44 protein-coding genes (1 of these 44 running past the window's edge) are annotated in these 49,301 nt (G+C 62.0%); 27 read left to right on the plus strand and 17 right to left on the minus strand.

Annotated elements, in window-relative coordinates; all coding sequences use genetic code 11:
* The 3 genes from nudC to ACN0WV_RS14005 form a co-directional block, all read left to right on the plus strand.
* Positions 1–933, plus strand: partial view of an NAD(+) diphosphatase gene (gene nudC, locus ACN0WV_RS13995; protein WP_417606592.1) — the 3' portion only. The gene continues 39 nt to the left of window position 1, outside the view; 933 of the gene's 972 nt are visible here — the last part of the coding sequence; its start codon lies beyond the left edge, outside the window; its stop codon occupies positions 931–933.
* A gap of 61 nt (positions 934–994) precedes the next feature.
* The gene (locus ACN0WV_RS14000; RefSeq protein WP_417606594.1) at positions 995–1,462 is read left to right on the plus strand and encodes an SRPBCC family protein; all 468 of its coding nucleotides are present in this window, start codon (positions 995–997) and stop codon (positions 1,460–1,462) included.
* Positions 1,463–1,640: 178 nt separating this feature from the next.
* Positions 1,641–2,438 carry a DUF4198 domain-containing protein gene (locus ACN0WV_RS14005; protein WP_417606595.1) on the plus strand — a complete coding sequence of 266 codons (798 nt, stop codon included), beginning with the start codon at positions 1,641–1,643 and terminating at the stop codon, positions 2,436–2,438.
* A 55-nt stretch (positions 2,439–2,493) separates the two neighbouring features.
* Here the strand turns inward: ACN0WV_RS14005 and hemC are convergent, their stop codons facing one another.
* On the minus strand, positions 2,494–3,453 hold the full coding sequence (hemC, locus tag ACN0WV_RS14010) for a hydroxymethylbilane synthase (protein ID WP_417606597.1): 960 nt from the start codon (positions 3,451–3,453) through the stop codon (positions 2,494–2,496).
* A 100-nt stretch (positions 3,454–3,553) separates the two neighbouring features.
* Between hemC and hemE the strand changes: the two genes are divergently transcribed.
* The 4 genes from hemE (at position 3,554) to ACN0WV_RS14030 (ending at position 7,413) form a co-directional block, all read left to right on the plus strand.
* Positions 3,554–4,588: a uroporphyrinogen decarboxylase gene (hemE, locus tag ACN0WV_RS14015; RefSeq protein WP_417606599.1), complete on the plus strand. Its 1,035-nt coding sequence runs from the start codon at positions 3,554–3,556 to the stop codon at positions 4,586–4,588.
* Between the two features lie 188 nt (positions 4,589–4,776).
* Positions 4,777–5,706, plus strand: a complete 930-nt coding sequence (locus ACN0WV_RS14020; RefSeq protein ID WP_417606600.1) for an ABC transporter ATP-binding protein — start codon at positions 4,777–4,779, stop codon at positions 5,704–5,706.
* Positions 5,703–6,464: an ABC transporter permease gene (locus ACN0WV_RS14025; RefSeq protein ID WP_417606601.1), complete on the plus strand. Its 762-nt coding sequence runs from the start codon at positions 5,703–5,705 to the stop codon at positions 6,462–6,464. Before ACN0WV_RS14020 ends, ACN0WV_RS14025 begins: the two co-directional genes overlap by 4 nt.
* Before the next feature lie 70 nt (positions 6,465–6,534).
* The gene (locus ACN0WV_RS14030; protein WP_417606603.1) at positions 6,535–7,413 is read left to right on the plus strand and encodes a 50S ribosomal protein L11 methyltransferase; all 879 of its coding nucleotides are present in this window, start codon (positions 6,535–6,537) and stop codon (positions 7,411–7,413) included.
* A gap of 126 nt (positions 7,414–7,539) precedes the next feature.
* On the opposite strand, the gene ACN0WV_RS14035 is transcribed toward ACN0WV_RS14030, so the two are convergent.
* Positions 7,540–7,749 carry a DUF1127 domain-containing protein gene (locus tag ACN0WV_RS14035; protein WP_084352989.1) on the minus strand — a complete coding sequence of 70 codons (210 nt, stop codon included), beginning with the start codon at positions 7,747–7,749 and terminating at the stop codon, positions 7,540–7,542.
* Positions 7,750–8,094: 345 nt separating this feature from the next.
* Here ACN0WV_RS14035 and ruvC point away from each other — a divergent pair, with 345 nt between their 5' ends.
* The 14 genes from ruvC (at position 8,095) to ACN0WV_RS14105 (ending at position 20,937) form a co-directional block, all read left to right on the plus strand.
* Positions 8,095–8,583 carry a crossover junction endodeoxyribonuclease RuvC gene (gene ruvC / locus ACN0WV_RS14040; RefSeq protein ID WP_179141467.1) on the plus strand — a complete coding sequence of 163 codons (489 nt, stop codon included), beginning with the start codon at positions 8,095–8,097 and terminating at the stop codon, positions 8,581–8,583.
* A complete protein-coding gene (ruvA, locus tag ACN0WV_RS14045) occupies positions 8,580–9,254 on the plus strand; it encodes a Holliday junction branch migration protein RuvA (protein ID WP_084352991.1) in 675 nt (224 codons plus the stop codon). Before ruvC ends, ruvA begins: the two co-directional genes overlap by 4 nt.
* Positions 9,255–9,263: 9 nt before the next feature.
* The gene (gene ruvB, locus ACN0WV_RS14050) at positions 9,264–10,289 is read left to right on the plus strand and encodes a Holliday junction branch migration DNA helicase RuvB (protein ID WP_417606606.1); all 1,026 of its coding nucleotides are present in this window, start codon (positions 9,264–9,266) and stop codon (positions 10,287–10,289) included.
* Positions 10,290–10,455: 166 nt separating this feature from the next.
* Positions 10,456–11,082: a hypothetical protein gene (locus tag ACN0WV_RS14055; protein WP_417606655.1), complete on the plus strand. Its 627-nt coding sequence runs from the start codon at positions 10,456–10,458 to the stop codon at positions 11,080–11,082.
* Positions 11,083–11,171: 89 nt separating this feature from the next.
* Positions 11,172–11,561, plus strand: a complete 390-nt coding sequence (gene ybgC / locus ACN0WV_RS14060; RefSeq protein WP_417606608.1) for a tol-pal system-associated acyl-CoA thioesterase — start codon at positions 11,172–11,174, stop codon at positions 11,559–11,561.
* A 126-nt stretch (positions 11,562–11,687) separates the two neighbouring features.
* Positions 11,688–12,383, plus strand: a complete 696-nt coding sequence (gene tolQ, locus ACN0WV_RS14065; RefSeq protein ID WP_084352995.1) for a protein TolQ — start codon at positions 11,688–11,690, stop codon at positions 12,381–12,383.
* Between the two features lie 3 nt (positions 12,384–12,386).
* Positions 12,387–12,866: a protein TolR gene (gene tolR, locus ACN0WV_RS14070; RefSeq protein WP_084352996.1), complete on the plus strand. Its 480-nt coding sequence runs from the start codon at positions 12,387–12,389 to the stop codon at positions 12,864–12,866.
* A gap of 8 nt (positions 12,867–12,874) precedes the next feature.
* Positions 12,875–14,020, plus strand: a complete 1,146-nt coding sequence (locus tag ACN0WV_RS14075; RefSeq protein WP_417606611.1) for a cell envelope biogenesis protein TolA — start codon at positions 12,875–12,877, stop codon at positions 14,018–14,020.
* Positions 14,020–15,339: a Tol-Pal system beta propeller repeat protein TolB gene (gene tolB / locus ACN0WV_RS14080; RefSeq protein ID WP_417606657.1), complete on the plus strand. Its 1,320-nt coding sequence runs from the start codon at positions 14,020–14,022 to the stop codon at positions 15,337–15,339. The genes ACN0WV_RS14075 and tolB overlap by 1 nt, the downstream gene beginning before the upstream one ends.
* 70 nt (positions 15,340–15,409) lie before the next feature.
* Positions 15,410–15,937: a peptidoglycan-associated lipoprotein Pal gene (pal, locus tag ACN0WV_RS14085; RefSeq protein ID WP_084352998.1), complete on the plus strand. Its 528-nt coding sequence runs from the start codon at positions 15,410–15,412 to the stop codon at positions 15,935–15,937.
* 24 nt (positions 15,938–15,961) lie between these two features.
* A complete protein-coding gene (gene ybgF / locus ACN0WV_RS14090; protein WP_417606613.1) occupies positions 15,962–16,798 on the plus strand; it encodes a tol-pal system protein YbgF in 837 nt (278 codons plus the stop codon).
* A complete protein-coding gene (gene tilS, locus ACN0WV_RS14095; protein WP_417606615.1) occupies positions 16,795–18,156 on the plus strand; it encodes a tRNA lysidine(34) synthetase TilS in 1,362 nt (453 codons plus the stop codon). Before ybgF ends, tilS begins: the two co-directional genes overlap by 4 nt.
* A 79-nt stretch (positions 18,157–18,235) precedes the next feature.
* Positions 18,236–20,152, plus strand: coding sequence for an ATP-dependent zinc metalloprotease FtsH (ftsH, locus tag ACN0WV_RS14100; RefSeq protein ID WP_084353000.1), 1,917 nt, complete (start codon positions 18,236–18,238; stop codon positions 20,150–20,152).
* Positions 20,149–20,937, plus strand: a complete 789-nt coding sequence (locus ACN0WV_RS14105; protein WP_417606617.1) for a methyltransferase domain-containing protein — start codon at positions 20,149–20,151, stop codon at positions 20,935–20,937. Before ftsH ends, ACN0WV_RS14105 begins: the two co-directional genes overlap by 4 nt.
* A gap of 300 nt (positions 20,938–21,237) precedes the next feature.
* Here ACN0WV_RS14105 and ACN0WV_RS14110 read toward each other — a convergent pair whose 3' ends face one another.
* The 12 genes from ACN0WV_RS14110 to xdhA form a co-directional block, all read right to left on the minus strand.
* Complete coding sequence (locus tag ACN0WV_RS14110) at positions 21,238–21,654, minus strand: PaaI family thioesterase (RefSeq protein WP_417606619.1); 417 nt, start codon at positions 21,652–21,654, stop codon at positions 21,238–21,240.
* Between the two features lie 83 nt (positions 21,655–21,737).
* Positions 21,738–22,397 (minus strand): ligase-associated DNA damage response endonuclease PdeM, encoded by a 660-nt coding sequence (gene pdeM / locus ACN0WV_RS14115; protein WP_417606621.1) that lies wholly within the window; start codon positions 22,395–22,397, stop codon positions 21,738–21,740.
* Between the two features lie 127 nt (positions 22,398–22,524).
* The gene (locus ACN0WV_RS14120) at positions 22,525–24,948 is read right to left on the minus strand and encodes a ligase-associated DNA damage response DEXH box helicase (protein ID WP_417606623.1); all 2,424 of its coding nucleotides are present in this window, start codon (positions 24,946–24,948) and stop codon (positions 22,525–22,527) included.
* 212 nt (positions 24,949–25,160) lie between these two features.
* Positions 25,161–26,237: an NAD(P)/FAD-dependent oxidoreductase gene (locus tag ACN0WV_RS14125; protein WP_417606625.1), complete on the minus strand. Its 1,077-nt coding sequence runs from the start codon at positions 26,235–26,237 to the stop codon at positions 25,161–25,163.
* A complete protein-coding gene (locus tag ACN0WV_RS14130) occupies positions 26,234–27,169 on the minus strand; it encodes an aldo/keto reductase (RefSeq protein WP_417606627.1) in 936 nt (311 codons plus the stop codon). Before ACN0WV_RS14130 ends, ACN0WV_RS14125 begins: the two co-directional genes overlap by 4 nt.
* Before the next feature lie 159 nt (positions 27,170–27,328).
* Positions 27,329–28,405, minus strand: coding sequence for a BMP family ABC transporter substrate-binding protein (locus ACN0WV_RS14135; protein ID WP_417606629.1), 1,077 nt, complete (start codon positions 28,403–28,405; stop codon positions 27,329–27,331).
* A 33-nt stretch (positions 28,406–28,438) separates the two neighbouring features.
* Positions 28,439–29,362, minus strand: coding sequence for an ABC transporter permease (locus ACN0WV_RS14140; protein ID WP_179141468.1), 924 nt, complete (start codon positions 29,360–29,362; stop codon positions 28,439–28,441).
* Entirely contained in the window at positions 29,362–30,447 is a 1,086-nt protein-coding gene (locus ACN0WV_RS14145; RefSeq protein ID WP_417606631.1) for an ABC transporter permease, read from the minus strand. The genes ACN0WV_RS14140 and ACN0WV_RS14145 overlap by 1 nt, the downstream gene beginning before the upstream one ends.
* 51 nt (positions 30,448–30,498) lie before the next feature.
* Positions 30,499–32,022, minus strand: coding sequence for an ABC transporter ATP-binding protein (locus ACN0WV_RS14150; RefSeq protein WP_417606632.1), 1,524 nt, complete (start codon positions 32,020–32,022; stop codon positions 30,499–30,501).
* Complete coding sequence (xdhC, locus tag ACN0WV_RS14155; protein ID WP_417606634.1) at positions 32,019–32,963, minus strand: xanthine dehydrogenase accessory protein XdhC; 945 nt, start codon at positions 32,961–32,963, stop codon at positions 32,019–32,021. The genes ACN0WV_RS14150 and xdhC overlap by 4 nt, the downstream gene beginning before the upstream one ends.
* The gene (xdhB, locus tag ACN0WV_RS14160) at positions 32,953–35,379 is read right to left on the minus strand and encodes a xanthine dehydrogenase molybdopterin binding subunit (protein WP_417606636.1); all 2,427 of its coding nucleotides are present in this window, start codon (positions 35,377–35,379) and stop codon (positions 32,953–32,955) included. Before xdhB ends, xdhC begins: the two co-directional genes overlap by 11 nt.
* The gene (gene xdhA, locus ACN0WV_RS14165; RefSeq protein WP_417606637.1) at positions 35,376–36,797 is read right to left on the minus strand and encodes a xanthine dehydrogenase small subunit; all 1,422 of its coding nucleotides are present in this window, start codon (positions 36,795–36,797) and stop codon (positions 35,376–35,378) included. Before xdhA ends, xdhB begins: the two co-directional genes overlap by 4 nt.
* A 373-nt stretch (positions 36,798–37,170) precedes the next feature.
* On the opposite strand from xdhA, the gene dnaE reads away from it, so the two are divergent.
* Both dnaE and ACN0WV_RS14175 read left to right on the plus strand, forming a co-directional pair.
* Positions 37,171–40,761, plus strand: coding sequence for a DNA polymerase III subunit alpha (dnaE, locus tag ACN0WV_RS14170; RefSeq protein ID WP_417606639.1), 3,591 nt, complete (start codon positions 37,171–37,173; stop codon positions 40,759–40,761).
* A gap of 139 nt (positions 40,762–40,900) precedes the next feature.
* Complete coding sequence (locus ACN0WV_RS14175) at positions 40,901–41,629, plus strand: hypothetical protein (RefSeq protein ID WP_417606641.1); 729 nt, start codon at positions 40,901–40,903, stop codon at positions 41,627–41,629.
* A 27-nt stretch (positions 41,630–41,656) separates the two neighbouring features.
* Here the strand turns inward: ACN0WV_RS14175 and ACN0WV_RS14180 are convergent, their stop codons facing one another.
* Positions 41,657–41,863, minus strand: a complete 207-nt coding sequence (locus tag ACN0WV_RS14180; RefSeq protein ID WP_417606643.1) for a SlyX family protein — start codon at positions 41,861–41,863, stop codon at positions 41,657–41,659.
* Positions 41,864–42,109: 246 nt separating this feature from the next.
* Between ACN0WV_RS14180 and hisS the strand changes: the two genes are divergently transcribed.
* From hisS to hisG, 3 genes are read left to right on the plus strand one after another with little or no spacing between them, the layout of a single operon-like run.
* A complete protein-coding gene (gene hisS, locus ACN0WV_RS14185; RefSeq protein WP_417606659.1) occupies positions 42,110–43,579 on the plus strand; it encodes a histidine--tRNA ligase in 1,470 nt (489 codons plus the stop codon).
* Positions 43,576–44,664 (plus strand): ATP phosphoribosyltransferase regulatory subunit, encoded by a 1,089-nt coding sequence (locus ACN0WV_RS14190; RefSeq protein ID WP_417606645.1) that lies wholly within the window; start codon positions 43,576–43,578, stop codon positions 44,662–44,664. Before hisS ends, ACN0WV_RS14190 begins: the two co-directional genes overlap by 4 nt.
* A complete protein-coding gene (gene hisG, locus ACN0WV_RS14195) occupies positions 44,661–45,353 on the plus strand; it encodes an ATP phosphoribosyltransferase (RefSeq protein ID WP_417606647.1) in 693 nt (230 codons plus the stop codon). The genes ACN0WV_RS14190 and hisG overlap by 4 nt, the downstream gene beginning before the upstream one ends.
* A 69-nt stretch (positions 45,354–45,422) precedes the next feature.
* On the opposite strand, the gene ACN0WV_RS14200 is transcribed toward hisG, so the two are convergent.
* Positions 45,423–45,857: a DUF1489 family protein gene (locus ACN0WV_RS14200; protein WP_084353048.1), complete on the minus strand. Its 435-nt coding sequence runs from the start codon at positions 45,855–45,857 to the stop codon at positions 45,423–45,425.
* Between the two features lie 432 nt (positions 45,858–46,289).
* Between ACN0WV_RS14200 and ACN0WV_RS14205 the strand changes: the two genes are divergently transcribed.
* Positions 46,290–48,785: an adenosylcobalamin-dependent ribonucleoside-diphosphate reductase gene (locus ACN0WV_RS14205; RefSeq protein ID WP_417606649.1), complete on the plus strand. Its 2,496-nt coding sequence runs from the start codon at positions 46,290–46,292 to the stop codon at positions 48,783–48,785.
* Positions 48,786–49,146: 361 nt separating this feature from the next.
* Here ACN0WV_RS14205 and ACN0WV_RS14210 read toward each other — a convergent pair.
* Positions 49,147–49,301 (minus strand): ATP-binding protein (locus ACN0WV_RS14210; RefSeq protein ID WP_417606661.1); only part of this gene is annotated, 155 nt, incomplete at its 5' end.

The following is a 49,301-nucleotide window of genomic DNA, read 5'->3' on the forward strand; positions in this document are numbered from 1 at the left end:
CTCGACCGGGCAGCAGAAATGCGCGGAGATGCGCCGAAACTGAAGGCGCTGACCGATTCTGACGCGTCACGCGCGGTGCTGTTCTGGCGCGGCAAGCCGCTGGTGGCCGCGTCTGACGATGGTCTTACTTTGGCAAAGCTGTCGATGAGGCACCCGATCCTGACGGGTTTGGCCGACCCTGTCTTTCTGGGGCGCGAAAGTGAAGGCACCGGATATTTTGCCTATGAGCTGCGGGGCTGGGTGCCGGAGGGGCTAGACGAGGCGGCGCTTCAGGAATTTCTCGATCAATCCGAACAGACCCATCCGGCATTGACCGAGGGGCAGCATTTTGCAGAGCTGCGCGCCGTTATGACCCGGGTGGATGCACGCGATGCTGAACTGGCCGCGACCGGCAAGGCAATCCTCGGCTGGCATGCCACGCACGGGTTCTGTGCCGCCTGCGGTGTCAAATCGGATATTTTCATGGCGGGTTGGCAGCGTATTTGCCCGGTCTGCAAAACGCATCATTTTCCGCGCACGGATCCGGTTGTGATCATGCTTGTCACCCGAGGAAATTCTGTTCTGCTGGGGCGCTCGCCACATTGGCCGGACGGTATGTATTCTCTGCTTGCAGGCTTTATCGAGCCGGGAGAAACCATGGAGGCCGCCGTGCGCCGTGAGGTCTATGAAGAGGCGGGCATTCGCATCGGGCATGTCAGATACCTCGCCAGCCAGCCCTGGGCGTTTCCATCTTCTTTGATGCTGGGTTGTACAGGAGAGGCGCTGACGCATGAGATCACCCTGGACCCGGTGGAATTGGAGGACGCTTTGTGGATCACCCGCGAGGAATTGATGGAGGTCTTCGCCGGTAGAAGAACCGACATACTGCCCACCCGAAAGGGCGCGATCGCGCAGTTCCTGCTGAGCAACTGGCTTGCGGACAGGGGCGAATGACGCAAAACTGGCGGTCTGTCAGATCCCGGACAGAACCACGGCAGAGCAGGGCGATCAAACGATGGAATTGACGACGACCGAAGACATCGAGGCGCCTTTGGACGCGGTTTTCGCGACGGTAACGGATTTTGATGTTCTCGAACGCTCTGCACTGCGTCGGGGGATAGATGTGCGGCGGACGGACCAAATGTTCGAACCCGGTCCGGGCATGACCTGGGCCACGACTTTCGCGTTTCGTGGCAAGACGCGCACGGCAACCATCGAAGTGACGCAATACGAACAACCGGAGTCCTTGACCTTCGCAGGGTCGTCAGGCGGACTGGATGTCGGCGTGTCGATAGAATTGGTCGCACTATCCCGGTCGCGCACCCGACTGACGATGAAGGTGGTGCCGCGCCCCCGGACGCTGTCTGCGCGGTTGCTGATGCAGTCGATGAAGTTGGCAAAGGGCAATATTGGCAAGCGGTTCCGGGTGCGGATTGCCGATTACGCCAAGGATATTGAAGATCGCGCCAAACGTAGCGCGTGAAGCGATGACGCAGGTCCTTTGATGCGAGCGCTTGCAGGTCACGTCGCTGAATCATTTCTGCCTTTTGTCTCGTGAGACAAGGGCCGCGCCTGCCACCCTCACGCATCTGTGGATTGAAACCCTGTGCAGCGCCGCTACAGTTCGGCGCTACTGCCGACCAACCGTAAGGAGTTTGCCGATGCGTGCGCTTGCCTTGATTGCTGCACTCTTTCCCGTCGCGGCCTCTGCACATGAATTCTGGATATCGCCGTTGGAGTATCAGATCGCGGTGGATGCCCCGTTGGTTGCAGATATCCGTGTCGGCGAAAATTTCGAAGGCTCGGCATTCTCCTATCTGTCGATGCGGTTTCGTCGTTTTGACCTGGCGATGGGCGATGACCTGGCAGAGGTCCCCGGTCGTGCCGGGGACAGGCCCGCGATGACCATGCCCGCACCGCAGGAGGGGCTGGCCGTGGTGATCCATGAAACAACCGATTACCTGCTGACCTATAAGGAGTGGGCGAAATTCGAATCCTTCACGACGCACAAGGATTTTGCCTGGGCGATGGATCGGCACCGCGAACGCGGTCTGCCGGAAGCCGGATTTCGCGAGCGCTACAGCCGGTATGGAAAAAGCCTGATCGCGGTGGGCCGGGGTGTCGGCCAAGACCGCGAAGTCGGATTGTTGACAGAGATTGTTGCACAGGCGAATCCCTATACCGATGATCTGTCCAGAGGGTTTCCGGTGAAGGTGCTATATGAGGGGGCGCTGCGCACGGACACGCAGGTTGAACTGTTCGACAAGGCACCCGATGGCACCGTTACATCTTCGCTTTACCGCACCGACGAGGAGGGGTTGGCGATCTTCCCGGTCAGCCCCGGCCATACCTATCTTGTCGATTCCGTGGTCATGCGCCCGTTGGACCCAGAGGCGGAGGATGACCCGGTTTGGGAATCGCTTTGGGCATCGCTGACGTTCCGTATGCCGGACGACTGAACCGCGCCACGTGCCGCCGGACCGAGATCATTTGGTCCAGAGGGCGTGAACGCCTTCAGTCGCGCCAGTCAAAGAAGCCCGGTCCGCCCTGCGCCAGAAGCTTGCGCGCCATTTCATGACCCAACGCGGCCCCGTCCTCGACCGGTGCGCTGGCATCGTCGGACACGGCATCCGAGCCGTCTGGGCGCAGGATTTCCCCGCGCAGCCGCAAGGTGCCGCCGTCCAGTTCCGCCAACCCGCCGATGGGGGTTTCGCAAGACCCGTCAAGCGTGGCCAGAAAGGCGCGCTCTGCCGCCAGTCGCTTGCCGGTCAGCGCATCGTGGATCGCCTCCAGCATATGGGCTGTGCGGGCATCATCGGCGCGGCGTTCGATCCCGATGGCACCCTGGGCAATGGCGGGCAGCATGTCCTCGGGGGAAATCGCGGTGCGGGGCACGTCCGCCATCGCCAGCCGGTTCAGCCCGGCCATGGCAAGGAACGTGGCGTCCGCGACGCCGTCGGACAGTTTGCGCAGCCGGGTCTGCACGTTGCCGCGAAACTCGACGACAGTCAGATCCGGGCGTCGGTGCAGCAGTTGCGCGCGGCGACGCAGCGACGACGTGCCCACGGTTGATGCATGTGGCAGTTCGAATATGCCGGTGAAGGCATTCGAGACAAAGGCGTCGCGCACATCTTCGCGCGGCAGGTAGCAGTCCAGCACCAGCCCGGCGGGTTGCAGCACCGGCATGTCCTTCATCGAATGCACGGCAATGTCGATGCCGCCGGACAGAAGCTGCTCTTCGATTTCCTTGGTGAACAGGCCCTTGCCGCCGATTTCCTTCAGCGGACGGTCAGCGGCGATCAGCGCACGGTCATCGCCGGTGGTCTTGATCGGAACAATCTCAAAGGCCGCAGGGTCGAGCGCAAAGGCGGCGGCCAGTCTGTCTCGGGTCTCGTGCGCCTGGGCGAGCGCCAGGGGCGAAGCACGGGTGCCGATCTTCAGCGGGGTATCGGGGGAGGGTAATATATACGTCATGCGCCCAGCTTTAGTCGCGTCATCCTGCCCCGGCAAGCCGCGATGGCTTGACATATCGCCGCCCGCAAGGGACCACGGGTCGATTGACGAGAAGGACGACATGGCGATGAGCAAGACCATTCTGCGCGCACTGGCCGGAGAGGCACAGCCTGTCCCGCCGATCTGGATGATGCGGCAGGCGGGGCGCTACCTGCCCGAATACCGCGCAACACGGGCAAAGGCCGGGGACTTCCTGTCGCTGTGCTACAATCCGGAACTGGCCGCAGAGGTGACGATGCAGCCGATCCGGCGCTATGGCTTTGACGGGGCGATCCTGTTTGCCGATATTTTGCTGGTCCCACAGGCGCTGGGCGCGGATCTGTGGTTTGTCACCGGCGAAGGGCCGCGTTTGTCTACCGTGACCGCGCAGGCGGATTTCGACCGGCTGGGGCAGGGCGAGATGATCCACGAAACCCTGTCGCCGATCTATGAGACGATCCGCATCCTGAAGGGGGAATTGCCGCCCGAGACCACGCTGATCGGCTTTGCCGGGGCACCCTGGACCGTGGCGACCTATATGATCGCCGGTAAGGGCACGCCGGATCAGGGGCCTGCCCATGCGCTCAAGGCCGAGAACCGCGCGCTGTTCGATGCGCTGATGGACAGGCTGACAGAAGCGACCATCGACTACCTGTCCTGCCAGATCGAGGCCGGTGCAGAAGTCGTCAAACTTTTCGACAGTTGGGCGGGGTCGCTGAAAGGCGCGGATTTCGACGATTTTTGCCTGAAACCGGCACAGCGCATCATCTCGGCGCTGAAGGCCAAACACCCCGATACGCCGATCATCGCCTTTCCGCGAGAGGCCGGGGACCGCTATGTCGGGTTTGCCAAAGCAACGGGTGCTGATTGTGTGGCCATCGACAACTCTGTCAGCCCGGACTGGGCCGCCAGCCATGTGCAGGTGGATGGATGTGTGCAGGGCAACCTGGCGTCGAAACACATGGTCACCGGCGGACAGGATCTGGTGGACGAGACGCGGCGCGTGGTGGATGCGCTTCGCGGTGGTCCACATATTTTCAACCTCGGTCACGGGATTACGCCGGACGCAGATCCCGACAACGTGCAGTTGATGATTGATACCGTGCGCAACGGCTAGGCCGGACGAACGGCAAGGCTGGCATGTGCTTCTGGATTCGTGGCGATGTTGCTGCGCCCTGCCGAGGGGGGGGCCGGAGGCAGCCCGGATTCGCGTCGAGGGCGATTTCGCACAGACTGACCTGCGCTGACGCAGGTTGCATTCTGAACAGACAGGTTTAGTTTTCGCGTCGCATACAGGAGACGCATATGACGGCTATGGTAAAGATTTCGGACCTTCGTAAAATCTACGATGGCGGGTTCGAGGCGTTGAAAGGTGTTTCGCTGGAGATCCGCGAAGGCGAGATTCTGGCGCTGCTTGGACCCAACGGGGCAGGCAAGACCACGTTGATTTCCGCCGTTTGCGGCATCGCGGTCCCGACCTCGGGCACGATAAGCGTTGGCGGGCATGACACGATCACCGATTATCGCGCGGCGCGGCAACTGATCGGGCTTGTGCCGCAGGAAATCAATCTGGAGCCGTTTCAGAAGGTCATGGATGCGGTGCGGTTTTCGCGCGGGTTGTTCGGATGCAAGCGCGACGACGCGCTGCTGGAACGGATCCTGCGCCAACTGTCGCTGTGGGACAAGCGAAACGCCAAGGTGAATGAGCTTTCGGGCGGGATGAAGCGGCGCGTTTTGATCGCCAAGGCCTTGTCCCACGAACCGCGCGTGTTGTTTCTGGACGAGCCCACCGCCGGCGTCGATGTCGAGCTTCGGCGCGATATGTGGGACACCGTCGCGCAGCTGAAAGCCGACGGCGTGACGATCATCCTGACCACGCATTATATCGAAGAGGCAGAGGCCATTGCCGATCGGGTGGGCGTGATTGCCAAGGGCGAATTGTTGCTGGTCGAGGAAAAGGCCGCTCTTATGGCGCGGATGGGCCGCAAGGAGTTGATCGTCGACCTGCAAGAACCCGTGGCGGAGATACCGGAGGCGCTTGCGGCCTACGATCTGTGTTTGATCGAGGACGGGCGGGCGCTGGTCTATACCTATGACACTACCGCCGACCGCACGGGCATCACGAACCTGCTGGCAGAGATCGCCGCGGCGGGCCTGACGTTGCGCGACATCCGCACCCATCAGTCCAGTCTGGAGGATATTTTTGTTGGCTTGGTGAAGGAGGATGCAGCATGAACCTGCAAGCGGTCCGTTCGATCTATTACTTTGAAATGGCGCGCTTCTTTCGCACTTTTCTGCAAAGCTTCATCTCTCCGGTCATCTCCACCTCGCTGTATTTCGTGGTCTTTGGCACCGCTATCGGCAGCCGCATCGATCAGGTCGAGGGCGTCAGCTATGGCGCGTTCATCGTGCCGGGGCTGATCATGCTGACGGTGATGACGCAGGGCATCTCGAACGCCAGTTTCGGGATCTATTTTCCGAAATTCATCGGCACGATCTATGAACAGCTTTCCGCGCCGGTGAACTTTCTGGAAATCGTGCTGGGCTATGCCGGCGCTGCGGCCACCAAGGCGCTGTTTATTGGTCTGGTGATCCTTGGCACATCGGCCTTCTTTGTGGATCTGAGCATTCAGCATCCGCTGGCCATGGCGGGCTTTCTTATCCTGACCTGCATCAGTTTCGCGCTTTTCGGGTTCATCATCGGGATCTGGGCGAAGAATTTCGAACAGTTGCAACTGATTCCGCTGCTGGTCGTCACGCCTTTGGTGTTTTTGGGCGGGTCTTTCTACTCGATCTCCATGCTGCCGCCGATCTGGCAGACGATCACGCTGTTCAATCCGGTCGTCTACCTGATTTCCGGATTCCGTTGGGCTTTCTTCGGGACGGCGGATGTGCCGGTTGGATTGAGTTTGCTGGCCATTGCGGGGTTCTGTGCCCTGTGCATGGCGGTGGTGTGGATCATTTTCCGCACCGGGTGGCGCTTGCGAAGCTGACGGGCGCGGCTTGACGGCGGCCCCCTTCGCGCCTACCCGGATCGCACCACCATGCCCCGGAGACTCTGCAATGCCGACATTCACCGCTTTCACCACCCTGACCGGCAAAGCCCCGGCCGAGGCGCTTGGCGCCGCGATGGAGAACATGATCCCCGAGCCCACCGGCATCGGCGTGTTCGAGATGGAGGATGGATCCGGGCTGTGGGAAGTGGGTGGCTATTTCACCGAAGCGCCTGACGATGTTGCGCTGAGCCTGTTGACCGCAGCACATGGCGCGCGCGAATTCGTGGTCAGCGAATTGCCGGATGTCGATTGGGTCGCCAAGGTGCGCCGCGATCTTGCCCCGGTCGAGGCGGGACGTTTTTTCGTCTATGGCAGCCACGATGCCGACAAGGTTCCCGAAGGGTCCGAACCGCTGTTGATCGAGGCCGCAATGGCCTTTGGCACCGGCCATCACGGCACGACACTGGGCTGCCTGCGCGCACTGGACCGAATTGCCAACAATGGATTTGTCGGGCGCAATGTCGCCGATATCGGCTGCGGCACGGCGGTTCTGGCAATGGCGGCCGCGCGGATCTGGACCGATCCCGCGGTGGCGTCCGATATTGACGAGGTCGCAGTGGACGTGGCGAAGGCGAATGTCGCGGCAAACGGACTGGAAGGGCGCGTGGCTTGCCTGGAGGCAATGGGGTTCGACCATCCAGACCTTGCAGCCAAAGCGCCCTTCGATCTTGTCTTTGCCAACATCCTCAAGGCCCCGTTGATTGACCTTGCGCCGGATATGGCTGCACATCTGTGCCCCGGAGGCTGGGCTATCCTGTCAGGGTTGTTGAACGAACAGGCGCAAGAGGTGATCGAGGTCTATGCTGGCCACGGCATGACCTTGTCGCATCACGAACAGATCGGTGATTGGTCGACACTTAGCCTGACGAAGAACACCGCTGAATGACGAAGATCCTGCTTGCGCGGCGCTGAACTGCGCGGGACTGCGGCGTCTCAATCCCAAGTATTACAAAGTAAAACGGCCGCACCTAATGGTGCGGCCGTTGGCCTGCCGTGCAAAGCCGAAATTGGCTTAGCGTCCTCGCGCGACAGAGTTGATCTCGCCGCGTGTCAGGCCGATATCGGCCAGCTCGGTGTCGCTAAGGCTGGACAGAACCTTGCGGGTCTGACGCTCTTCGTTCCAGCCTTTGATGCCTGCATAGGCATTGGCAAGAACCTGACCAACGCGGTCGGCCAGAAGCACGGTGTGAAAGTGGGTGCGGGTGGTGTCGATTACGGGCATGTCACATACTCAAGCGGTTGGCGGGCGTCCTGCCCGAAGGTTTCATTCTGATGCCGAGTTAGGCGGGGGGGCGAATTTCGGCAAGGACCGAAAGCGCATAGGTCATATGCAGTTTTCGCAATGCTTTGAGATTAGGCGCATACCGAAAAAAATAAGTAAATTACGCCATTTATCCGCGTCGCGCTTGGCTGAAAAGAGGCGTTTTTGGGCCTCGACCAGCACCACCCTGTCGCTTTGGTCGCGTCGAAGTCGCTTTTGGACATAAAGCGAGTCGTTTTCATTCTGCTTGGCGTTTGTTCGCGTTTCGTGCTAGTGGGTCAAAAAAACAACAACGGGTGAGCAGTGATGCGTGTTCTGGGGATCGATCCGGGGTTGCGGACCCTCGGATGGGGCGTGATCGACGTCGATGGCAGTCGAATCAGCCATGTCGCGAACGGGCATTGCGTTTCCGAAGGCAAAGTCCTGTCACTGCGACTGCTGGCGCTGCATAGCCAGTTGACCGATGTGCTGATGCGGTATCAACCCGACCAGGCGGCGGTGGAGCAGACATTCGTCAACAAGGACGGGGCGGGCACGCTGAAGCTGGGGCAGGCGCGCGGTATTGCGATGCTGGTGCCCGCGCAATACGGTATCGACGTGGGCGAGTATTTTCCGAACACCATCAAGAAGACGGTTGTGGGGGTCGGACATGCCGACAAGTCTCAGGTACAGCATATGGTCAAGATGCAGCTTCCCGGTGTGACCTTTGCCGGTGCGGACGCGGCCGATGCGCTTGCGATCGCGATCTGTCACGCGCATCACGCTCGCGCCCCCGGCCTGAGGGTGCGCGCATGATCGGCAAGATTTCCGGACGTATCGACTATCTCGGGGATGACCATGTTCTGATCGACGTGCGCGGTGTGGGCTATGTCGTCTATTGCTCGGACCGGGTGCTGATGTCGCTGCCCGGCGTGGGCGAGGCCGTGGCGCTGTATACCGATCTGTTGGTGCGTCAGGATATTCTGCAACTCTTCGGCTTTCCGACCCTGATCGAGAAAGAGTGGCATCGCCTGTTGATGAGTGTTCAGGGGGTCGGCGCAAAGGCGTCGCTGGCGATCCTCGGGGCGTTGGGGCCGGATGGCGTCAGCCGGGCGATCTCGATGGGCGATTGGAATTCTGTGAAGGCGGCCAAGGGCATCGGCCCAAAGACTGCGCAGCGCGTGGTGAACGAGCTTAAGGACAAGGCACCGGCGGTCATGGCGATGGGGGGACGCGGCGGGGCCGCCAGCCCTGCCACGCTGGACGAGGTGATCGAAACGCCCGTTGCGGCACCGGCTGCGCGCGCCGCACCTGCGCCTGCACCGTCTGCCGCCGCACAGGCAGAGGCGCTCTCTGCCCTCTCGAACCTTGGCTACGCGCCGGGCGAGGCGGCGTCTGCCGTGGCCACCGCCGCTGCCGAGACGCCGGAGGCAGACACATCCGGCCTGATCCGCGCGGCGCTGAAGCTGCTCGCGCCAAAGGGGTAAGGGGCCGACATGACCGAACCAGACCCGACATTGCGACCCGAAGCGCTGCCCGAGGATCACGACCGCGCCTTGCGCCCGCAGATGCTGGGCGATTTTGTCGGCCAGGCAGAGGCGCGCGCCAACCTGCGGATCTTTATCCAATCCGCGCGGCAACGCGGCGAGGCCATGGATCACACGCTGTTTCACGGCCCCCCCGGTCTTGGCAAGACCACCTTGGCGCAGATCATGGCGCGCGAATTGGGCGTGGGGTTCCGCATGACCTCTGGCCCTGTGCTTGCCAAGGCGGGCGATCTGGCCGCGATCCTGACCAATCTTGAGGCGCGCGATGTCCTGTTCATCGACGAGATTCACCGCCTCAGCCCCGTGGTCGAAGAGGTGCTTTACCCGGCGCTTGAGGATTTCGAGCTTGATCTGGTGATCGGCGAAGGCCCCGCCGCGCGCACGGTCCGAATAGAGCTTCAACCCTTCACGCTGGTCGGGGCCACCACCCGGCTGGGCCTGCTGACCACGCCTTTGCGGGACCGGTTTGGCATCCCGACCCGGCTGGAATTCTACACGGTCGAGGAATTGCACATGATCGTCACCCGCAACGCCGAAAAGCTTGGGGTGCAGGCGGAATCCGATGGGGCGTTGGAAATCGCCCGCCGTGCGCGCGGCACGCCGCGTATCGCCGGTCGGTTGCTGCGCCGCGTGGTGGATTTCGCCGTGGTCGAAGGGGGCGGACACCTGACGCGCAAGCTTGCCGACAATGCGCTGACCCGTCTTGGCGTCGACGAGTTGGGCCTTGATGGCGCGGACCGTCGCTATCTGAGGCTCATTGCGGAAAACTACGGCGGCGGCCCGGTCGGGATCGAGACGATCAGTGCGGCCCTGTCCGAAAGCCGCGATGCGCTGGAAGAGGTGATCGAGCCGTTCCTGCTGCAACAAGGTCTGATCCAGCGAACGCCCCGTGGCCGGATGCTGGCGCAAAAGGGCTGGACGCATCTTGATCTGGCAGTTCCGCGCGCACCGGGGCAGGTCGATTTGTTCGACTGATCCCTACGGTTTGTCGGGTCCAGGCGCGACCACAAGCCCTGTCCCGCCCCGGCCCCCGAGCCGGGGCCTTGCGGTTTTTCGCGTCCGGGGCTGGAAATCCGCAGCGCGCGCATTTAGTCCAACACCGCACCGAACAGCGCGACCAGAGGATCCCATGACTGACCTGATGACCCCTGAAGAGATCGCCGCCCATTTCACCCGCGCCGATGGCCAGTACCATTTCGCGCGCTGGGGACGGCCTCTTGCGCCGGTCGCCTTCGGCATCGAGGAAGAGACCCTGCCCGTCCTCAAAGGCGCGATCGAGGCAGTGGCAAAGCTGGCGGGCCATGAAGTTGTCGAGACCGACCCGGAACTTGGCGCCAACCTGATGATCTTTTTCTTTCGCGATTGGCAGGAACTGTCCGGCGTGCCCAACCTTGACAGGCTGGTGCCGGATCTGGAGCCGCTTGTCGCACGGTTGACCAAGGCGGATGCCAGCCAGTACCGGGTGTTTCGTTTCGACGAGGCGGGCGCGATCCGGGCCTGTTTCATCTTCATCCGTATGTCGGGGGAGATGACAGAGCAACCCGCCGAGACTCTCGCCCTGGGACAGGCGGTGCAGGCGATCCTGCTTTGGTCGGAAGAGGCGTTTGCCAGTCGTTCGCCCCTGGGGCGTCTGGAGGATGGACAAGTGATCCTGCGGCCAGAGATCGCCGCGCTGATCCGCGCGGCATACGCCCCCGTTCTGCCCGCCGCATCGCAGGATGCCAGCCATGCGCTGCGTCTCTATGCCCGCCAGACGCCGCCAGAGTAACGCAGAGGCCCCCGGTCTTGTGCGCCTAACTGCCTGCCCCTAGGGTCGCAGAAGATGCTGAAAACGACGCTTGAAACAAGGGCCAGTGCATGAACCACCGTTTTCCCGTGCATGTCTATTACGAGGATACCGACCTCGCGGGCATCGTCTATTACGCCAATTACTTGAAGTTCATCGAGCGCGCCCGGACCGAATGGGTGCGCGGGCTGGGTATCGACCAATCCAGACTAAAAGAGGCCGAGGGGATCGTCTTTGCCGTGCGCCGGGTCGAGGCCGACTATCTGATGCCTGCCCGGTTCGACGATGCGTTGGAGGTGGAAACCACGGTCGAGCAGGTCACAGGCGCACGGATCGTGCTGAAGCAGGACGTGCTGCGCGATGGCGAACGACTATTTTCAGCCATCGTGACGCTGGTTGCCTTGCAGGAAAGCGGCCAGCCAGCCCGGCTTCCGGCAAATATCCGCCTGATTTTGCACTGAAGATCGGTGCTGTCGCGCTCGTGATGCGGCAGTTGTTGGTTTCCCCTGTGTTTTCCGCTAGAATCACTGACAATGAGAACGGTCCGGGCGATAACGCACCGGCGGCGGAACCGAGTGAGCAGGTAAATGGAAGCTGAAACCCTTGCCCTGGCGCAGGAGATTGATTTCTCCATGTGGGGGCTTTTTGCGCGGGCCACGATAACCGTGAAACTGGTGATGATCCTGCTGATCGTCGCCTCTTTCTGGTCATGGTCGATCATCATTCAGAAACTGATTTCTTACAGGCAGGCCCGGCGCGAGGCGGCGATCTTTGATCGCGCTTTCTGGTCGGGCGAGCCGCTGGACGAGTTGTTCGGGCAGATCGGTGTCGACCCTTCCGGACGGGCAGAGCGGGTGTTTGCGGCCGGTATGGTCGAATGGCAACGCAGCCACCGCGAGGATGGCGCGCTGATTGCAGGCGCTCAGGCGCGGATTGACCGCAGCATGGATGTGTCGATCCAGAAAGAGGCCGAAGAGTTGCAAGGCGGTCTGCCGGTGCTGGCCACGGTTGGCTCTACCGCGCCTTTCGTGGGACTGTTCGGCACGGTTTTCGGCATCATGAACGCCTTTATCGAGATTGCAGCGCAGCAGAACACCTCGCTCGTCGTCGTGGCCCCCGGTATTGCCGAGGCGCTGCTGGCCACCGCACTGGGTCTTCTGGCCGCCATTCCGGCGGTGATCTTCTACAACAAGCTGAGCGCCGACAGCGACCGTATTATTGCAGGCTACGAGGCATTCGCGGACGAATTCTCGACCATCCTTAGCCGTCAGTTGGATAGCTGAGCGATGGCGGCGGGGCTTCTCAATTCCTCGGGCGGCGGTGGCCGCAGGCGCAGGCGTGGCGGCGGACGCCGCGCGCGGCCGATGTCCGAGATCAACGTCACGCCGTTTGTGGACGTCATGCTGGTGCTGCTCATCATCTTCATGGTTGCCGCGCCGCTGCTGACGGTTGGCGTGCCGGTGGAGTTGCCAAAGACGGCTGCGGGTGCCTTGCCCAACGAGACCGAAGAGCCGCTGACCATCACCATCACAGCCGAGGGCGGCATCCTGATCCAGAACACCGAAACCCCGCGCGATCAACTGGTCGCCAAACTGCGCGCGATTGCCGCTGAACGCTCGGATGACCGGGTGTTCCTGCGCGCGGATGGCATCGTGTCGTATGAGACCGTGGCGCAGGTCATGGGCGCGCTCAATGCGGGCGGCTTTTCGTCGATCGGGTTAGTGACGGATATCGGTGGACCCGCTCTCGACCAGAGCGATGGCTGAGGCCAGACGTGCATACGGGGCAATATATTTCAGGAGCAGGTCATCTGGGCCTGATCGTCTGGCTTCTTCTGGGGCCGGTGTTTTCTGCCGATCCGCCAGAGATGCAGGTGACTGACGTCTCGGTGATCTCGTCAGAGGAATTCGCCGCGTTGACCGAGGCATCGAATGCGCCGCAAAGCGTGCCCGAACCGACGGTTCCGCAGCAGCCGGATATTCCCGAAGACACGGCCCCCGACGTTCCGGCAGATGCCCCGGCCCCCGAACAGGTCGCCGAGCCACAAGCGCCAGCGCCAGAGGAGCCCGCCGATGCTGTTCCGGATGTGCCCGAAACCGCGCCTCTGCCGTCGCCGGACGTTTCAGAACCCAGCCCGCAGCCAGAGCCGCCCGCACCAGATCCGGAGCCGGATTTTGACGTGCCGACGGCCGCGCTGCGTCCGCAACCTCGTCCGGCACCGCGCGTCGCCCCCGAACCCGTGGCCCCGCCGGAACCGGATGTGACCATCGCAGATCAGACCCAGACGGCACCGGACCCGGAGGCCACGACCGACACGCCCCCAGATGCCGAAGAAACCACCGCCGAAGCAGAGGCCGCGACAGAGATCGTGACCGAGGCCGAGGAACCGGCAGCGTTGGCACCGACACGGTCTGTGCGGCCAAGAACCCGGCCTGAACGCGTGGCTGCGACCGAGCCGGAGACACAAGCCGAGACGCAACCGCCCGCAACCACGCCCGACGCGCCTGCGCCACAGCCAAGCGTGTCCGAGGACGCAGTGCAGGCGGCATTGGCCGAAGCGCTTGGCGGCGCGGCAGATCCGGAACCGTCGGCACCATCCGGGCCGCCTCTGAACCGGAGCGAGCGCGAGGCATTTCGCGTGGCGGTTCAGGAGTGTTGGAACGTCAACGTCGGCAGCGAAGCAGCAAATGTCACTGTGACGCTTGCCATGTCGCTGGATCGCAGTGGGGCGGTCGTTGGCGCTATCCGCCTCGTCGGTTCGGAAGGCGGAAATGCATCAGCCACGCAGACCGCGTTTGAAACTGCACGCCGAGCCGTTCAGCGCTGTGAAAAAGGTGGCTACGACCTGCCGGCCGAGAAATATGAGCAATGGCGCGATATAGAGATGACGTTCAACCCCGAGAAAATGAGGCTGAGATGATGATGACACGCCTGCTGGCCCTGATTTCCGCCCTGTTCATGCTGTCGCTTCCGGCGCTGGCGCAGGATGGTCCGCTACGGATCGAGATCACCGAAGGCGTGGTTGAACCTTTGCCCTATGCCGTGCCCGATTTCGTCTCTGAAAGCGCGGGTGGGTCCGAAATGGCGGCACAGCTTGCACGGGTGGTGGCGGACGACCTGACCGGCACCGGTCTGTTCCGCGAGATCCCGCGCGACGCTTTCATCAGCCAGATCACCAGCTTTGCCAGCCCGGTGCAATTTGCCGATTGGAAAGCAATCAACGCACAGGCGCTGATCACTGGGGCCGTCACCGTCAATGGCGATCAGCTTGTGGTCAAGTTCCGGGTCTATGATGTCTTTGCCGGAACCGAGCTTGGATCAGGGCTGCAATTTGCCGGCACAACCGATGGCTGGCGTCGCATGGCGCATAAAGTGTCCGACGCGGTTTACAGCCGGATCACCGGCGAGGGCGGCTATTTCGACAGCCGTGTGGTTTTCGTATCCGAAACCGGCCCGAAGGACGACCGCCGCAAGCGTTTGGGGATCATGGATTACGACGGCGCGAATGTGCAGTACCTGACCGACAGTTCATCCATCGTTCTGGCTCCGCGCTTTTCGCCCACCGGCGACCGCGTGCTTTATACCAGCTATGAGACCGGCTTTCCCCGTATCCACATCATCAATGTGGGCAACGTGCAAAGCACCATCCTTGAAAACCGCGAGGGCGATATGAGTTTTGCGCCGCGCTTTGCGCCCAACGGTCAAACGGTGATCTATTCGCTGACCCAAGGGGCAAATACCGATATTTTCTCGATGGACGTGAATTCCCGGCAGACATCGCAGTTGACCTCCGCGCCGTCGATCGAAACCGCGCCCAGCTATTCGCCGGATGGCAACCGGATTGTTTTCGAAAGCGACCGGTCCGGAACGCAGCAGCTCTATATCATGCCCACCGGCGGCGGAGAGGCGCAACGGATCAGCTTTGGCCCCGGTCGTTACGGCACGCCCGTGTGGTCGCCGCGTGGTGATCTGATCGCCTTTACCAAACAGAATGCGGGACGTTTTCATATCGGCGTCATGCGCACCGATGGCAGCGAAGAGCGTTTGCTGACCGCGTCCTTCCTTGACGAGGGGCCGACATGGGCACCCAATGGAAGGGTCATCATGTTCACCCGCGAAACCCAGGGCGAAGCCGGCGAGGCGTCGCTGTATTCGGTCGATATTTCGGGCCGGAACCTCAAGAAAGTGCGCACACCCGGCGGCGCATCTGATCCAAGCTGGGGGCCACTTCAGCCATAAAGCGTGTGGGCGTTTCCAGACGCCCGAAAATATGTTAGAAACCCAGGAAAATATGAGCAGGACAGTAGCCATGAGTAGAATTTCCACCGCCTTGATGCTGAGCGCGGCGCTTGCCGTATCGGCCTGTGCCAATGCCGACCGGTTCAACGGCATGGGCGATGGCAGCAATGCAGGCCTGAATAACGGGTCTTTGTCGAATGCCCCGGTGCCGGGCAGTGCGCAGGACCCACGCTCTCCGGCGTATTTCCAGCAGACCGTCGGTGACCGTGTGCTGTTCTTGATTGACCAGTCCACGCTGACACCTGAAGGGCGCGCCACGCTGGATGGGCAGGCACAATGGCTGCAAACCAATTCAGACTATCTCGCGGTGATCGAAGGCCATGCCGACGAACAGGGCACACGCGAATACAACTTGGCTCTTGGCGCGCGCCGCGCGAGTGCCGTGCAGCAATACCTGATCTCCAAGGGGATCTCGCCATCGCGGCTGAAATTCGTAAGCTACGGCAAGGAACGCCCGATCGCGATCTGTTCGGAAGAGGCATGTTATGCCAAGAACCGCCGCGCGGTCACGATCATCTCTGCCGGGCTGACCAGCTAAGACCGACCTGAAGGAATCCAGCCCATGTTCAGAGCCACGCTTCTGATCCTTTCCCTTGCGCTGCCCGGCACATTGCTGGCGCAGGACCGCGCGCAATCCCTGGCCGATATTCGGCAGGACCTGACCCTGCTGAGCATCGAGGTCAAACGGCTCCGGACGGAGCTGTCGACGACCGGGGCCGCGCAGGTCAACGTGGCAGGTGATACGCTGGAACGGGTCAACTCCATCGAGGCTGAATTGCAGCGTCTGACGTCCAAGACCGAAGAGTTGGAGTTCCGCATCGACAAGGTGATCGAAGACGGCACCAACCGGATCGGCGATCTGGAGTTTCGGTTGGTCGAACTGGAAGGTGGCGATGTCTCGAAGCTGGGCGAAACGTCGACGCTTGGTGGGGGCGCGGCGCCTGCGGTGTCTTCGGGTGCTGTGCAGCCGGCGAAACCGGAGGCTTCATCCGCGTCCGGTGGCGAGTCACAACTGGCCGTGGGCGAAGAGACAGACTTTCGGCGGGCGTCGGAGGCGCTCGCCAATGGTGACTTTCAAAGCGCCGCGGACCAGTTTGAGACCTTTCGCCAGACCTATCCCGGCGGACCGCTAGAACCCGACGCATTGCTGGGGCGGGGCCGGGCGCTGGAAGGGGCGGGCGACATGCGCGAGGCAGCGCGGGCCTATCTTGACAGCTATTCCGGGTATCCACAAAGCAAGGTTGCGGATGTGGCCCTGTTCAAGCTGGGCGAGGCGCTTGGAAAGCTGGGCAAGACCAGTGAGGCCTGCCTGACGCTGGCAGAGGTGGAACAGCGCTTTCCCTCTTCGGCTCAGGTCATCGAAGCGCAACAGGCGATGGCGGGCCTGTCCTGCCAGTGAGTGGGCAGCCGTCGCTGGACCAGCGATTTGCCGACAATATGGGGCAGCTGCTAGGCCCCGATTTTCCCAACGATATTGCGCTGGCTGTTTCTGGCGGGGGCGACAGCATGGCGATGCTGACGCTTGCGCATAACTGGGCGCGTGTGTGGGGCGTGCGCCTTTGGGTGGTGACGGTGGATCACGGCTTACGCGCCGAAAGCGCCGCCGAGGCCGCGATGGTCGCTGAGGAATGCACGGTGCTGGGCCACCCTCATACCACGCTGCGCTGGCATTGGGACGGGCAGGGCAACCTGATGGATGCGGCCCGCCGCGCGCGCCTGTCGCTGATTGACCGCTGGCGCGCGGGGCTTGAACATGTGCTGATGGCGCATACGCAGGACGACGTGGCCGAAACTTTTCTGATGCGGCTGAAGCGCGGCTCTGGCGTCGAAGGGCTGGCCGCGATGCAGGCCTCTGCCAATGCGTGCCCGCATCCGGGGGGCAAGCCCGCTTTGCCGGCCCGCGATGTCTGTTGGACGACACCGCCGCCGGCATCTGTTGACGGCCACAGACAATCGCGGGGCTTCCGTGTTCTGCGACCCTGCCTCGACATGAGCCGCGCCGAGTTGCGCCACTACCTGCGCACATTACAGGGCCGATGGTTCGATGATCCCACAAATGATGACACCACCTATGACCGGGTGCGCATGCGCAAGCTACTGGACGTGTTAGAGGCTGAAGGATTGGACCGCGAGACGCTGAGCGCCACGGCGCATCGCTTGACGCGCGCGCGGAATGCGCTGAACGCCCGTGCCCGTGACGTGGCGGGGCGGATCGCCAAGGAAGAAACCCTGAACGGGCTGCGCACCGGTGCCGTGCTGATTGACCGCGACGGCTTTGCCGAGGCCGAGGACGACACCCGGCTGCGCATCCTTGCGCAAGCGCTTCGCTGGGTTGCATCGGCCGAATATCGCCCAAGATTGCAGTCCCTCGAACAGTTGGCAGAGCGGTTGATGGCGGGCGGAATGGGGACGTTGCACGGTTGCGACGTGCGCTGTGTCGACGCGCAAATTCGGGTGGGCCGCGAATTCTCTGCCGTCAGCGCGCCCGCGCAACCCGGCAAGATCTGGGACGGCTGCTGGCAGACCTGCGGTGATGTGCCGAATGGCAGCTATCTGCGCGCTTTGGGACCGGACGGGCTGAAACAGGCGGGCGGGCGGCCGCGGGGCGCACCTGTTGCGAAGATGCTATACGCATTCCCGGCCGCGTTTCGCGCCGAAGTTCTGGTCGCTTGCCCGCATTTGGGCTATGGTGAAAAGATCAATATTCAAAGGATGGATACGGGGTCTTCCTTTGCTGCGTCGTTCGTTCTGCATTGAATACGCGCCCGCGATCTCTATTTTAGTTCCAAGCGCCCTGTGCTACGGACGGGCCAACCGAATTTTGGGAGAAGTTTCCTTGGGCAATCTGCGCAACATCGCCTTCTGGGTGGTTCTGTTCCTGCTTATCCTTGCACTGTTCAATCTGTTCTCGGGTGGCGGCAACACGCTCCAGAGCCGCGAGATCAGCTATTCCGACTTTGTGGAGTCGGTCGAATCCAAAACGGTCTCTTCGGCCACGCTGGACGGCGAGCAGATCCGCTTTCGCGGAAATGACGGCAACGATTATGTGACCATCAAACCCGAAGATGCCGCAGCGACAGAATTGCTGATGAACAATGGTGTGACGATCCGGGCCGAAAGCCAGGAACAGTCCGGTTTCCAGACCTTCATCCTGTCACTGCTGCCCTTCCTTCTGCTGATCGGCGTGTGGATCTACTTCATGAACCGCATGCAGGGCGGCGGCAAAGGCGGGGCAATGGGCTTTGGCAAGTCGCGCGCCAAGCTGCTGACCGAAAAGCATGGCCGGGTGACATTTGACGATGTCGCGGGCATTGACGAGGCCAAGGAAGAGCTGGAAGAGATTGTCGAATTCCTGCGCAATCCGCAGAAATTCAGCCGTCTTGGCGGCAAGATCCCCAAAGGCGCGCTGCTTGTTGGCCCACCGGGGACGGGTAAAACCCTGCTGGCCCGCGCGATCGCGGGCGAGGCGGGTGTGCCGTTCTTCACCATTTCAGGCTCTGATTTTGTCGAGATGTTCGTCGGTGTCGGTGCGTCGCGTGTCCGGGATATGTTCGAGCAGGCAAAGAAGAACGCGCCCTGTATCGTTTTCATCGACGAGATCGACGCCGTGGGCCGAAACCGTGGCGCAGGCCATGGCGGTGGCAACGACGAGCGCGAACAGACGTTGAACCAGCTTCTGGTCGAAATGGACGGCTTTGAGACCAATGAGGGCGTGATCATCCTTGCCGCGACCAACCGTCGCGATGTTCTGGATCCCGCACTTCTGCGTCCGGGACGTTTTGACCGGCAGGTGACGGTCCCCAACCCAGACATCAAGGGCCGCGAAAAGATCCTTGCGGTGCATGCGCGCAAGACGCCTTTGGGGCCGGATGTGGATCTGCGCATCATCGCGCGTGGTTCGCCGGGCTTCTCCGGCGCGGATCTGGCCAATCTGGTGAACGAAGCGGCCCTGATGGCGGCCCGCGTCGGCAGACGTTTCGTGACGATGGAAGATTTCGAGAATGCCAAGGACAAGGTGATGATGGGCGCTGAACGGCGTTCCATGGTCCTGACGCCCGAGCAGAAGGAAAAGACCGCTTATCACGAGGCCGGTCATGCCATCGTCGGTATCAGCCTTCCGCAATGTGATCCGGTCTACAAGGCAACGATCATCCCGCGCGGCGGGGCGCTGGGGATGGTGGTCAGCCTGCCAGAGATTGACCGGCTGAACTGGCACAAATCCGAATGCGAGGAAAAGCTCGCGATGACGATGGCCGGCAAGGCCGCGGAAATCATCAAATACGGTGAAGGCAACGTGTCGAACGGCCCGGCCGGCGACATTCAGCAAGCCTCGGCCTTGGCGCGCGCGATGGTGTTGCGTTGGGGGATGTCCGACAAGATCGGCAATATCGACTATTCCGAAGCGCATGAAGGGTATAGCGGCAATACCGCTGGCCTGTCGGTGTCGGCCAACACCAAGGAGTTGATCGAGGAAGAGGTCAAGCGCTTCATCGGAGAGGCCTACGATTGTGCCTACAAAATCCTGACCGACAAAAAAGAAGAATGGGACCGTCTGGCGCAAGGGCTCTTGGAATACGAAACGCTGACCGGTGACGAAATCAAACGCGTCATTCGGGGCGAGCCTCCGCAATCGAACGATGATGACAGCGGAACGCCCGAGGCAGAAGACAAGCCAAGCGTCACAGCGATTCCAAAGACTAAGGCCAAGGCCAAACCTGACGATTCGGGGCTGGAACCCGAGCCCACCGCATGAGCGCATCCGCGCATACCGATTGGAACCCCGGGGCCTATGCAAGGTTCCGGGGTTTGCGTTTGCGCCCGGCGCTGGATCTTTTGAAGGCCGTGCCGTCTTTGCCATCTGGCGGGGTGGTTGATCTTGGATGTGGCAACGGCGCAGTGGGACAGGCACTTGCAACACTTGGTCGGCCTGTCATCGGCGTCGACAGTTCCGACAAGATGCTGGAAGAGGCCCGCAAGACCGAGACCTATGCAGAATTGCTCAAGACGGATATTGCCGGTTGGGTGCCCGCAGGCGCGCCGGCGCTGATCTTTTCCAATGCCGCCCTGCAATGGCTGCCAGACCATTCGCACCTTTTGCCCCGACTTGCGGGGCTGCTCGCGCCGGGCGGAACGCTTGCAATCCAGGTGCCGCATCAGAACAATGCGCCGTCGCACCGGGTCTGGCGGTCGTTGATGGATGAACATTTTCCCGGCCGGGTAGACTGGCAGGCTGGTCCATCTGTAATGTTGCCGGCCGAGTATTTCCACTTGCTGTCGCCGCTGGGGGCGTTTGATATGTGGGAGACCGATTACTATCAGGTGCTTGCCGCCGAAAAAGATGCCCATCCGGTGCGCAAGTTTACCGAGAGCACATATGCCCGCCCGTTGCTGGACCGGCTCGCGCCGTCCGAAGCCGACCGGCTGATCGCCTTCTACGAAACGGTCATGGAAAAGGCTTATCCGCGCGGTGGCGACGGGCAAGTGCTGTTCCCGATGCGACGGCTGTTTCTGCTGTTGACACGGCCTGCCTCTGCCTGACGGCTGATCGTATCAGTCGTCTTCTGGCCGCAATGCGTTTCAATGCGAAGGCAAAATCGTCATCGGGGACAGGTTGGTGCTGTATATCTTGCACCTGTCGTCTTGGATGCATCTCGATGAGGTTCAAGAGAGCTTTAGGGATTGAACCCGCCAGAGCCGCTGGCCGCGTAACGTTTGCTGGTCACTTGTGACTTGCGCCCTGACGGTCGGCTGTGCCGGGCGATGATGATCGCGCGCATTCTGCGCAATCCGGTGTCGTGCGACTGGCGACCTGAAGCAGACGTATAACGGGTCACATGCTCAGGTGGGGGCGGGCACCATGGTGCCTTGGGCGATCGCGATCAGCGTCTCGATCTCGCCGGTTCGGGCGCTGACCTCTGCTGTCACCACGACCAGACGCCTACCGTTGCGAATGACCTTTCCGCGGGCGATCAGTTCGTCCCCTTTGGCGGGGCCAAGGAAGTTGATCTTCATCTCGGCGGTCACGACTTCCTGATCCGGCGGCAGCATCGACAGGGCAGAATAGCCCGCAGCGCTGTCGCCCAGCGAAAACACCAGCCCTCCGTGACCGAACCCCGCTTGCTGAAGCGCCAGCGGGAGGATTGGCGCGCGGATGGTGACGGCACCTTGCGTGACGGATGCCAGCGAGGCACCGAACGTGGCCATCAGGCTTTGCCGGGCAAAGCTGTCGTGAATGCGCTGTGTGATCTGATCCATGTCGCGGATGAAGCCATGTCGCGCGGCCTTTGGCAATGGGCGTTATGGTTGCGGCGTTGACGGGGCCCATAGAGAGGATCTGCCTAGCGCGGCATCGGGATGCGCCGCGGGGTCAGGCCCGTCAAAATCGCCTGTGCCTCTGGTCCCATCATTGTGGTCAGAGGCGCGCGGTCGCACCGCAGCCCGCCGGTATAGGTGCCATAGGCGGGCAGGATCAAACGTCGGGTATCAAACAGAAAACACGGGCGCGACAGGCTGCGCGAACGTGTGCGGATCAGCGCCTTGGGGTGATAATGGCCTGAGACTTCGGCGGAGGTTTCACTGCATATGTGACGAAAGGTCAGCGGACCGATCCTTACCTCGCTTTGATGACTGCCGCCAAGCCCGACAGGGCCGGGATCGTGATTGCCTTCGATCCAGAGCCATTCACGCCCGGCCTGAAGACGGGCGATATGCAGGCAGGCATCCTCTGACAACCGTTGCGCGGCGTCTGCATCGTCGAAGCTGTCACCGAGGCAGATCACCATCCGCGCGCGCGTGAATTGCAGGTCACGGTCCAATCGTTCCAGTGTGTCTGCAACCTCGTAGGGTGGCAGTTCCATCCCGCCGCTACGGGCGGCGCGTGCGGATTTCCCCAAATGAAGGTCCGAGACACAGAGCACCCCCCGCGTCTGCCACCAAAGCGCGCCGGACCCGAGCGCCAGCAGGTCGGCACCCGCAAAGTGAAACGGTAGCGTGTTCATGGCTTGTTCTTGCATTTGGACCGCTTGGGGGCAAGAGTCGGATGTATGGGGACCGGCCTCCTTGTGCAAACGGGTCGCTGTCTTAAATCCAGCTCAGTCCAAAGATCTGTCCTTGCCGATAAAATGTTCAGTCGGCACCAATGTCTATTTGCGCCAGACCGCTTTCATCCATCAGCCGCTGCGCCTCTTCCGCCAGCAGGCGTTCGTCGGCATCGCCCGCGACGGGGACCTTTCCGACCTCAAGGAACAGTGGCGCGGCCAATGGTGTGACGCGGGGCAGGCGCAGCGTGTCGATCCGTCCGCCGACCCGGTCCAGCATCTCGCGGATGCGGCTGAAATCGACCAGGCCGCGCAAAGCCTCTTCGCGGGTGATGCGCATCAGCAGGTGATCAGGGTCGTATTTCAGCAATGTGTCATACAGGATATCCGAAGACATCGTCGCCTGTCGTCCGGTCTTGCGCTGCCCGGCGAAGTTGCGCTCTATCAGCCCGGCAATGGTGGCAGAGGCGCGAAAGGTGCGTTTCATCACCGCATTGCCCGCCAGCCAGCCTTCCAGCCCGTCCTCCAGCGCGGCCGGGTCGAACAGCGGCACCGGGTCCAGAACGGCGTCCAGCCCCCAGATCAGCGTCGCGTAATCGGTCGCGACAAAGCCAAGCGGTGCCAGACCCATCTCCTCCATCCGTTTCGTCAGCAACAGGCCCAGGGTCTGCTGCGCGTTGCGCCCGGCAAAGCCGTAGACGCACAGATGTTCGCGCCCATCATGGGGGAAGCTTTCGATCAGCAACCGGCCGGGTTGCGGCAGGCGGCTGACCTCGCGTTGCAGGCTTAACCACGCGGCGGTGTGATCGGGCAGGTCCGGCCAGCTGTCCTGTTGAAACATTCGCAGAATGCGCTGGCTCAACTGCGTGGAGGTGGCGAATTTCGTACCCATGAAAGTGGCGATCTTGGGCTTGCGGCCGGGATCGCGCGTGACCTCTACGGTCATGTCCCGCAGGCCTTCATAGCGCACGATCTTGCCGCCGATCAGGAACGTGTCGCCCTGGCTGAGCGAGGCGGCGAAGCCTTCCTCGATTTCGCCCAGCGGTTTGCCGCCACGACCGCGAAACCGCACCTTGAGCGTGTCTGTATCCTGTATCGTGCCGATATTCATGCGGATCCGCTGCGCGCTGCGCGGGTCGCGCAATTGCCACAGACCATCGGCGCGCTGCATCAAGCGTTGCCACTTGTCATAGGCGCGCAAGGCATAGCCACCGGTGGCGCAGAAATCGAGGCAGTCGTCAAACGCGGCTCGGGTCAGCGTCGCATAGGCCCCGGCGCTGGTCATTTCAGCATAGAGCGCATCCGCATTGATCGGCCCAGAACAGGCCGCGATCAGGATATGCTGGCACAGGACGTCGCGGGGGCCGGGGCCTCGGGTCTCGCCGTCCAGATCATGTTCCTTCGCGGCCTCAAGGGCGGCCACGCATTCCACGACCTCGAACCGGTTGGCGGGCACAAGCAGCGCCTTTGACGGCGCGTTGTAGCGATGATTGGCGCGACCGATGCGCTGCACCAGCCGTTTCACGTTTTTCGGCGCACCGACCTGAATGACCAGATCCACATCGCCCCAGTCGATGCCCAGGTCTAGTGATCCGGTGCAGACGATGGCGCGCAGGTCGCCGCGCACCATCGCGGCCTCGACGCGTTCGCGTTGGGTGCGGTCGAGAGAACCGTGGTGAATGCCGATCGGCAGGCCCTCGTCATTCGCAAGCCACAAGTTGTGAAAGAATATCTCGGCCTGCGCGCGGGTGTTGTGAAAGATCAGCGTGGTCCTGTGCTGGCGGACCTGTTCCAGAACGGCGGGTATGGCATAGGCAGCCCCGCCGCCGGACCATGGAGGGGCCGCGTCGGTGGTCAGCATCGCGATGTCCGGATCGGGGCCGGGATCGGCGAGGATGATCTCGCAGGGGTCGGGATGGCGCGCCAGAAGCCGGGCAATGGCTTGCGGGTCTTCGACCGTCGCGGACAGACCGACGCGGCGCATATCCGGGCAAAGCGTCTGCAACCGGGCCAGCGCCAGCATAAGTTGATCGCCGCGTTTGCTTTCGGCCAGTGCGTGAATTTCGTCCACGATGACGCGTTGCAGCCCGGCGAACATGCGCGGCGCGTCCTCGTAAGAGGTCAGCAGCGCAAGGCTTTCGGGCGTGGTCAGCAGGATATGCGGCGGATCGGCACGCTGGCGTTTCTTTTGCGTGGCGGTGGTGTCGCCGGTGCGGTCCTCGATGCGGATGGCCATGCCGGCCTCGTCCACCGGGGTGCGCAGGTTGCGCCGGATATCGGCCGCAAGCGCCTTGAGCGGGCTGACGTAAAGCGTGTGCAGACCCGGCGCGGGGTCGGCGCCGAGCTCTGTCAGCGTTGGCAGGAACCCAGCCAGCGTCTTGCCGCCACCGGTGGGCGCGATCAACAGCAGCGCCGGGGCGGCGGCCCGGTCCAGCATTGCCTGCTGGTGCGGGTGGATCTGCCAGCCGCGCGTGTCGAACCAGCGCTGAAGAGGGACAGGAAGCGATGTCATCCTTGGCATGTAGTCCGGCGCGCGTCGCTTGTCAGCCTTGGCTTTGCGATGCCCGACAGGCGGCCCGGTAACCTTCGCGAGAACCGGCCTGAACGACCCGCATAGTCGGATGTCGCAGAGACCGCGATGATCTGATCGGGCATCACACGCGCCATGGCTCTCGCAGCGAAGATGTGCCGCCTGAAAGAAACGCGCGTTGGTGCGGCAAGGTGTCAGTGGAACCGGGCGGGCGACAGGGCCGCCACGGTGGCCGCGTCCAGCAAAGGCGGGGTTCCGTTCAACAGATGCGCCACAAGATCGGCAACGGCGGCACAGGTCTGAAAGCCGTAGCCCCCCTGACCGGCGACCCAGATGAACGTGGGCGCCGCCGGATCGGCACCGACAACAAGCGCGTGGTCGGGCGCAAAGCTGCGCAGCCCGGCCCAGCTGGACAGGATGCGGGTGACGGGCTCTGTCACCATTTCCTCGTAGCGGGCAAGCCCTTCGGCCAGCACCATATCGTCGGCCCATGCGTCATGCGGGTCCATCGGGTCCGCCTCGGATGGCGAGACCAGCAAGGCGCCCGCATCGGGTTTGGCGTACCAGCGGTCGTCGACGGCGGCGAAAAAGGGCCAATCCCTGACATCGTGGCCCGCCGGTGCAGGCAGCCGCGCCATCGACCGCCGGTAGGGCTGGATGCCCAGGGGTGCGATCCCGGCCAGAGCGGCGATCTGATCGGCCCAGGCACCTGCCGCGTTGACCAGATGCGTGCCCTCCCAGTCGCGCGTGCCGTCAGACACGCACCAGCGGCCATCCTTGCGACGGATCGCGGAGATACGGGCGCGGGTTACAACCTCGGCACCATTGCCGCGTGCTTCGCGCAGGAAATTCTGCAACAGCAGATCGGTGTCGAGGTCAAAGACATCCGGACGCCAGGCAGCGCGTGTGACGGTTGCCGGGTTCAGGATTGGCACCCTGGCGCGGGCATCTGTGGCCGAGATTTCGGTCAGCCCGAAATCCAGCGCCTGTGCAGAAAAACTGTCGGCCTCATCCGGCCCTCCGACCAGCAACTGTCCACGCGGCGACAGAACGCCACCGTTTGCATTGTGCAGATGGTCGGCACTGGCCCGATTGAGGGCGCGCACCACGTCGTTGCCATAGTTTTCCAGAAAGGCCGCCGCCGAACGTCCGCTGGCGTGATAGCTCAACGCATCCTCGGCCTCTAACAGGGTGACGCTGCCCAATTCGGACAGACGCGCCGCAGCAGACACCCCGGCAATGCCGCCGCCGATAATCAGAAAGTCAGTCACGCTTCCTCCAACCGGTCAGTGGCGGGGGGCGGTGCAGGATAAAGCGCCGAGATCCGGGTATAAAGCGCGTCGTCCATCTGTAGCTGCATGGCGTCCAGCGAGGCGGCCAACTGTTCCGGCGTCCGTGCCGATAATAGCGGAACCGGGCGGGACGGGTGATGTGCCACCCAGGCCGCCGCCAGCGTGGCCGGGTCCGTGCGCAGCTCTTCCGCCAGTTCAGCCAGTCCGGACGCCGCCTCGTGCATCGCGGCGGGGCCGTAACGCTTGGTATAGCGCGCATCGCTGTCAAGTCGCCCACTGTCGCCGCGCGCGTATTTGCCCGTCAGCAACCCACCGCCAAGCGGCGAATAGGTGGCCGCAAGAATGCCTTCGGAGGAGCACATCGGCAGGAGTTCAACCTCGGCCTGACGCTTGACCAGATTATACATCGGTTGCAGCACGTCGATGCGCAGGCCAAACCCCGCGGCGACAGATTGCGCTTTCATCACCTGCCAAGCGGCGTAATTGGACACGCCGATATAGCGGATCGCGCCGCGTTGTTTCAGTTGCGCAAGCGCGTCGAAGGTTTCCTCCAACGGCGTGTCGTTATCCCAGCGATGCATGTAATAGATGTCGACCATATCCATGCCCAGCCGTTTCCTGCTGGTGTCGAAGCTGTTCAGGATGTTGTCCCGCGTGCCGCCGCCCGGAAAATTGGCCTTGGTCGCGATGATCAGCCGGTCGCGATCCGGTCCGGAAAATTTGCCCAACAGCTCTTCGGACCGGCCGTCTGTGTAGACATGGGCGGTGTCGAAATGCACGATCCCGGCCTCGCGGCAGGCCTCATACATGGCACGCGATTGCGTTTCGTCCGCGCGACCGCCCCATTGCATTGCGCCAAAGGCGAATTGCGGACCATGGGTGCCATCGGGGCTTGTGATATGCTGGGTCATAGGGGGACGGTGGCACGGCGCGGAGGCAAAGAAAAGACCCGATCTAAGATGGATCAGGCCGCGCATTGTTCCAAAGCCGTTAGCAGAACGCCCAGACGTAAGCAGGCGCCCCAACCGGCAGGTCAGGACGCCTGAATACTGCGTATTGCGAAGGGTGGCTTAGTTCGGGATTTCTGCGGTCAGACCTTCAACATAGAAATCCATGCCCGCCAGCGTGCCATCATCGGCCACTTCGCCCTCTGCCAGCCAATCGCTGCCATCCTGCTTTTTCAGCGGTCCGGTGAACGCATGGTAATCGCCCGAAGCCAGAGACTCTTTCAGGGCCAGTGCTTCGGCTTTCACATCTGCCGGAACCGCGTCAGTGATTTCGCCGATGCCGACCATGCCCGCGCCGATACCGTCCCATGTGTCGGTGGATTCCCACGTTCCGTCCAGCACGGCCTGTACGCGGGCGATATAATAGGGGGCCCAATCGTCGATGATCGATGAGACGCGCGGCAGGGGCTTATATTCGGCCATGTCGGATGCCTGCCCGAAGGTGATGACATTGCCTGCCTCCTGCGCGGCGGCTTGCGGCGCGGTGGAGTCGGTGTGTTGCAGCACCACGTCAGCCCCGTTTTCAATCAGCGCGCGGGCGGCGTCCGCCTCTTTTGCCGGGTCGAACCATGTGTAAAGCCAGATCACCGAAAACTCGACATCCGGGTTCACTTTCTTGGCGTGGATATAGGCAGAGTTGATGCCGCGAATAACCTCGGGGATCGGCACGGAGGCGATGTAGCCGATCTTGTTGGTCTTGGTCATCTTGCCCGCAATATGGCCTTGAACCGCGCGGCCTTCATAAAAGCGCGCCGAGTAGGTCGACACGTTGTCAGCGCGCTTATACCCGGTGGCATGTTCGAACTTCACATCCGGGAATTTCTCGGCCACCGCGATCGTCGGGTCCATGTAGCCGAAAGAGGTGGTAAAGATGATGTCCGCCCCGGTCAGTGCCATCTGGGTGATTGCCCGTTCCGCATCCGCGGATTCCGGCACGTTTTCCTGGTAGATGGTTTTCACCTTGCCGTCGAAATGCGCCTCCATCTTCTGGCGGGCCTGATCGTGCTCGTAAGTCCAGCCGCCGTCACCCGGAGGGCCGATATAGATAAAACCGGCGGTGATCTCTTCGTCCTGCGCGAATGCGGTCGTAGCAAGGGCCAGCGCAAGCGCGGCTGAGGTCAGTAGAGTTCTTCTGTTCATGTAAGGTTTCCCCGTTGGTGGTAAATGCGACCTCTAGTGAGAGGCATGGAAAGGACGGCCAAGGGAGGCAGGCGCTGCATGCGCGCCCCGGGCCGAGATGATCACCAGCACAAGGATGGTAATCAGATAGGGCGATGCCGACAAGAGCGCGACAGGCACGTCCGCGCCGGCGGCTTGCAGGTTGAGTTGCAGGACACTGACGCCGCCAAACAGGTAAGCACCCACCGCGACACGACCCGGACGCCAGGAGGCAAAGACCACGATGGCAAGCGCGATCCAACCCGCGCCTGCGGTCATGCCTTCGGTCCATTGCGGCACGCGCACCAGTGACAAGTATGCGCCGCCAAGCCCGGCACAGGCACCGCCGAACAGGATGGCCAGAATGCGGATATGCCGGACCTTGTAGCCAAGCGCATGGGCGCTGTCATGCGCCTCGCCCACCGCGCGCAGGATCAGACCGGCGCGGGTGTATTTCAGAAACGCCCAGACTGCGACCACGAGGGCCACGCTGAAATAGACCATGATGTCATGCGAAAACAGCATTCTGCCAAAGATCGGCAGGTCCGACAGAAGTGGGATCTCAACCTTCGGGAAGGGGGGGGCCTTCATCCCCTCATAGGGCTTGCCGATCAGGCTGGACAGGCCCAGCCCCACCATCATCAGACCCAGCCCGGTGGCGACCTGATTTGACATCAAATACTGCGTGAGCAGCGCGAACGGCAAGCTGAGCAGCGCGCCCGCCAGGGCCGCCCCGACAAACCCCAATCCCGGTGACGTATTGCTGACGGCAACGGCAAAGCCCACGACAGCACCGGTGATCATCATCCCTTCGACGCCCAGATTCAGAACGCCGGATTTCTCGACCACCAATTCGCCGATGGCGGCCAGCAGGATCGGTGTCGCCGACACCATGATAGAGGCGATCAGCAGGACCGGATTGATAGAGGACAGATCCATCAGGCAACACCTTTCTTGCCAAAGCGTAGCCGGAAGTTGGTGAACACATCCGCCGCGAGCAGGAAAAACAGCATCATGCCCTGAAACAGCTGGATCGCCGCGCCGGGCAGGTTCAGCATCAACTGTGCCAACTCCCCGCCGATATAGGTCAGCGCCATCAACAACCCGGCCAGCAGGATGCCCACGGGGTGCAGACGCCCCAGAAAGGCGACGATGATCGCGGTAAACCCGTAGCCTGCGTTGAATGATCCGGTAAGCTGTCCGGCAGGGCCGGTGACCTCGAACAGGCCCGCCGCACCTGCCAGCAGTCCGGCGATGCCAAGGCAGAAGAACACCACCCGCGCCGGCTTGACGCCCGAAAAACGCGCGGCGCGCGGGGCCTCGCCGGTCAGGCGGATTTTGAAGCCCATGATATGGCGGCTCATCAGCAGATAGGCCCCGATCACGGCGATCAGCGCCGTGACGACGCCCCAATGCAGGCCGGTATTGGCAATCAGCTCGGCATTGAAGGCCGCGTCCCATTGCTTGAAATTGCGCGAGCCGGGAAAACCCATGCCCTCGGGGTTCCGCAGCAGGCCCGACGAGACCGAGATCAGAATGCTTTGCGCCACATAGGTCAGCATCAACGAGACAAGGATTTCATTGGTGCCAAAACGGGTTTTCAGCACCGCCGGGACCATCGCCCAGGCCCAGCCGCCAAGCCCACCGGCCAGCACCATGGCCGGGAAAATCAGAAAGCTTTCAGATGGGTAGAAGGCCAACCCCGCCCCCGCGCCACAGATCGCGCCCATGATGTATTGGCCCTCGGCACCGATATTCCAGATCCCCGCCTTGAAGCCGATCGACAGGCCGATGGCGATCAGGATCAGCGGACCCGCCTTGACCAGCAATTGCGGCCGCGAATAGGCCGCGAACTGGTCGTTGAACAGGGGATCCCAGAAGATCACCTTGATCGCCTCGAATGGTGGTTTTCCCAGGATCGCAAACATCATGCCGCCGACGATCATCGTCAGGAACACGGCAATGATTGGCGACAGCACCATCCAAAGCTGTGATGGCTGTGGTCGCTTTTCCAGCCTCAGCATCTTTGGCCTTTGCGCATTCCCGTGGACTCCCTCATGCTGAGTTCTGGGGGGTTACGCGTCGACATGGGCAACCTCCATGTCATGTGCGCCGCCCATCATAAGCCCGATCTCTTCCACCGTCAGCCCGTCAACCGGGCGCAAGTCCGACAGGCGACCTTCGTTAAGCGCGCCAAAGCGGTCGCTGACCTCCATCAGCTCGTCAAGATCCTGGCTGATGACCACCAGTGCGGCCCCGTTGGCGGCAAGGTTCAAAAGCGCCTGCCGGATGGCCGCAGCGGCGGCGGCATCGACGCCCCATGTGGGTTGGTTCACGATCAGCACCTCAGGCGATTGCAGGACCTCGCGGCCAATGACGAACTTCTGCAAATTGCCGCCCGATAGTGCCCGCGCCGCTGTGCCCGATCCGGGGGTGCGGACGTCGAAGGTGCGAATGACGTCTTCGGCAAAACCCTTGGACTTCGGCCAGTTGATAAAGCCGCCAGACAGCAGCCCCATGCGGCCCGCGCCGGTCAGAACGGCGTTCTCGATCAGGCTCATATCCGGGGCGGCGGCGTGGCCCAGCCGTTCCTCGGGGCCGCTGAGCACGCCAAGCGCGCGGCGTTCCGTCGGTCCCATATTGCCAATCGGTTGATCGCGCAGCCGGATGACATCGGCCCCGGTGGTGCGTTCACCCGACAGGGCCGCCAGCAATTCATCCTGACCGTTGCCCGCCACCCCGCCAAGGCCCAGAACCTCGCCCGCGCGGACCTGAAAGCTTATTTCGCGCAGCGGCGTGCCAAAGGCACCGGGGGCGGGCAGGGACAGACGGCGCACATCCAGCATCACCTCGCCCAATGGCCTTTCGGCTTTTTGCGGCGTCTCGAAACTGGCACCCACCATCATTTCGGCCAATTCACGCGCCGAAGCCTCGGCCGGGGTGCAGGTCGCCACCTTTTTGCCGAGCCGCAGGATGGTGGCGTGGTCGCACAGGCTGCGGATCTCTTCCAGCTTGTGGCTGATATACAGGATTGCCGTGCCCTCGGATGCCAGTTTTCGGAGGGTTTCGAACAGGATCTCCACCTCTTGCGGCGTCAGGACAGAGGTCGGCTCGTCCATGATCAGCAGTTTGGGATCCTGTAGCAGGCAGCGAATGATCTCGACCCGCTGGCGTTCTCCGGCGGACAGGGTTCCGACGGTGCGTCCGGGGTCCAGCGGCAAGCCGTAGGTTTCCGAAACCTCGCGGATCTGCCGTGCCAGATCACGCGGTTTTGGCGGGTTTTCCATACCTAGCGCCACGTTTTCGGCAACGCTGAGCGCATCGAACAGCGAAAAATGCTGAAAGACCATCGCCACGCCTGCGGCCCGCGCGGCGCGCGGCTCTGCCGGTTCAAACGCCGCGCCGCGCAGCGTCATCGTGCCGCTGTCGGGTTTGACCAGCCCGTAGATCATCTTGACCAGCGTCGACTTGCCCGCGCCGTTTTCACCCAGCAGCGCATGGATTTCGCCTTCGCGGATGTCGAAGGACACATCGTCATTGGCCACCACGCCGGGATAGGCCTTTGTCAGACCTTCTAGCCCGAGAAGCACGTCATTCATGCACAATTGTCCTTTACGTCGCTGCGGCACGCTGTTGCTGTGTCGCGCGTCAGTATGGCCGCTGCGACGCCGACCGCAATCGCCTGCGGATGTTTCCCCAACGTCGTGTCGCCAATCGGGCAATCTATGCGCGAAATTGAGGCTTTTGCATGGCCCAATGCCGCCAGACGGCTGCGAAACCGCGCCCATTTCGTGGCAGAGCCGATCAGCCCCGCGCTGGCGAATCCGTGGCCAAGCAGGCGGTGGCATAGTTCCAGGTCCAGCGCGTGCGAGAAGGTCAGAATCAGATGATGGGCGTCTTTCGGGGCGTGGGGCACCAGCAGTTCAGGTTTTGCGGCGGGCAATATTTCGACACTGGCGGGCACGTTATCGGGAAAGCGTTCCGGTCCTGTGTCCACCCAGGTGATCGCCATGCCGGGCAGAGGGGCCAGAACCTGCGTCAGCGCGCGGCCAACATGGCCTGCGCCCCAGATCCACAGCCGGGTTTGTGGCCGGACAACCGGCTCGATCAGCCAACCGTCAAGGCGTTGCACCTCTGGTTGGCGTCCCTGTCCGCGCGCCGCTGCCAGCAGGTGTCGGACCGAGAGGGGCATCTCGCCGGGACCGCGTGCAATGACATCGTCGCTAAGCGTGTCCACGCGGGCCATATCGTAAATCTCGGTCCGCAGAACGGTTGCGCCGCCGCAGCATTGTCCAAGCGATGGGCCGAGCGCGTGACGCACTTCACTGTCGCCGCCCGTTTCCAGCATCGCGCGGGCTTCTTTTGCGGCGCGGTATTCCAACTCTCCGCCGCCGATGGTCCCGGATTGCCCATCAGTCCAGACAAGCATCGCCGCGCCCTGTTCGCGGGGCGTCGATCCGGCAGTATCGGCCACGACCACCCGCGCGACGCTGCCATGCGACGTTACCGCGTTTCGCAATCCGTGCAGGTCAAACGCCATCACGGACCCTTTGCACCGCCGCAAGCACCCGTTCGGGTGTTGCTGGTGCGTCCAGCGCCGGATAGGCCGTTCCGCAGGCTGCCACCGCGTCTGAAAGCGCCATCAAGGCGGAAATTCCCAGCATCAAGGGGGGCTCGCCCACGGCCTTGGAGCGGTAGATCGTGTCCTCGCGGTTGTCGCCGTCCCAAAGTGCTACGTTGAAAACCTCGGGCAAATCGCCCGCTGCCGGGATCTTGTAGGTCGATGGCGCATGGGTGCGCAGTCGGCCCTTGTCATCCCAGACCAGCTCTTCCGTGGTCAGCCATCCTGCGCCCTGCACATAGCCGCCCTCGATCTGGCCGATGTCGATGGCCGGGTTCAGCGAGGCACCGCAATCGTGCAAAATATCGGCGCGCAGGATGCGGTATTCGCCAGTGAAAGTGTCGATCACCACCTCGCTGACCGCCACCCCATAGGCAAAGTAAAAGAACGGGCGCCCCTGACCTTTGATCCGGTCCCACTGCACCTTCGGCGTCTTGTAGAACCCCGTGGCGGACAGGCTGATCCGTGCCTCATAGGACAGCATGACGGCGTCTTCGAAGGCATAGGATTCCTCTGCAACGAACACGCGCCCATCGGCAAAACGCACCTTTTCGGCGGGCACCTGATGCAAACCGCCCAGATGGGTCGCGATGCGCCCGGTAATCTCGTCACAGGCGGCCTTGACCGCCATGCCGTTCAGATCAGACCCGGACGAGGCTGCAGTGGCCGAGGTATTGGGCACTTTGCCGGTATCGGTCGCGGTGATCTTCACCGCTTCCAGCGGGATGCCAAATCGTGCGGCGGCGACCTGCGCCACCTTCTGGAACAGCCCCTGGCCCATCTCTGTGCCGCCATGGTTCAGATGAACAGAGCCGTCCTGATAGGCATGCACCAACGCGCCCGCTTGATTGAGATGCGTGAGCGTGAAGGAAATCCCGAACTTCACCGGCGTCATCGCGATGCCGCGCTTGAGCACGTCATTCTGCGCGTTCCATTCCGCCACACGCGCCCGCCGCCCGGCATAGTCCGCGCTTTCCAGCAGCGCATCGGTCATTTCATGCAGAATGAAATCCTCGACCGGTTGGCCATATGGGGTGGTCTGATGCCCCCCCGGATCGGGGGCCACGCCGTTTTGTGCGATTGCCCCGACAGCCCCGCGTGAGGTGATATCCACATCTGCATTTTCTGGTTCGGGGACGCTTTCAGGTGGACGTGTCTCTGGCTCCGTCGGGGCAGGGTCTCCTGCGCCCAGATTGGCCGCATAGTAATTCCGTTGACGAACCTGCGCCGGATCAAGCCCCAGCACATGCGCGACGTGATCCATGACACGCTCTATCCCCACCATGCCTTGCGGCCCGCCAAAACCGCGAAAGGCGGTGGCGGATTGGGTATTGGTGCGCAAACGGTGGCTTTCGATCCGGGCGGCGGGCAGATTATAGGCGTTGTCGGCATGCAGCATGGCCCGGTCCGCCACCGGCAGGGACAAGTCCTGTGCCCAGCCACAGCGGGTGTATTGCAGAAACTCCACGCCGGTCAGCACGCCGTCATCGTCAAAGCCCGCGCGATAATCGATGCGAAAATCGTGCCGCTTGCCGGTGATGGTCATGTCGTCATCGCGGTCATAGCGCATCTTGCAGGGCTTGCCGGTCAGGCGCGCGGCCACGGCGCAGGCAACGGCGAGCGCGTTGCCCTGGCTTTCCTTGCCACCAAAACCACCGCCCATGCGGCGGGTTTCAACCCGCACGGCATGCATCGGCTGCCCGATGGCCTCGGCCACCTTGTGCTGGATTTCGGTCGGATGCTGCGTGGAACTCATCACCAGCATGTCGCCGTTTTCCTGTGGCCAGGCCATGGCGGCCTGACCTTCGAGGTAGAAATGCTCTTGTCCGCCCATCTCGATCCGGCCTTCGACGCGGCGCGGGGCGGTATCAATCGCCTCTTCGGCATCGCCCTTTTCCCAGATCCTCGGGCCGTCCTCGAATCGCGCATCGGCGTCCAATGCCTCTTCTATGGTCAGGATGGCGTCGCGCTCCTGATAGTCGATTTGCGCCATGCGTACAGCCTTGCGGGCCGCAAGATGGCTGGCGGCCACGACCATAAAGATCGGCTGGCCAACGTAGTGCACCGATTTACCGGAGAGCAGCGGCTCGTCATGGATCGACGGCGAGACATCGTTGTCAAAGGGCAGGTCGTCCGCCTCAAGTACCGCGACCACGCCGGAAGCGCTGCGCACCGCGTCAAGATCAATTGTGGTGATGCGACCAGAGGCAATCTCCGACAGGCCAAAGGCAAGGTGCAGCGTCCCGGCCGGGCTGGGAATATCGTCGATATAGCGCGCCGTGCCCTGAACATGCAGCGCGGCGGAGTCGTGGGGCAGGGGTTTGGTCACACTCATGGCTTTACCTCCGCGATTGTGCAAAGGCCGGATGCATCCTCCAGAAAATATCGCAGGATCATGTTGCGCGCGGCATCCAGCCTGTAGGCGGCGCTGGCGCGCATGTCGGACATCGGTTCGAAATCATTGTCCAGTTCCGGCATTGCGTCGACAACCGCCTCGCGGGTCCAAGGTTGTCCGATAAGGGCGGTTTCCAGCGCAGCGGCCCGTTTCGGAGTGCCGGCCATGCCCCCGAAAGCAATACGCGCGTCGGTGACGGTCTGGTCCTCTATGGTGAGGCTGAAACAGCCACATACAGCCGAGATGTCCTGATCGAACCGTTTCGACAGTTTGTAGCATTTGAGCCGGTCGGGTTGGCGCGGAATGCTGACGGCCTCGACAAATTCGGACTCGGCGCGGTCCTGTTTGCCGTAATCGAGAAAGAACGCCTCGATGGGCAGGTCGCGGCGCGTGTCGCCCCGGCGAAGATGCAGGGTTGCGCCGAGGGCAATCAGCGCGGGTGGATTGTCCCCGATCGGCGAGCCATTGGCGATATTGCCGCCGATGGTCGCTGCCGCCCGGACCTGGGCAGAGCCGTAGCGGCGGATCATCGCGGCATAGGAGGGGTGGTGGTCCTCCATTAACGTCAGAACGCGGTCCATGGTGACGGCGGCGCCGATGCGGATGGTGTCATCGGTGATGTCGATGTCTTGCAGATCGCGGCAAAGATGCAGGAAGGCCGTGCGCGGCAGTTCGCGCAGCTGTTTCGTGACCCAGAGACCGACATCCGTGGCACCAGCGATCAGCGTTGTTTCGGGATGTTCCAGCAAAAGGGCGGCGAGCGCGTCGGAGGACCCCGGCAGAGCCGCGGCCGCCTCCGCGCTCGCGTCGGGCTGATCGCCCTCCGGCGCGGGGGAGGATGTGTCGGACCCAGTATCGGCCAGCGCGTAGTCCCGATCTGTCTTGAGCCATGCGGGTTTTGCCTGAGCCTCGGCCGCTTTTGCGGCGCGCAGGATGGGGGCATAGCCGGTGCAGCGACACAGGTTGCCTGCAAGCGCGGTTGCGTGATCGGTCTCTTCATTGGCATGGCTGGTTGCCATTGCGACCACAAAGCCCGGCGTACAGAAGCCGCACTGGCTGCCGTGATGGTCGACCATCGATTGTTGCACCGGGTGCAGCACGTCATCCGTGGCCAGCCCTTCGACCGTGCGCACAGCCTTGCCATGCAATTGCGGCAAAAGAAGGATGCAGGCATTGAGCGCATGCGTGCCCCGGTCATCCGTGACCATGACGGTGCAGGCACCGCAATCGCCTTCGTTGCAGCCTTCCTTTGTGCCGGTGAGATGCTGGCTCTCGCGCAGCCAATCCAGGAATGTGGCCGTCGCGGGCACCGCCGGGGCGGACACGGTCTCTCCGTTCAGAAGAAACGTGATGTTCATTTTGAAAACCTGCCGCCTTACCCTGATGCCCCCATGAAGCGCGCCCTCGATGCGGCGTAGAAGGTGCGTGGGCCTGATTGTTTCATTATACAGGCTAGTCAGGAGGAAATCGGCTTGGCAAGGAAAAAGTGGCGACAACTGCGGAGAAGCCGGACAACTACCATGTTTGTATCAGGTCGCCGTTCAGAAAATGCAGAGGTGTTTGGAGAGGAGTCATTACAAAGATCAAGTCTTGGCCGCAATCCTATGCAGAAATTGCATAGGATTCAGTTAGCTTAACGAAGCGGAAAACCTGGCGCTTGGCTTTATCACAATGACAGCGGGTCTGGGATTTGGGGTTTCCGCCACGCGCGCCGCCCCATATCGTGCCCCCATGAGCAATGATCCCCGATTCATCCACCTTCGCGTCCATACCGAATACTCGCTTCTGGAGGGCGCGGTTCGGCTAAAAAAACTGCCGGAGCTGTGCAAAGCGGCAGGCATGCCCGCCGTCGCGGTGACGGACCGAAACAACCTTTTCGCGGCGCTTGAATTTTCGGTCACGGCCAGTGGGGCAGGCATCCAGCCCATCATTGGCTGTCAGGTCGATCTGCAATTCGCGACACCCGCGCCGGGCGAGCGGATGCGAGACCCGGCGCCTCTGGTTCTGCTGGCGCAGAACGAACGTGGCTACGAAAACCTGATGAAGCTCAACAGTTGCCTGTACCTGCGCGGCGACGGCTCGTTGCCGCATGTCACGCTGGAGGACCTGGGCCGCCATGCCGAAGGGCTGATCTGCCTGACAGGCGGACCGGATGGGCCGGTGGGCCTGCTTCTGCAACAGGGACATCGCCCCGCGGCGCAAGAGCTGATGCAACGGCTGCACAAGATCTTTACCGACGGGCTGTATGTGGAGCTGCAGCGCCATCCCGGCGAAGGCGGTCTGCCCGAAAAAGAGCGCCTGACCGAACGCGGCCATGTCGAGATGGCCTATGCGATGAATATCCCGCTGGTTGCCACCAATGACGTGCATTTCCCCAAACCCGAAATGTACGAGGCGCATGACGCGCTGATCTGTATCGCCGAAGGCTCTTACGTCGATCAGCAGGCACCGCGCCGCCGCCTGACCGCGCAGCATTGTTTCAAATCGCAGCAAGAAATGGTGACGCTGTTCGCGGATCTTCCCGAGGCAATTGAAAACACCGTCGAGATCGCCAAACGCTGCGCCTTCATGGCTTACAGGCGCGACCCGATCCTGCCGAAATTTGCCGATGACGAGGTCGAGGAACTGCGCCGTCAGGCCAATGCCGGGTTGCAGGCACGGCTGGCGGTGATCCCGCATGCCGCCTCGGTTGAGGAGTATCAGAAACGTCTGGATTTCGAACTTGATATCATCGAGGGCATGGGCTTTCCGGGCTATTTCCTCATCGTTGCCGACTTTATCAAATGGGGTAAGGATCACGATATTCCGGTGGGTCCGGGGCGTGGCTCCGGTGCGGGCTCGCTTGTTGCCTATGCGCTTACCGTGACGGACCTTGATCCCTTGCGATATTCGCTGCTGTTCGAACGGTTCTTGAACCCGGAACGCGTCAGCATGCCCGACTTCGACATCGATTTCTGCATGGACCGGCGTGAAGAAGTCATCCAATACGTCCAAAAGAAATACGGCCGCGACAAGGTGGGGCAGATCATCACCTTCGGCGCGCTTCTGTCCAAGGCGGCGGTGCGCGATATCGGCCGCGTCTTGCAGATGCCATACGGTCAGGTGGACCGCCTGTCCAAGATGATCCCGGTCGAGGGCGTGAAACCCGTCTCGATCGCACAGGCCCTGACCGACGAGCCGCGGCTGCGTGAAGAGGCCCGCAATGAAGAGGTCGTTGCCCGGCTTCTGGACTACGGTCAGCAGGTCGAGGGATTATTGCGCAACGCCTCGACCCACGCGGCCGGCGTTGTGATCGGCGACCGCCCGATTGACGAGCTTGTGCCGCTCTATCAGGATCCCCGGTCGGACATGCCGGCCACGCAATTCAACATGAAATGGGTCGAACAGGCGGGACTGGTGAAATTCGACTTTCTGGGGCTGAAAACACTGACGGTGATCCAGAACGCCGTCGACCTGATCCAGAAATCGGGCCGCCCCTTGCATGTGGCGGCCGACGGGACGCAGCTATATGAACCCGCCCCCGGTGCCGAAAACCAGATGAACCTCATTCCTCTGGAGGATGAAAAGACCTACAAGCTCTATGCTGCGGCCAGGACCGTCGCCGTGTTCCAGGTGGAAAGTTCCGGCATGATGTCCGCGCTGCGGCAGATGAAACCCACCTGTATCGAGGATATCGTGGCGCTGGTGGCGCTCTACCGTCCCGGCCCGATGGAGAATATCCCGACCTATTGCGATGTAAAGCACGGCCGCAAAGACCTCGAAAGCATCCATCCGTCGATCGATCACATCCTGGCGGAAACGCAGGGCATCATCGTGTACCAGGAACAGGTGATGCAGATCGCGCAGGAAATGGCGGGATACAGCCTTGGCGGCGCCGACCTGCTGCGCCGTGCGATGGGCAAGAAGATCAAGGAGGCGATGGATGCCGAGCGCCCGAAATTCGAGGCGGGGGCGGCGAAGAACGGCGTCGACAAGAAAAAGGCCAGCGAGGTGTTCGACCTGCTGGAAAAATTCGCGAATTACGGCTTCAACAAATCCCACGCAGCGGCCTATGCGGTGGTCAGCTATCAGACCGGCTGGCTGAAAGCGAACCATCCGGTTGAATTCATGGCCGGTGTGATGAATTGCGATATCCATCTGACGGAAAAGTTGGCGGTCTATGCCGAAGAGGTCCGGCGCGGACTGGATATTGCTATCGTCCCTCCCTGCGTGAACCGCTCGCAAGCGGGTTTTGACGTGGTCGATCAGCAATTGGTCTACGCGCTGGGGGCGCTCAAGAACGTCGGCGGCGATGCGATGCAGATGATCGTGAACGCGCGCTGTGGCGAGGCGGCACCTGTCCCGGGCTCGACCCGGGACCTCGCGGCAGAGGCCCCGGATCAAGTCCGGGGCGGGCAGGGCAAGCCGTTCTCGACGCTCTTCGATTTTGCACGGCGGGTGGATCTGAAACGTGTCGGGAAACGGGCGCTGGAGATGCTGGCGCGGGCCGGTGGATTTGATCAACTCGACCCCAACCGGCGTAAGGTGTTCGACAGCCTTGATGCGCTGGTTGCCTATTCGGCAGCGATCCATGAACAGAAAGCCTCGGCTCAGGTGTCGCTGTTTGGCGAGGCGGGCGAGGATTTGCCGGAACCGCGGCTGAGCCCGGTGGCCGACTGGGTCGCGTCGGAACGCTTGATGGAAGAGCAAAAGGCCATCGGCTTTTTCCTGTCAGGGCATCCGCTGGATGACTATGCAGCAGCTTTGAAGCGAAAGGGCGTCTCGACAATTGCCGATGCGCAGGCCAAGGCAGAGCAGGACGGCGCGGCCGTCGTCAGGGTGGGCGTCATGGTGTCGGGGTTTCGCGAGATGAAATCCTCGCGCGGGTCACGGTATTTCCGGATGAATATTTCTGATCCGACAGGCCAACTGGCAGGCATCGCGATGTTCGCACGCGAGGAAAAGGACCTGAACGCCGCCCGGCAGGTGTTCGAATCCACCGACAAGGTAATCGTCACGCTCGAGGCTCGGTTCAATGACGGGCAGTTCGATCCAACCATCAGGTCAGCCGCGAAGATGGACGACATGGTCATCGACGCGGGCAGCGCGGGGTTGCGGATCTTCGTGGAGGAGGCTGTCGCCATCGCGGCTGTGGCGCAGGTTCTGGAAAACGCGTCGGGCCAGATGGAACGTGCCGCGCGCGGACCCATCCAGCTGTGTCTGATGGATGCAGGGCTGCCGGGCGAGGTGGAGATTGATCTGGAGCGCCAGTTTCCGATCACGCCCGAGATCAAAGGCGCGATCAAAAGCCTGGGCGGCGTGATGGCTGTCGAGGAGCTTTAGTCCGTAGCGGGGCTGAACGACGTGGCGGCGTCCCGCGCAAGTCCTGCCCAATGACTTCGTCGTCGGGTGGGACCGCTTGCTGGTGGCAGAACCCGCGGAACTCCGCCGGTTCGCTGGACCCGGTCGGGGGCGTTACGCTATGTTTGAATTTCTGAACGGGATGGATGTTGCTTTGAGAAGACTGTTTCTTGCGATCGCGGCGACCCTGACGCTCGCAGCTTGCGCCGACCCACTGGAACAGGTGGGGCGGCTGGAAGATGTGGATATTGCCGAAGATGCCACGATGGTCGAAGCGCTGCCCGCCCCGGCGGAATCGCGGCCCGAAGGCGGTTTCTTTTCGCGGTTCTTCGAAGGCGGATCTGCCAAAGGGGCGACCCAGAGCGGCACAGTGAGTAAGGGACAGACCCTGCCATATGGCGAGGTGGGCGTGCTGTGCGGCGTGTCCGTCCGCAAACTGGGAAAGGCCATCGCCCGCCACCCGGAACGTGGCCGCGGATACACGTTGTATGACAGTGCGCCGGGATCGACGGCGCCACATAGTTTTTATGTGACCGGGTTTGGCGACCAATGCGCAAGGCAGATCACCGGGGCGCTGGTGATGTTCGGATCGCCTTCGATGCACGAGCAGCTGCGCTATGGATTGCCCGCGGAATCTCAACCCGTCTCGGCCACGGACGAGGCGTATGAGACGCTCAAACGCAGGGTGTGTGGTGCGGCGCGCGGCAAACCTTGTGGCAGAGGGATCGCGCGGATGGAGAAGAACACCGTCTTCGTCACGATCTACGAGAATTTCGCCAGCAACCCCCGCTGGGCCGAACTGCTTCTGCATGATGGAGAGCTGCTGGCGCAGGGAATGAAAGGCCGCTGAGCCTCGTCCGTCTCAATCATGTCCGCCTCAGTAATGTGGCGGACGTTCATCCCCCAACACGACACCGCCGGTGCCTTCGGCCTCGCGCCCGGCTTCGCGCTGCATCAGCATTTCGACCCGCCGGGTCAGCGTGGCGATTTCCGTATCCTGACGGGCCACGACCTCAGACAGATCGTCGAGGGCGCGCATCATATGGGCGAGCTTTTCCTGAAGGGTCTCGATTTCCGTGGCCATGGGGGATCCTTTCGTCCGTGCCATAGCGCGGGCTTGCGGCTTGTGCAATCGGCGGCGCGTGACCTCGCAGAGTGCGCGTGCCGCGCACACAGTTTACAATTTGCGTACACGCAGTTGGGGCATCCTGCCCCCGGCGCGTGCTGCGACCTCCCCCGGTGGCCAAATCTCCGGACGTATCGCATTGCTTGCCCCTGTCGGAACGAGCGGCTACACGGGCGGCGCATGAGTTGGAGCCGGATGCACGCCATGGCGAAAGTGAAGAAACAACCCCGTCCCAAGGCGGTGACCCCCAAGGGGTTCCGCGACTATTTCGGTGCAGAGGTCAGTGACCGCGCCGCGATGCTGTCGAAAATTGCCGGGGTGTATCATCGCTACGGGTTCGATGCGCTGGAAAGCAGTGCGGTAGAGACCGTCGAGGCGTTGGGCAAGTTCCTGCCCGATGTGGACCGCCCGAACGAGGGCGTGTTTGCCTGGCAGGACGAGGATGACGCTTGGGTCGCGCTGCGCTATGATCTGACGGCACCGCTTGCGCGCGTCTATGCTCAGCACCGCAACGATCTGCCGCTGCCTTACCGTCGCTATGCGATGGGGCCGGTCTGGCGGAATGAAAAGCCGGGACCGGGACGGTATCGTCAGTTCTATCAGTGCGATGCGGATACGGTCGGGGCGGCTTCGGTAGCAGCGGATGCCGAGATTTGCGCGATGCTGTCGGATGTGCTGGAAGATGTGGGCATACCCCGCGGGGATTACATCGTGCGGGTCAATAACCGCAAGGTTTTGAACGGCGTGCTGGAATGCATGGGGCTTTCCGATGATGGCCAGCGTGACGCTGTTCTGCGGACCATCGACAAGTTCGATAAGGTGGGCGAGGCGGGCGTGCGCGAGCTGTTGGGCAAGGGGCGGCTGGATGCCTCTGGTGCCTATATCGATGGAGTCGGTCTGAGCGTTGAGCAGGCCGAACCAGTGTTGGCCTTTCTGACATCCAAGGGCGCAGACGCGACAGAGACCCTGACGAAATTGCGCGCGGCGATTGGGGAGTCCTTGATAGGTGCTGAAGGCGTTGATGAACTGCGGCAGATTGCCGATCTTCTGGCAGCCCAGGGCTACGGCCCCGACCGGATCGTGATTGACCCGTCCGTCGTGCGCGGGCTTGGCTATTACACCGGGCCGGTGTTCGAAGCGGAGTTGACGTTTGAAATCCTCGACGACAAGGGCCGCAAGCGGCAGTTTGGCTCTGTTGCGGGGGGCGGGCGTTATGATGACCTCGTCAAGCGCTTTACCGGGCAGGAAGTGCCTGCGACGGGCGTTTCCATCGGGGTGGACCGGCTGCTGGCGGCGCTGCGTGAAAAGGGCCGGATTCAAAGCGTTGAGTCCGGGCCGGTCGTCGTGACCGTGATGGACCGCGACCGCATGGCGGATTATCAGGCGATGGTGGCGGAACTGCGGGCGGCCGGTATCCGGGCAGAGGTCTACCTTGGCAATCCCAAGAATTTCGGCAACCAGTTGAAATACGCGGACAAGCGCAACTCGCCTGTCGCGGTGATCGAGGGCGGTGACGAGAAGGCGCAGGGCATCGTGCAGATCAAGGATCTGATCCTCGGCAAGCAGATGGCCGAGAACGCGACGTTGGAAGAGTGGAAGGAACGCCCCTCGCAATACGAGGTCGCTCGCGGCGATCTGGTGGCGAAGGTCCGCGAGATCCTGGAGCAGCAATGAGCGTCCCGTCTTCTGTGACCCGCGCCGAAGCTGCGCGGCTGCTGGCGCTTTTCGAACAGGCCGGCGCGCAGCGTGTGGATTGCGGCATTCTGCAACCCGCCGAGGTTCTGCTGGATCTTTACGGCGAGGATATTCGCGGACGGGCTTATGTCACGCAGGACCCGTCACGCGGCGAGCAGATGTTGCGGCCGGATTTCACCGTGCCGGTGGTGCAGATGCACATGACAGGCGGGGCGGAGCCCGCGCGCTATACTTACGCCGGGGAGGTGTTTCGCCGTCAGGAGGATCACCCCGAGCGTGAGAACGAATATATCCAGGTCGGCTATGAGGTGTTCGACCGTGTGGACCCGGACGCCGCCGACGCAGAGGTGTTTGCGCTGTTTCACACCGCGCTTGCGCCGTTGGGGCTGCACCCGGCGACTGGCGATATTGGCATCCTGATGGCCGCTGTCGATGGGCTGGACACCAGTGCACGGCGACGTGCCGCGCTGATGCGGCATATCTGGCGGCCCCGGCGCTTTCGGGCGCTTCTGGATCGGTTCGCGGGGCGCAGTCCCGTGCCTGCGTCGCGTACGGCGCTGCTCCGCGCCGAAGATGCGTTAGCAGATGCCGGCCCGATGATCGGACTGCGCAGCCCGGCGGAAATCTCGGCGCGTATCGAGGCGCTGCGCGAGGATGCGCAGGATCGCCCGCTGTCTGAGGCACAGGTCGCCGCGCTCGACGCGGTTTTGGCGGTGCGTGAAACCTGTCCATTTGCGCTGGAACGGTTGCGCGACATTGCAGTGGACCTGCCCGCTATTTCGGGCGCGCTGGACCGGTTTGCGCGCCGGATCGACGCGCTGGACAAACGCGGGATCGACATCGAACACCTTGATTTCGAAGCCAGCTATGGCCGTACCTCGATGGAATATTACGATGGGTTCGTCTTTGGTTTTTACGCTGCCGGACGTCCCGATCTGCCGCCGGTAGCGACCGGCGGGCGATATGACGCGCTGACCCGTAGGCTGGGAAACGGGGCCGAGATTCCGGCGGTCGGGGGCGTGATCCGGGCTGGATTGATCGAAATTCTGGGAGGCGGGCAATGACCGTCAAACTGGGTGTGCCGTCCAAGGGGCGGTTGATGGAAAAGACGTTCGACTGGTTCGGCGAGCGCGGCGTGACCTTGTCTCGCACCGGGTCGGAACGCGAATATTCCGGCAAGGTCGACGGAGTGGAAGGCGTGCAGCTGGTGCTGCTCTCGGCGGGAGAGATTCCGCGCGAACTTGCGGCGGGGCGGTTGCATCTTGGCGTGACCGGTACTGATCTTGTCCGCGAGAAGCTGGTGCAATGGGATCAGCAGGTCGAAGAGATGGCCGCGCTTGGTTTCGGGTTTGCCGATCTGATTGTCGCGGTGCCGAGTTGCTGGGTGGATGTCGATTGTCTGGATGATCTTGATGCGGCGGCCTCGGCGTTTCGGGCCGAACATGGCCACAGGCTGCGCATTGCAACAAAATATCACCGCCTCGTGCGGGACTACCTGCGCGCAGGCGGCGTGGCCGATTACCAGCTTGTCGACAGTCAGGGGGCCACCGAAGGCACGGTTAAGAACCTGACGGCAGAGGCGATTGCCGATATTACCTCGACCGGCGAGACGCTGCGTGCGAACCACCTGAAGATCCTGGGAGACGGGCCGATCCTGCGATCACAGGCGACGCTGTTTCGCAGCCGCAAGGCGCAGAAGGCCGTGGCGGAACGCGCGGCATTGAAGCAGTTGCTGGACAAGCTTGGCCTTTAGGGACAGGCAAGGGACCTTTAGTTGAATGCGCCGCATGGGCTGTTCAGCGCATGGCGCAAAACGCTGCTCTCAAAGCACGCCAATCTCGGCCAGCGCGCCCGCCAGTTCCGGCGGCAAACTGTCTTCGCAGGCGCGGCGCGCCCCCAGATCGGCGGGCGAATCTTCCGGCTGCAAATAGCGCCAGCCCTGAAAGGGGCGCTTTTGCGAGGGCGCAACACGGATGATTTCCGGGTCCAGAACGATGGCGCAGCGGCGGATGCCGTCTTCGCCGATGACCTCATCCAGTCGCAACACGCGCTGCCGACATTGCACCAGCCCCTTGATGACCCAATACAGCGATCCGCCATTGAGGATCTCTTCGCTGCGTTTTGGCCACATCCGCGTGACGTGCCGCGGTAACCCGTCGGCCGTCTGCGCACGGCGCGACGTTTGCCAGTCCGCCATGGATTCGACGCTTTCGCTGCCGACGCTGAGCTTGATGAGATTGGTGAAACGAGTCGTCATGGCGATCATTGTAGCCTGCCAGGCGGCAGCGGCAATGTCCCCGGTTCAGAAACTCTGGCACTCCCCAAAGCGTTCCGAACCGAGGATGCACCGTACAAACGCAACAGAAACAATACTGAACATGAACGCTAAGATCATGGCGCTTGGCCTTTCGACCGGGATGCGCAACCACTCACAACAACTACAACACCCTCATACGGCACTCTGCGAGTCAATAATCATGTTTGCGTGATTCTTGTCAATGCATTGGGAATGCTATAAAAAATATACTGTAAAGGCTGAAACTTCTTTCTTTTCAGAGCGTGTATTCTTCTTTGGAGGAGTCCATTTTTGCCGCGTCCTCGTGGCAAGATGGAGCGACCGGTCTGCTTGACCGCAGCACCCCGGCGGCCTAATCTGACAAGCCTTCTTCCAGTTGCCATAGGACTTGCCATGACCCGTTTCGCCGTGCCGATCTCTGAACAGATCTGGGACATGAAGTACCGGCTGAAAGAGGCTGATGGAACGCCTGTCGACCAGACGGTCGAGGATAGCTGGCGTCGCATTGCCCGCGCGCTTGCCGCGGTCGAGGACGACGCTGATCTGTGGCAGGATCGGTTCTATGGCGCGCTGGAGGATTTTCAGTTTCTACCAGCGGGCCGGATCACGGCGGGGGCGGGCACCGGGCGGGCGGTGACGCTGTTCAACTGTTTCGTGATGGGCACCGTGCCCGACAGCATGGGTGGCATCTTCGAGATGCTGAGAGAGGCCGCGCTGACCATGCAGCAGGGCGGTGGCATCGGCTATGATTTCTCGACCATCCGGCCGCGTGGGGCAGATGTGAAAGGCGTGGCCGCCGATGCGTCTGGTCCGCTGTCGTTCATGGATGTCTGGGATGCGATGTGCCGCACGATCATGTCGGCGGGGTCACGCCGTGGCGCGATGATGGCGACAATGCGCTGCGACCACCCCGATGTTGAGGATTTCATCAGCGCCAAGTCTGACAGCGCGCGCCTGCGGATGTTCAACCTGTCGGTGCTGGTCACGGATGCCTTCATGGACGCGGTGAAATCCGACGGCAGTTGGGATCTGCAATTCGACGGCAAGATCTATCACACCGTCAAGGCGCGCGATCTGTGGAACCGGATCATGCGCGCAACTTATGACTACGCAGAGCCCGGCGTAATCTTCATCGACCGGATCAATCAGGCCAACAACCTCAGCTATGTGGAAACCATAGCCGCCACGAATCCCTGCGGCGAACAGCCCCTTCCGCCATATGGGGCCTGCCTGCTTGGGTCGGTCAACCTTGCCCGTCTGGTCGATCGCCCGTTCGAGACGGGCGCGCAGATCGACGAGGCGGCGCTGTCCAGACTGGTGGCCGTGGCGATCCGGATGATGGACAACACCGTGGATGCCAGCCGCTTTCCGCTGGAGCAACAGCGCCAGGAGGCGATGAACAAGCGCCGCATCGGCCTGGGGGTCACCGGGCTGGCAGACGCGCTGCTGATGTGCGGCATTCGCTACGGATCGGACGCAGCGGCACAGCAGACAGAGCGCTGGCTGCATGCCATCGCCCGCGCGGCCTATCTGGCAAGCGTCGAACTGGCGAAGGAAAAGGGCGCTTTCCCGCTGTTCGATGCCGAAAAATACCTGGCCTCCGGCACCATGCAGCAGATGGACGAGGATGTCCGTGCCGCCATCGCCGAGCACGGCATCCGCAACGCGCTGCTGACCTCGATCGCGCCCACGGGAACGATCTCGCTTTACGCGGGCAACGTGTCTTCGGGGATCGAACCGGTTTTTGCCTATGCCTATACGCGCAAAGTGTTGCAAAAGGACGGCTCGCGCACCGAGGAAGAGGTTGTCGATTACGCCGTGCAGATGTGGCGCGACAAATTCGGCGATGCAGATCTGCCCGATTATTTCGTCAACGCCCAGACGCTTGCACCGCTGGACCACGTCAAGATGCAGGCGGCAGCCCAGAAATGGGTGGACAGTTCGATTTCCAAGACGATCAACTGCCCCGAGGACATCTCGTTCGAGGCGTTCAAGGACGTCTATATGGAGGCTTTCGAGTCCGGCTGCAAAGGCTGCACCACCTACCGCCCGAACGATGTGACGGGGAGTGTGTTGAGCGTGTCGGAGGAGAGCCCTGCGATCAGAAAGGATTTCCGTGAAATTATCACCAACCTCATTGACGCGCGCGGAACAACGATGCGGCAGGTATCGCTCGAAGCAGGTTTGAGCCACGGATATTTGCATGGGATTATCAAAGACGGAAAAGATCCCACGCTAGAACGTTTGTCCAAAGTGGCAAAAGTTCTGAATGTGTCACTTGGTGAGATTGTCGGAACTGAAGCTGCGCCAGAGATCCTCGCCACCACCGACGCCGAACCGCAAACACCGCATGGCGACGTGATCTACATGTCCGAACCGCTCGACCGGCCCCAGACACTCGAAGGCGCCACCTACAAGCTGAAATGGCCCGACAGCGAGCACGCCATCTATCTGACAATCAACGATCTTATCGTCGGCGGGCGCAGGCGTCCGTTCGAGGTTTTCATCAATTCCAAGAACATGGAGCATTTCGCCTGGACCGTGGCCCTGACCCGCATGATCTCGGCCGTGTTCCGGCGCGGCGGCGACGTGTCCTTCGTCGTCGAAGAATTGAAAGCCGTCTTCGACCCGCGCGGCGGCGCATGGGTGAAGGGCAAATACATTCCCTCCATCCTGGCGGCCATCGGCGGCGTGATAGAACAACACCTCATCGCCATCGGCTTTCTTGAAGGCGAGGGCATGGGCCTGAAATCGGACCCCAAGGCCCAGGTCGTCGGCCTCGACACCCCCAAAGGCCCCGCCTGCCCATCCTGCGGCCAGTACACAATGATCATGGCCGAAGGCTGCCTGACCTGCTCATCCTGCGGACACAGCAAATGTTCTGGTTGATGCTTTAGGCAGAGTTTGTCTTTGCGGGCATAGTTATGCCAAAACCCCCAGTTTTGATTGCCATGAAACGGGATTAGTTTTGCCATAGGCGCTTAACATGCTGAATTATAAAGGTTTTGGCAGAATGTGAAATTTCGGCCAAAGCAGACCAAAAAGCGTGAACTGGCGGCGCAAAAGACATAAGGCATCAAGAAGATCGCTGTGTCATTGCATCGCACACCGAGGCGACTGGGGTGTCAATGAGCGTTCAAAACTGACCCGGTTTCAGCGATTAAATTTGACCCACCCTATGTGGCGCAAAGCCCCCAGGCGGGCCGCCCTCATATAGCGAGTCCGTCTGGGGGCTTTGCTTGCGTGACGTTTATGTTTTTCCGCGTCGCTTGCTTTGTGCGAACCGGTATGACGTGTTGCCCGTTTCGATGATGGCACAATGATGGGTTACGCGATCCAGAAGCGCGGTTGTCATTTTGGCATCGCCGAAGACCGAGACCCACTCTCCGAACTCCAGGTTGGTGG

Origin of the sequence: Primorskyibacter flagellatus, assembly GCF_048268605.1 — a bacterium.
Lineage (GTDB): Bacteria > Pseudomonadota > Alphaproteobacteria > Rhodobacterales > Rhodobacteraceae > Primorskyibacter > Primorskyibacter flagellatus.

Coding starts and splice junctions, on each gene's coding strand:
- ybgC (WP_417606608.1), top strand. CDS start 11,172: ATGAACCACCGTTTTCCCGTGCATGTCTATTACGAGGATACCGACCTC.
- ACN0WV_RS14175 (WP_417606641.1), top strand. CDS start 40,901: ATGTTTGAATTTCTGAACGGGATGGATGTTGCTTTGAGAAGACTGTTT.
- pdeM (WP_417606621.1), bottom strand. CDS start 22,397: ATGAACACGCTACCGTTTCACTTTGCGGGTGCCGACCTGCTGGCGCTC.
- ACN0WV_RS14020 (WP_417606600.1), top strand. CDS start 4,777: ATGACGGCTATGGTAAAGATTTCGGACCTTCGTAAAATCTACGATGGC.
- ACN0WV_RS14145 (WP_417606631.1), bottom strand. CDS start 30,447: ATGCTGAGGCTGGAAAAGCGACCACAGCCATCACAGCTTTGGATGGTG.
- ACN0WV_RS14140 (WP_179141468.1), bottom strand. CDS start 29,362: ATGGATCTGTCCTCTATCAATCCGGTCCTGCTGATCGCCTCTATCATG.
- ybgF (WP_417606613.1), top strand. CDS start 15,962: ATGTTCAGAGCCACGCTTCTGATCCTTTCCCTTGCGCTGCCCGGCACA.
- xdhC (WP_417606634.1), bottom strand. CDS start 32,963: ATGGCGTTTGACCTGCACGGATTGCGAAACGCGGTAACGTCGCATGGC.
- xdhA (WP_417606637.1), bottom strand. CDS start 36,797: ATGAACATCACGTTTCTTCTGAACGGAGAGACCGTGTCCGCCCCGGCG.
- ACN0WV_RS14120 (WP_417606623.1), bottom strand. CDS start 24,948: ATGACATCGCTTCCTGTCCCTCTTCAGCGCTGGTTCGACACGCGCGGC.
- hisG (WP_417606647.1), top strand. CDS start 44,661: ATGACCGTCAAACTGGGTGTGCCGTCCAAGGGGCGGTTGATGGAAAAG.
- hisS (WP_417606659.1), top strand. CDS start 42,110: ATGGCGAAAGTGAAGAAACAACCCCGTCCCAAGGCGGTGACCCCCAAG.
- ACN0WV_RS14005 (WP_417606595.1), top strand. CDS start 1,641: ATGCGTGCGCTTGCCTTGATTGCTGCACTCTTTCCCGTCGCGGCCTCT.
- ACN0WV_RS14130 (WP_417606627.1), bottom strand. CDS start 27,169: ATGACCCAGCATATCACAAGCCCCGATGGCACCCATGGTCCGCAATTC.
- ACN0WV_RS14000 (WP_417606594.1), top strand. CDS start 995: ATGGAATTGACGACGACCGAAGACATCGAGGCGCCTTTGGACGCGGTT.
- tolB (WP_417606657.1), top strand. CDS start 14,020: ATGATGACACGCCTGCTGGCCCTGATTTCCGCCCTGTTCATGCTGTCG.
- dnaE (WP_417606639.1), top strand. CDS start 37,171: ATGAGCAATGATCCCCGATTCATCCACCTTCGCGTCCATACCGAATAC.
- tolR (WP_084352996.1), top strand. CDS start 12,387: ATGGCGGCGGGGCTTCTCAATTCCTCGGGCGGCGGTGGCCGCAGGCGC.
- ACN0WV_RS14190 (WP_417606645.1), top strand. CDS start 43,576: ATGAGCGTCCCGTCTTCTGTGACCCGCGCCGAAGCTGCGCGGCTGCTG.
- ruvB (WP_417606606.1), top strand. CDS start 9,264: ATGACCGAACCAGACCCGACATTGCGACCCGAAGCGCTGCCCGAGGAT.
- ACN0WV_RS14180 (WP_417606643.1), bottom strand. CDS start 41,863: ATGGCCACGGAAATCGAGACCCTTCAGGAAAAGCTCGCCCATATGATG.
- ACN0WV_RS14205 (WP_417606649.1), top strand. CDS start 46,290: ATGACCCGTTTCGCCGTGCCGATCTCTGAACAGATCTGGGACATGAAG.
- ACN0WV_RS14150 (WP_417606632.1), bottom strand. CDS start 32,022: ATGAATGACGTGCTTCTCGGGCTAGAAGGTCTGACAAAGGCCTATCCC.
- ruvC (WP_179141467.1), top strand. CDS start 8,095: ATGCGTGTTCTGGGGATCGATCCGGGGTTGCGGACCCTCGGATGGGGC.
- ACN0WV_RS14200 (WP_084353048.1), bottom strand. CDS start 45,857: ATGACGACTCGTTTCACCAATCTCATCAAGCTCAGCGTCGGCAGCGAA.
- ACN0WV_RS14025 (WP_417606601.1), top strand. CDS start 5,703: ATGAACCTGCAAGCGGTCCGTTCGATCTATTACTTTGAAATGGCGCGC.
- xdhB (WP_417606636.1), bottom strand. CDS start 35,379: ATGAGTGTGACCAAACCCCTGCCCCACGACTCCGCCGCGCTGCATGTT.
- hemE (WP_417606599.1), top strand. CDS start 3,554: ATGGCGATGAGCAAGACCATTCTGCGCGCACTGGCCGGAGAGGCACAG.
- tolQ (WP_084352995.1), top strand. CDS start 11,688: ATGGAAGCTGAAACCCTTGCCCTGGCGCAGGAGATTGATTTCTCCATG.
- ruvA (WP_084352991.1), top strand. CDS start 8,580: ATGATCGGCAAGATTTCCGGACGTATCGACTATCTCGGGGATGACCAT.
- ACN0WV_RS14105 (WP_417606617.1), top strand. CDS start 20,149: ATGAGCGCATCCGCGCATACCGATTGGAACCCCGGGGCCTATGCAAGG.
- ACN0WV_RS14030 (WP_417606603.1), top strand. CDS start 6,535: ATGCCGACATTCACCGCTTTCACCACCCTGACCGGCAAAGCCCCGGCC.
- ACN0WV_RS14110 (WP_417606619.1), bottom strand. CDS start 21,654: ATGGATCAGATCACACAGCGCATTCACGACAGCTTTGCCCGGCAAAGC.
- ACN0WV_RS14035 (WP_084352989.1), bottom strand. CDS start 7,749: ATGCCCGTAATCGACACCACCCGCACCCACTTTCACACCGTGCTTCTG.
- ACN0WV_RS14135 (WP_417606629.1), bottom strand. CDS start 28,405: ATGAACAGAAGAACTCTACTGACCTCAGCCGCGCTTGCGCTGGCCCTT.
- ACN0WV_RS14055 (WP_417606655.1), top strand. CDS start 10,456: ATGACCCCTGAAGAGATCGCCGCCCATTTCACCCGCGCCGATGGCCAG.
- pal (WP_084352998.1), top strand. CDS start 15,410: ATGAGTAGAATTTCCACCGCCTTGATGCTGAGCGCGGCGCTTGCCGTA.
- hemC (WP_417606597.1), bottom strand. CDS start 3,453: ATGACGTATATATTACCCTCCCCCGATACCCCGCTGAAGATCGGCACC.